General features: G+C 40.5%; 56 protein-coding genes and 12 tRNA genes (1 of these 68 only partly in view). 56 read left to right on the forward strand and 12 right to left on the reverse strand.

The window, feature by feature from the left end:
• Nucleotides 1-410: the 3' portion of an ABC transporter ATP-binding protein gene (locus ABD006_RS15580; RefSeq protein WP_343843061.1), read on the forward strand. The gene continues 370 nt to the left of window position 1, outside the view; 410 of the gene's 780 nt are visible here — the last part of the coding sequence; its start codon lies beyond the left edge, outside the window; it ends in the stop codon at nucleotides 408-410.
• Between the two features lie 138 nt (nucleotides 411-548).
• Nucleotides 549-1,364, forward strand: coding sequence for a DUF368 domain-containing protein (locus ABD006_RS15585; protein ID WP_343843063.1), 816 nt, complete (start codon nucleotides 549-551; stop codon nucleotides 1,362-1,364).
• Between the two features lie 30 nt (nucleotides 1,365-1,394).
• On the opposite strand, the gene ABD006_RS15590 is transcribed toward ABD006_RS15585, so the two are convergent.
• Nucleotides 1,395-2,180 (reverse strand): histidinol-phosphatase HisJ family protein, encoded by a 786-nt coding sequence (locus ABD006_RS15590; RefSeq protein WP_343843065.1) that lies wholly within the window; start codon nucleotides 2,178-2,180, stop codon nucleotides 1,395-1,397.
• A gap of 146 nt (nucleotides 2,181-2,326) precedes the next feature.
• Here ABD006_RS15590 and hisZ point away from each other — a divergent pair, with 146 nt between their 5' ends.
• From hisZ to hisC, 8 genes are read left to right on the forward strand one after another with little or no spacing between them, the layout of a single operon-like run.
• Entirely contained in the window at nucleotides 2,327-3,331 is a 1,005-nt protein-coding gene (gene hisZ / locus ABD006_RS15595) for an ATP phosphoribosyltransferase regulatory subunit (RefSeq protein WP_343843067.1), read from the forward strand.
• A gap of 18 nt (nucleotides 3,332-3,349) precedes the next feature.
• Nucleotides 3,350-3,988, forward strand: coding sequence for an ATP phosphoribosyltransferase (hisG, locus tag ABD006_RS15600; RefSeq protein WP_343843069.1), 639 nt, complete (start codon nucleotides 3,350-3,352; stop codon nucleotides 3,986-3,988).
• 18 nt (nucleotides 3,989-4,006) lie between these two features.
• Nucleotides 4,007-4,591, forward strand: coding sequence for an imidazoleglycerol-phosphate dehydratase HisB (gene hisB, locus ABD006_RS15605; protein ID WP_343843092.1), 585 nt, complete (start codon nucleotides 4,007-4,009; stop codon nucleotides 4,589-4,591).
• Between the two features lie 22 nt (nucleotides 4,592-4,613).
• On the forward strand, nucleotides 4,614-5,231 hold the full coding sequence (gene hisH / locus ABD006_RS15610) for an imidazole glycerol phosphate synthase subunit HisH (RefSeq protein ID WP_343843093.1): 618 nt from the start codon (nucleotides 4,614-4,616) through the stop codon (nucleotides 5,229-5,231).
• On the forward strand, nucleotides 5,228-5,935 hold the full coding sequence (gene hisA / locus ABD006_RS15615; RefSeq protein WP_343843094.1) for a 1-(5-phosphoribosyl)-5-[(5-phosphoribosylamino)methylideneamino]imidazole-4-carboxamide isomerase: 708 nt from the start codon (nucleotides 5,228-5,230) through the stop codon (nucleotides 5,933-5,935). The genes hisH and hisA overlap by 4 nt, the downstream gene beginning before the upstream one ends.
• 2 nt (nucleotides 5,936-5,937) lie before the next feature.
• On the forward strand, nucleotides 5,938-6,702 hold the full coding sequence (gene hisF / locus ABD006_RS15620) for an imidazole glycerol phosphate synthase subunit HisF (protein WP_343843095.1): 765 nt from the start codon (nucleotides 5,938-5,940) through the stop codon (nucleotides 6,700-6,702).
• Nucleotides 6,699-7,376: a bifunctional phosphoribosyl-AMP cyclohydrolase/phosphoribosyl-ATP diphosphatase HisIE gene (hisIE, locus tag ABD006_RS15625; RefSeq protein ID WP_343843096.1), complete on the forward strand. Its 678-nt coding sequence runs from the start codon at nucleotides 6,699-6,701 to the stop codon at nucleotides 7,374-7,376. The genes hisF and hisIE overlap by 4 nt, the downstream gene beginning before the upstream one ends.
• The gene (gene hisC, locus ABD006_RS15630) at nucleotides 7,369-8,439 is read left to right on the forward strand and encodes a histidinol-phosphate transaminase (RefSeq protein ID WP_343843097.1); all 1,071 of its coding nucleotides are present in this window, start codon (nucleotides 7,369-7,371) and stop codon (nucleotides 8,437-8,439) included. The genes hisIE and hisC overlap by 8 nt, the downstream gene beginning before the upstream one ends.
• A 235-nt stretch (nucleotides 8,440-8,674) precedes the next feature.
• On the opposite strand, the gene ABD006_RS15635 is transcribed toward hisC, so the two are convergent.
• On the reverse strand, nucleotides 8,675-9,172 hold the full coding sequence (locus ABD006_RS15635; protein ID WP_343843170.1) for a kinase: 498 nt from the start codon (nucleotides 9,170-9,172) through the stop codon (nucleotides 8,675-8,677).
• A 655-nt stretch (nucleotides 9,173-9,827) separates the two neighbouring features.
• On the opposite strand from ABD006_RS15635, the gene ABD006_RS15640 reads away from it, so the two are divergent.
• The 11 genes from ABD006_RS15640 (at nucleotide 9,828) to ABD006_RS15690 (ending at nucleotide 17,001) form a co-directional block, all read left to right on the forward strand.
• Nucleotides 9,828-10,430: a YczE/YyaS/YitT family protein gene (locus ABD006_RS15640; protein ID WP_343843098.1), complete on the forward strand. Its 603-nt coding sequence runs from the start codon at nucleotides 9,828-9,830 to the stop codon at nucleotides 10,428-10,430.
• A gap of 215 nt (nucleotides 10,431-10,645) precedes the next feature.
• On the forward strand, nucleotides 10,646-10,804 hold the full coding sequence (locus tag ABD006_RS15645) for a hypothetical protein (RefSeq protein ID WP_202925663.1): 159 nt from the start codon (nucleotides 10,646-10,648) through the stop codon (nucleotides 10,802-10,804).
• A gap of 388 nt (nucleotides 10,805-11,192) precedes the next feature.
• Nucleotides 11,193-11,363: a hypothetical protein gene (locus ABD006_RS15650; RefSeq protein WP_343843106.1), complete on the forward strand. Its 171-nt coding sequence runs from the start codon at nucleotides 11,193-11,195 to the stop codon at nucleotides 11,361-11,363.
• A gap of 103 nt (nucleotides 11,364-11,466) precedes the next feature.
• Nucleotides 11,467-11,862, forward strand: coding sequence for an NUDIX hydrolase (locus ABD006_RS15655; protein ID WP_343843108.1), 396 nt, complete (start codon nucleotides 11,467-11,469; stop codon nucleotides 11,860-11,862).
• A gap of 668 nt (nucleotides 11,863-12,530) precedes the next feature.
• Nucleotides 12,531-12,878: a hypothetical protein gene (locus ABD006_RS15660; protein ID WP_343843110.1), complete on the forward strand. Its 348-nt coding sequence runs from the start codon at nucleotides 12,531-12,533 to the stop codon at nucleotides 12,876-12,878.
• Between the two features lie 183 nt (nucleotides 12,879-13,061).
• The gene (locus ABD006_RS15665; RefSeq protein WP_343843111.1) at nucleotides 13,062-13,625 is read left to right on the forward strand and encodes a hypothetical protein; all 564 of its coding nucleotides are present in this window, start codon (nucleotides 13,062-13,064) and stop codon (nucleotides 13,623-13,625) included.
• Between the two features lie 408 nt (nucleotides 13,626-14,033).
• A complete protein-coding gene (locus ABD006_RS15670) occupies nucleotides 14,034-14,348 on the forward strand; it encodes a hypothetical protein (RefSeq protein WP_343843112.1) in 315 nt (104 codons plus the stop codon).
• A 263-nt stretch (nucleotides 14,349-14,611) separates the two neighbouring features.
• Nucleotides 14,612-14,731, forward strand: a complete 120-nt coding sequence (locus ABD006_RS15675) for a helix-turn-helix domain-containing protein (protein WP_343843113.1) — start codon at nucleotides 14,612-14,614, stop codon at nucleotides 14,729-14,731.
• Between the two features lie 771 nt (nucleotides 14,732-15,502).
• On the forward strand, nucleotides 15,503-15,628 hold the full coding sequence (locus ABD006_RS15680; RefSeq protein ID WP_343843114.1) for a hypothetical protein: 126 nt from the start codon (nucleotides 15,503-15,505) through the stop codon (nucleotides 15,626-15,628).
• A 20-nt stretch (nucleotides 15,629-15,648) separates the two neighbouring features.
• Nucleotides 15,649-16,149, forward strand: a complete 501-nt coding sequence (locus ABD006_RS15685; RefSeq protein ID WP_343843115.1) for a GNAT family N-acetyltransferase — start codon at nucleotides 15,649-15,651, stop codon at nucleotides 16,147-16,149.
• Between the two features lie 132 nt (nucleotides 16,150-16,281).
• Complete coding sequence (locus ABD006_RS15690; protein WP_343843116.1) at nucleotides 16,282-17,001, forward strand: PIG-L deacetylase family protein; 720 nt, start codon at nucleotides 16,282-16,284, stop codon at nucleotides 16,999-17,001.
• Between the two features lie 460 nt (nucleotides 17,002-17,461).
• On the opposite strand, the gene ABD006_RS15695 is transcribed toward ABD006_RS15690, so the two are convergent.
• Nucleotides 17,462-19,579: a heavy metal translocating P-type ATPase gene (locus ABD006_RS15695; protein WP_343843117.1), complete on the reverse strand. Its 2,118-nt coding sequence runs from the start codon at nucleotides 19,577-19,579 to the stop codon at nucleotides 17,462-17,464.
• Between the two features lie 233 nt (nucleotides 19,580-19,812).
• Between ABD006_RS15695 and ABD006_RS15700 the strand changes: the two genes are divergently transcribed.
• Nucleotides 19,813-20,307 (forward strand): GNAT family N-acetyltransferase, encoded by a 495-nt coding sequence (locus ABD006_RS15700; protein ID WP_343843118.1) that lies wholly within the window; start codon nucleotides 19,813-19,815, stop codon nucleotides 20,305-20,307.
• A gap of 52 nt (nucleotides 20,308-20,359) precedes the next feature.
• On the opposite strand, the gene ABD006_RS15705 is transcribed toward ABD006_RS15700, so the two are convergent.
• The 4 genes from ABD006_RS15705 to ABD006_RS15720 form a co-directional block, all read right to left on the reverse strand.
• Entirely contained in the window at nucleotides 20,360-20,899 is a 540-nt protein-coding gene (locus ABD006_RS15705) for a GNAT family N-acetyltransferase (protein ID WP_343843119.1), read from the reverse strand.
• Between the two features lie 20 nt (nucleotides 20,900-20,919).
• Entirely contained in the window at nucleotides 20,920-22,713 is a 1,794-nt protein-coding gene (locus ABD006_RS15710; protein WP_343843121.1) for a M3 family oligoendopeptidase, read from the reverse strand.
• 88 nt (nucleotides 22,714-22,801) lie between these two features.
• Nucleotides 22,802-23,461: an MOSC domain-containing protein gene (locus ABD006_RS15715; protein WP_343843123.1), complete on the reverse strand. Its 660-nt coding sequence runs from the start codon at nucleotides 23,459-23,461 to the stop codon at nucleotides 22,802-22,804.
• A 314-nt stretch (nucleotides 23,462-23,775) separates the two neighbouring features.
• Nucleotides 23,776-24,777, reverse strand: coding sequence for an LLM class flavin-dependent oxidoreductase (locus ABD006_RS15720; protein WP_343843125.1), 1,002 nt, complete (start codon nucleotides 24,775-24,777; stop codon nucleotides 23,776-23,778).
• 146 nt (nucleotides 24,778-24,923) lie between these two features.
• Between ABD006_RS15720 and ABD006_RS15725 the strand changes: the two genes are divergently transcribed.
• The 5 genes from ABD006_RS15725 (at nucleotide 24,924) to ABD006_RS15745 (ending at nucleotide 29,019) form a co-directional block, all read left to right on the forward strand.
• Nucleotides 24,924-25,484: a Rossmann-fold NAD(P)-binding domain-containing protein gene (locus ABD006_RS15725; protein ID WP_343843127.1), complete on the forward strand. Its 561-nt coding sequence runs from the start codon at nucleotides 24,924-24,926 to the stop codon at nucleotides 25,482-25,484.
• A 75-nt stretch (nucleotides 25,485-25,559) separates the two neighbouring features.
• The gene (locus ABD006_RS15730) at nucleotides 25,560-26,474 is read left to right on the forward strand and encodes a cysteine hydrolase family protein (protein ID WP_343843129.1); all 915 of its coding nucleotides are present in this window, start codon (nucleotides 25,560-25,562) and stop codon (nucleotides 26,472-26,474) included.
• A 26-nt stretch (nucleotides 26,475-26,500) separates the two neighbouring features.
• Nucleotides 26,501-27,199, forward strand: coding sequence for an ABC transporter ATP-binding protein (locus tag ABD006_RS15735; protein WP_343843131.1), 699 nt, complete (start codon nucleotides 26,501-26,503; stop codon nucleotides 27,197-27,199).
• The gene (locus ABD006_RS15740; protein ID WP_343843132.1) at nucleotides 27,192-28,613 is read left to right on the forward strand and encodes a hypothetical protein; all 1,422 of its coding nucleotides are present in this window, start codon (nucleotides 27,192-27,194) and stop codon (nucleotides 28,611-28,613) included. Before ABD006_RS15735 ends, ABD006_RS15740 begins: the two co-directional genes overlap by 8 nt.
• The gene (locus ABD006_RS15745) at nucleotides 28,603-29,019 is read left to right on the forward strand and encodes a VOC family protein (RefSeq protein ID WP_343843133.1); all 417 of its coding nucleotides are present in this window, start codon (nucleotides 28,603-28,605) and stop codon (nucleotides 29,017-29,019) included. Before ABD006_RS15740 ends, ABD006_RS15745 begins: the two co-directional genes overlap by 11 nt.
• A 7-nt stretch (nucleotides 29,020-29,026) precedes the next feature.
• Here the strand turns inward: ABD006_RS15745 and ABD006_RS15750 are convergent, their stop codons facing one another.
• Nucleotides 29,027-29,644 carry a class I SAM-dependent methyltransferase gene (locus ABD006_RS15750; protein WP_343843134.1) on the reverse strand — a complete coding sequence of 206 codons (618 nt, stop codon included), beginning with the start codon at nucleotides 29,642-29,644 and terminating at the stop codon, nucleotides 29,027-29,029.
• Between the two features lie 276 nt (nucleotides 29,645-29,920).
• On the opposite strand from ABD006_RS15750, the gene ABD006_RS15755 reads away from it, so the two are divergent.
• Together ABD006_RS15755 and ABD006_RS15760 are read left to right on the forward strand one after the other, a co-directional pair.
• A complete protein-coding gene (locus ABD006_RS15755; protein WP_343843135.1) occupies nucleotides 29,921-30,166 on the forward strand; it encodes a glutaredoxin family protein in 246 nt (81 codons plus the stop codon).
• Between the two features lie 71 nt (nucleotides 30,167-30,237).
• A complete protein-coding gene (locus ABD006_RS15760; RefSeq protein WP_343843136.1) occupies nucleotides 30,238-30,585 on the forward strand; it encodes a YppG family protein in 348 nt (115 codons plus the stop codon).
• Nucleotides 30,586-31,333: 748 nt separating this feature from the next.
• Here the strand turns inward: ABD006_RS15760 and ABD006_RS15765 are convergent.
• The 3 genes from ABD006_RS15765 to ABD006_RS15775 all read right to left on the reverse strand — a co-directional run bounded on the left by ABD006_RS15765 (nucleotide 31,334) and on the right by ABD006_RS15775 (nucleotide 34,050).
• Nucleotides 31,334-32,182: a DegV family protein gene (locus tag ABD006_RS15765; protein WP_343843137.1), complete on the reverse strand. Its 849-nt coding sequence runs from the start codon at nucleotides 32,180-32,182 to the stop codon at nucleotides 31,334-31,336.
• 32 nt (nucleotides 32,183-32,214) lie between these two features.
• A complete protein-coding gene (locus ABD006_RS15770) occupies nucleotides 32,215-33,117 on the reverse strand; it encodes a DMT family transporter (protein ID WP_343843138.1) in 903 nt (300 codons plus the stop codon).
• Between the two features lie 321 nt (nucleotides 33,118-33,438).
• Nucleotides 33,439-34,050: a rhomboid family intramembrane serine protease gene (locus tag ABD006_RS15775; protein ID WP_343843139.1), complete on the reverse strand. Its 612-nt coding sequence runs from the start codon at nucleotides 34,048-34,050 to the stop codon at nucleotides 33,439-33,441.
• A gap of 175 nt (nucleotides 34,051-34,225) precedes the next feature.
• Here ABD006_RS15775 and acpS point away from each other — a divergent pair, with 175 nt between their 5' ends.
• From acpS to ABD006_RS15845, 14 genes are all read left to right on the forward strand, one after another.
• Nucleotides 34,226-34,588 (forward strand): holo-ACP synthase, encoded by a 363-nt coding sequence (acpS, locus tag ABD006_RS15780; RefSeq protein WP_343843140.1) that lies wholly within the window; start codon nucleotides 34,226-34,228, stop codon nucleotides 34,586-34,588.
• Nucleotides 34,589-34,865: 277 nt separating this feature from the next.
• The gene (locus ABD006_RS15785; protein WP_343843141.1) at nucleotides 34,866-35,888 is read left to right on the forward strand and encodes a LolA family protein; all 1,023 of its coding nucleotides are present in this window, start codon (nucleotides 34,866-34,868) and stop codon (nucleotides 35,886-35,888) included.
• A gap of 194 nt (nucleotides 35,889-36,082) precedes the next feature.
• Nucleotides 36,083-37,264, forward strand: coding sequence for an alanine racemase (gene alr, locus ABD006_RS15790; protein WP_343843142.1), 1,182 nt, complete (start codon nucleotides 36,083-36,085; stop codon nucleotides 37,262-37,264).
• Nucleotides 37,265-37,430: 166 nt separating this feature from the next.
• A complete protein-coding gene (locus ABD006_RS15795; protein ID WP_425542240.1) occupies nucleotides 37,431-37,724 on the forward strand; it encodes an antitoxin in 294 nt (97 codons plus the stop codon).
• A 6-nt stretch (nucleotides 37,725-37,730) separates the two neighbouring features.
• The gene (locus ABD006_RS15800) at nucleotides 37,731-38,081 is read left to right on the forward strand and encodes a type II toxin-antitoxin system PemK/MazF family toxin (RefSeq protein ID WP_044164397.1); all 351 of its coding nucleotides are present in this window, start codon (nucleotides 37,731-37,733) and stop codon (nucleotides 38,079-38,081) included.
• Between the two features lie 245 nt (nucleotides 38,082-38,326).
• Nucleotides 38,327-39,193 (forward strand): RsbT co-antagonist protein RsbRA, encoded by an 867-nt coding sequence (locus ABD006_RS15805; protein WP_343843144.1) that lies wholly within the window; start codon nucleotides 38,327-38,329, stop codon nucleotides 39,191-39,193.
• 4 nt (nucleotides 39,194-39,197) lie between these two features.
• Nucleotides 39,198-39,554, forward strand: coding sequence for an STAS domain-containing protein (locus ABD006_RS15810; protein WP_044164401.1), 357 nt, complete (start codon nucleotides 39,198-39,200; stop codon nucleotides 39,552-39,554).
• A 4-nt stretch (nucleotides 39,555-39,558) separates the two neighbouring features.
• Nucleotides 39,559-39,966, forward strand: a complete 408-nt coding sequence (locus ABD006_RS15815; protein WP_425542238.1) for an anti-sigma regulatory factor — start codon at nucleotides 39,559-39,561, stop codon at nucleotides 39,964-39,966.
• Between the two features lie 10 nt (nucleotides 39,967-39,976).
• Nucleotides 39,977-40,969, forward strand: a complete 993-nt coding sequence (locus ABD006_RS15820) for a PP2C family protein-serine/threonine phosphatase (protein ID WP_343843146.1) — start codon at nucleotides 39,977-39,979, stop codon at nucleotides 40,967-40,969.
• An 84-nt stretch (nucleotides 40,970-41,053) separates the two neighbouring features.
• Nucleotides 41,054-41,383: an STAS domain-containing protein gene (locus ABD006_RS15825; RefSeq protein ID WP_343843147.1), complete on the forward strand. Its 330-nt coding sequence runs from the start codon at nucleotides 41,054-41,056 to the stop codon at nucleotides 41,381-41,383.
• Nucleotides 41,383-41,862 carry an anti-sigma B factor RsbW gene (gene rsbW / locus ABD006_RS15830; RefSeq protein ID WP_343843148.1) on the forward strand — a complete coding sequence of 160 codons (480 nt, stop codon included), beginning with the start codon at nucleotides 41,383-41,385 and terminating at the stop codon, nucleotides 41,860-41,862. The genes ABD006_RS15825 and rsbW overlap by 1 nt, the downstream gene beginning before the upstream one ends.
• On the forward strand, nucleotides 41,834-42,625 hold the full coding sequence (gene sigB / locus ABD006_RS15835; protein WP_343843149.1) for an RNA polymerase sigma factor SigB: 792 nt from the start codon (nucleotides 41,834-41,836) through the stop codon (nucleotides 42,623-42,625). The genes rsbW and sigB overlap by 29 nt, the downstream gene beginning before the upstream one ends.
• Nucleotides 42,622-43,224, forward strand: coding sequence for a SpoIIE family protein phosphatase (locus ABD006_RS15840; protein ID WP_343843150.1), 603 nt, complete (start codon nucleotides 42,622-42,624; stop codon nucleotides 43,222-43,224). The genes sigB and ABD006_RS15840 overlap by 4 nt, the downstream gene beginning before the upstream one ends.
• A gap of 169 nt (nucleotides 43,225-43,393) precedes the next feature.
• On the forward strand, nucleotides 43,394-45,565 hold the full coding sequence (locus tag ABD006_RS15845; protein WP_343843151.1) for a Tex family protein: 2,172 nt from the start codon (nucleotides 43,394-43,396) through the stop codon (nucleotides 45,563-45,565).
• A gap of 13 nt (nucleotides 45,566-45,578) precedes the next feature.
• Here ABD006_RS15845 and cmpA read toward each other — a convergent pair whose 3' ends face one another.
• Nucleotides 45,579-45,710 carry a cortex morphogenetic protein CmpA gene (gene cmpA, locus ABD006_RS15850; protein ID WP_343843152.1) on the reverse strand — a complete coding sequence of 44 codons (132 nt, stop codon included), beginning with the start codon at nucleotides 45,708-45,710 and terminating at the stop codon, nucleotides 45,579-45,581.
• A 764-nt stretch (nucleotides 45,711-46,474) separates the two neighbouring features.
• Between cmpA and ABD006_RS15855 the strand changes: the two genes are divergently transcribed.
• The 13 genes from ABD006_RS15855 to ABD006_RS15915 all read left to right on the forward strand — a co-directional run bounded on the left by ABD006_RS15855 (nucleotide 46,475) and on the right by ABD006_RS15915 (nucleotide 48,524).
• Entirely contained in the window at nucleotides 46,475-46,918 is a 444-nt protein-coding gene (locus ABD006_RS15855) for a SprT family protein (protein ID WP_343843154.1), read from the forward strand.
• 189 nt (nucleotides 46,919-47,107) lie between these two features.
• Nucleotides 47,108-47,182: transfer RNA gene (locus ABD006_RS15860), tRNA-Asn, on the forward strand.
• A 2-nt stretch (nucleotides 47,183-47,184) separates the two neighbouring features.
• Nucleotides 47,185-47,275: transfer RNA gene (locus ABD006_RS15865), tRNA-Ser, on the forward strand.
• A 5-nt stretch (nucleotides 47,276-47,280) separates the two neighbouring features.
• Nucleotides 47,281-47,352 (forward strand) — tRNA-Glu (locus ABD006_RS15870).
• 31 nt (nucleotides 47,353-47,383) lie between these two features.
• Nucleotides 47,384-47,460, forward strand: a tRNA-Asp gene (locus tag ABD006_RS15875).
• Between the two features lie 10 nt (nucleotides 47,461-47,470).
• Nucleotides 47,471-47,545 (forward strand) — tRNA-Gln (locus tag ABD006_RS15880).
• A 213-nt stretch (nucleotides 47,546-47,758) separates the two neighbouring features.
• Nucleotides 47,759-47,831, forward strand: a tRNA-Lys gene (locus tag ABD006_RS15885).
• 113 nt (nucleotides 47,832-47,944) lie between these two features.
• A tRNA-Leu gene (locus ABD006_RS15890) sits at nucleotides 47,945-48,029 on the forward strand.
• A gap of 9 nt (nucleotides 48,030-48,038) precedes the next feature.
• Nucleotides 48,039-48,125: transfer RNA gene (locus ABD006_RS15895), tRNA-Leu, on the forward strand.
• Between the two features lie 67 nt (nucleotides 48,126-48,192).
• Nucleotides 48,193-48,269 (forward strand) — tRNA-Arg (locus tag ABD006_RS15900).
• Nucleotides 48,270-48,276: 7 nt separating this feature from the next.
• A tRNA-Pro gene (locus tag ABD006_RS15905) sits at nucleotides 48,277-48,353 on the forward strand.
• 15 nt (nucleotides 48,354-48,368) lie between these two features.
• A tRNA-Gly gene (locus ABD006_RS15910) sits at nucleotides 48,369-48,442 on the forward strand.
• Between the two features lie 5 nt (nucleotides 48,443-48,447).
• Nucleotides 48,448-48,524: transfer RNA gene (locus ABD006_RS15915), tRNA-Ile, on the forward strand.
• Nucleotides 48,525-48,635: the final 111 nt, after the last annotated feature.

Here is a 48,635-nt window from a genome sequence, read left to right on the forward strand (position 1 = left end):
TTGAATTAACCGGCCTGTCCCATTTGAAGGATCAGCTGTTGGATACATTGAGTGGCGGGGAGAAGCAAAGGGTCGCTATCGCTAAAGCAATGGTCCAGGAGCCTGAAATCCTGTTGCTTGATGAACCGACAACCTTTCTTGATATCGGGCATCAGGTCAATGTTCTTGAACTTGTAAAACGATGGCAGCATCAGACAGGTCTAACAGTTGTTATGGTTCTGCATGATTTAAATTTGGCAGCCCAGTATAGTGATGAGTTAATTTTGCTGAACCACGGAGTTATAGAAAAAGTCGGCACCAGCGAGGAAGTCATCCAAAAAGATATTTTACAGAAAGTGTATGAAACAGTCCCGGAAATTGTCAGACATCCGAAAAATCAGGTTCCCCAGATTTTATTAACCAGCAGCTAAAATGGGTAGGATGTCCATAATAGTGCAGTGTGTACGGTCCGCTCCCCTTTTTTAGGCATAGAATAAGGGGTTTACGGTGAGATCATCCATGGTAAAATAAATTAGAATGTACTTGAACGTAAAGGAGTCTATGCAAACATGGTAGAATGGAAAAATATTTTTCGCGGACTGTTAATGGGAACCAGTGATGCAGTTCCGGGAGTCAGTGGCGGAACGATTGCTGTCATATTAGGGATATACGACCAACTGATTGAATCCATAAATGGCCTGTTAAGTAAGGGGAGAAGGAAATATTTAGGTTTTCTTATTCCGTTAGGTGCAGGAATTTTAATTGCATTATTTACGATTAGTCGTGTTATTACCTGGTTATTGAACAATTACCCGAACCAGACGAACTTTTTCTTTATGGGTTTGATTATTGGTGTACTCCCTTATTTATTTCATAAAGCGGAAGTGAAGCGGAATTTTAGTGGAAGCCATTATGTTCTGCTTATTATTGCAACTTTACTTGTAGCTTCACTGGCCTTTTTCCGTGAGCCTACCCAACCAATTTTGGATGTGTCTAATAGCCGGGTCCTGCTTTCTTTATTTTTCTCTGGATTTATTGCAAGTATGGCTATGATTGTGCCGGGAATAAGCGGATCGATGTTATTATACTTGATGGGCACTTATGGAACGATTATGTATGCCGTTGGAAATTTAGAAATAGTGGCCATAGGTACTGTGGGAATTGGTGTGATTGTCGGTATTGTACTGTGCAGTAAGTTAATCCGCTATTTTCTGGAAAACTTTCATTATGCTACATACGCCGTGATTATAGGCCTGGTCATTGGATCCATTGCCGTAATCTTCCCAGGCTTCGAATCAGAAGTCATGATGTCGATTCTAAGTATTGCCGCCTTTGCCTTAGGATTGATCGCAGCTGTAGGTCTCGGACGTTTTGAATACAAATAGGAAAAGCCTTGAGCAGTAAATGTTCAAGGCTTAAATTTTGTGAAAAACAGGCTTCTGATTTTTAAAGGTTGTTACATATTTAAACCCAATATCCTTTAACAGATCTATGGTTTCTGTGTAGTGAGTGCCTATAGTATCAGGAGCATGAGAATCTGAACCAATGGTAATAATTTCTCCGTTCATCTCCTTGTAAAGCTTTAAAATATCCTTGCTCGGCATAGCACGGCCTAATCCATATTTAAAACCGGAATTATTGACCTCAATCCCTTTCCCCTCAGGAATAATCACCTTAAAGATTTCCTCGATGATATCCAAAAAGGAATAAACATCAGGTTCATACTTGTACCTTTTGACAAGATCCAGATGACCGAGAATACTATAGGATTTAAAGGACTGAATACAGGATAAAAATTCACGGTAATATTGCTCATAGGCCTGGTTGAGTGTTTTGCCCTCGAAAAATTCTCCTGAGTGCAGATCCTGCTTGTCCGTGGTGTGCATGGAGCAAATGATAAAATCAAAGGCCTCCTGATTTACGATTTCCTTATAATCCTCCAGTACATGAGGCTGTACTCCAAGCTCAACTCCTTTTTTAATGGATATCTGCTCAATATATTTTTCCTGCATTTCTTTTAATCTTTTTCGGTAGGCTTCCAAATCAAGGTGAAAGGTAATCGTCGGGTCCGGATAATCAAAATCGATATGCTCTGTAAAACACATATCTTTTATCCCTTTATCGATCGCACTTTGAATCATTTCCTCCATGGGAGCCTCACAATCAGCTGAAAAGCTGCTATGTACATGGTAATCAAACATATGACTGAACATCCTTTCTATCTATCATTCTATCAAATAATTTTGACAAAAGTGTACCTTTGAAGGTTGACTTATTCCTTTATAATGATTACAATACACTATAACTTTAATTAAATAAAGTGATAAAGCGATAAAGAGATAAAGGGATGGTTGTTTTGCTACATGAGAGTAAGAGAATACCAGAGGGAGTTTCAGACTTAGATTCTGCTACATTGGAAAAGAAGGAATCCCTGATATCCACACTGAAACAGCTTTACCGGCAGAATGGATATCGACAGGTTCAAACGCCAATTTTTGAATATTATGATCTGTTTTTAAGTATAAAAGGAACGATTGCCAAGGAAAAAATGATTAAATTGATTGACAGGGATGGGAGCATTTTAGTTTTGCGTCCGGATGCTACCCTCCCGATTGCAAGAATGGTGGCCACAAACTATCAATCTGAGGACGATTCTGATATCCGCTTATCCTATTTCACTAATATATTTCGGATGAATGATCGTGAACAGGATCTGCAAAATCGTGAATTAACCCAGGCGGGGATTGAACTGTTTGGCCGTTCAGATGTACGCGCAGATGTTGAAGTGATTAAGCTAGCCATTCATTCGCTAGAGGAACTGGGTTTTGAGGATTTTAAAATAGATCTGGGTCAGGCGAATTATTTTAAAGAACTCGTGAATCTGTCCACAATAACCGAGGAACAGCTTCAGGCTATTCGCACCCGGATTGAAAATAAAAATGTTTCTGAGCTGCAGAAGATTCTGGCAGACATTGATGTGGATGCTGCTTTTAAAGAGGCCATTCAATCGATGCCGTTATTATATGGCGAACCTGAAGCCGTCCTGGAAAAGGCAGAAAAACTGGCATTAAATGAGGAAATGAAGCGTGAATTGGATCGTCTGCGTCAGGTTTATCAGGAGCTAAGTAAAGAGGGGTATCAGCATTATTTATCCCTGGACCTGGGTTTAATCAACCATCTGAACTACTATACAGGGATTATTTTTCAAGGATTTATCAAAAACTTCGGGAAGCCTGTCGTATTAGGCGGACGTTATGATCAGTTAACCGAGCAGTTTGGAGCGGACTTACCTGCAACAGGTTTTGGTTTTTATCTGGATGATTTACTCCATGTGATGAAAGACAACGAATAACGCAAAGGTGGTATCTACGTGAGCGAAATTACCATAGCATTAGGGAAAGGAAGGCTAGAGTCCTTTACTCTTCAGACCTTTGAGAAGTCAGGGATTGAATTTCCCGATTTTACCGAAGACAGTCGGAAGCTGATTTTTAATGACCGTGACCATATCTATCAGATTGTCCTTGTAAAAGCCAGTGACGTGCCCACTTACGTAGAAAAGGGTGCCGCTGACATTGGCATTGTCGGCAAGGATACCCTTGAGGAAAGCGGAGCAGATGTGTTTGAAGTATTGGACCTGGGCTTTGGACGCTGTAAGTTTGCCGTTGCAGGACTGCCGGGCGAGACCTATGATTCATCCTCCAAATTAACAGTGGCATCCAAATATCCGAAAGTCGCCAAGGATTATTATCACAAAAAAGGGGTATCCATCGAGACAATAAAATTAAACGGGTCAGTTGAATTGGCTCCGTTGATTGGCTTGTCTGATGTGATTGTCGATATTGTGGAAACAGGAAAAACCCTCAAAGAAAATGGTCTCGTCGTTTTAGAGGATATATCGGAAATCAGTGCCCGTCTCATTGTTAACAAAGCTAGCTTTAAAACAAAAACGGACCGGATTCACTGGTTCATCGACGAAATGAGTAAAGCGGTGGAACAGGAAACCGTATGAAAAACAGGAGGGAGAAGGATGAGAAAGGCATCATTATCACGACAGACGGCCGAAACAGATATTAAATTAGCCCTGAATATCGATGGGAAGGGCACAAGTCAAATTGATACAGGAATTGGATTCTTTAATCACATGCTGATTCTGTTCTCCAGTCACGGTTTTTTTGATTTGGAAATTGACTGTCAGGGTGACCTTCAAGTGGACTTTCACCATTCTGTGGAAGATGTCGGAATCGTATTGGGGCAGGCCTTTAAGGAAGCGATTGGGGATAAAAAGGGCATTACCCGCTATGCTACGGAACACTCTCCAATGGATGAGGCCCTGTCTATGCTTTCCCTGGATATCAGTGGCCGTCCTTATTTGCATTTTAACGCAGATATTCCGGTTGAAAAGGTAGGACAATTTGATACAGAGCTCGTTGAGGAGTTCTTTCGTGCCTTTGTCAACCATGCCGGTGTGACCTTACATATTAATCTGCTATACGGAAAAAACGCCCACCATATCATAGAATCCATTTTTAAAGGCTTTGGCCGGGTACTCGATCAGGCCACAGCCGTACAGGACCGGATTCAGGGCGTCCGCTCAACGAAAGGAATGCTATAAAGATCTGGAAAGGAGAACAGTCATGATTTCCATTATTGATTACGGGGCAGGAAATTTAAAAAGCGTCCAGCACGCATTAACCACATTAGGCTTTGAATCAGATATAGTATCCAGCAAAGAAAAAATCATTGAAAGTGATGCCCTTATTCTTCCAGGTGTAGGCGCTTTTCGGGATGCCATGGAACAGCTGAAATCAATGGATCTTGCAGAAACCATTAAGAATCAGGCGGAAAATGGCAAACCCATCTTAGGCATATGCCTCGGTCTTCAGCTATTTTATGAAACCAGCTATGAAAATGGAACATGGGAAGGTCTGGGGCTGCTTGAAGGCGAGATTGTAAGATTCCGAGATGACGTGAAGGTTCCCCATATGGGCTGGAACACGCTGATCCCTCATTCTGATGTAAATCCGGAGAAAGGATTGGCAGAGGGGATTTCCGAAAAGGATTACGCCTATTTTGTCCATTCCTTTTATGCAGAGCCTAAAAATCAGGATGAAGTCGTTTTATGGTCGGATTATGGATTGAAATTTCCTGCCGCTGTGCAAAAGGGAAATATTTACGGGATGCAATTTCATCCTGAAAAGAGCAGTGAGGTTGGCATGAAGCTATTGAAAAACTTCGGGGAGCTGGTGACATGATTTTATATCCTGCAATTGATATCCGAAACGGTAAATGTGTCAGACTGATTCAGGGTGACTATAATCAGGAGGACGTTTACGGAGATCCTGTGGAAATGGCACAGAAATGGATAAATAAAGGGGCCAAGGCGCTGCATCTAGTAGACCTTGATGGCGCAAAATCTGGAACCTCGGAAAATCTGACAACCATTGAAGCAATTGTGAATCAGACAGATATTCCTGTACAGGTGGGAGGAGGCATTCGGACGATGAATCAGGTCCATGCCTTAGCCTCTATCGGAGTGCAGCGAATCATTTTAGGAACGGCCGCATTAACCAATGAAACTTTTTTAAACGAAGCGGTCTCCAACTATCCTGATTGCATAGCTGTTTCTATTGATGCGAAAAAAGGCTATGTAGCTACAGACGGCTGGACAAAAACGAGTGATCGGAAGGCTCTTGATTTTGCCAGGGAGCTTGAGAAAAAAGGAGTTCAGACTATCATTTACACAGATATCGCCAAGGATGGCATGCTGTCAGGTCCAAATTTTACTGAAATTGATCATGTGAATCAGCATGTACAGATGAACGTTATTGCTTCGGGTGGGATTTCCAGTCAGGAGGATGTTGAAAAGCTGTCAGAATTAAATGTGTACGGGGCGATTATCGGCAAAGCATTGTATACCGGAAAACTTGAATTCGAACAAATGGTAAAGGAAGTGTAGGGATGCTGGCAAAACGAATCATTCCATGTCTGGACGTACGTAATGGCAGAGTGGTTAAAGGACAGAAATTCCAGAACATAAAAGATGTTGACGATCCGGTCAGGCTGGCCAAAACCTACAGTGAGCTTGGTGCGGATGAGCTTGTTTTTTATGATATTACCGCATCTAATGAGGAGCGGGACATTTTTATTGATGTGGTGGAACAGACGGCAGAGCAGGTCCATATTCCTTTCACAGTGGGAGGCGGAATCCGTTCTGTAGAGGACTTTCGAAAGGTATTAAAGGCTGGTGCCGATAAAGTTTCGGTAAACAGTGCAGCTGTAAAAAATCCGCAGATCATTCAGGAAGCCGCAGAAAAGTTCGGCAGTCAGTGTGTCGTTTTATCCATTGATGCTAAGCAGAATGAGGAAGGTCGCTGGTCTGTGTATTTAAACGGAGGACGTGTGAATACAGAAAAGGACGCATTGGAATGGGCCAAAGAAGGCGAACGTCTTGGAGCAGGTGAGATTGTTTTAAACGCGATGGATACGGATGGCATAAAGACCGGTTTTAGTTTAGATATTACAAAAGCAATCTCTGAGCAGGTGAATATACCTGTTGTAGCCTCAGGTGGTGCGGGTACACAGAAGCATTTTCTCGAGGTGCTGACAGAGGGAAAAGCTGATGCTGCCCTTGCTGCCTCTGTTTTTCACTTTGAGGAGATTGAAATTAAAGCATTAAAAAATTATTTAGCAGAAAATGATGTAGAAGTGAGGCAGATACCATGAATTTCTCCATAGATGAATTAACCTTTGATGAAAAAGGGCTGATTCCGGCCATTGTGCAAAATGTAAATACCGGAAAGGTGCTCATGCTGGCGTACATGAATAAAGAGTCCCTGCAGAAAACAATCGAAACAAAAACAACCTGGTTTTACAGTCGAAGCCGTCAGCAGCTGTGGAACAAAGGAGAAACCTCCGGGAATACTCAAAACGTAAAACGCATGAGCTATGACTGTGACGGGGATACGTTACTGGTTGAAGTGGAGCCGATGGGGAATGCCTGCCATACAGGAGCGGAAAGCTGTTTTTTTAATGACATTGATGTGGAAAGTAAAGAGGAACCACAGGCGGACAGGGAAATCATTGATTATTTATATCGTTATATCCAAAATCGCAGGGAAAATCCAGTCGAGGGTTCCTATACCAACTACTTATTCAATAAAGGCCTGGATAAAATCCTGAAAAAAGTGGGCGAGGAAACAACAGAAGTCATTATTGGAGCAAAAAATCGTGATCAGGAGGAGCTTATCAATGAGTTTTCCGATCTGGTTTATCATTCGATCGTACTGATGGTGGAACAGGGGATATCCGTGGAAGATATTAAAAAAGAGCTGACGAATCGACATAAGGAACGGGATTATGAACCGAAGCGGGAGCCAAAGAGTGAGCGCTATGAGTAAATTCTGGAGCAGTCGTCTGCAGCGTACGGAGCCCTATGTCCCTGGTGAACAGCCCAATGATACGAATGTTATTAAGCTAAATACCAATGAAAATCCCTATCCTCCTTCACCTGAAGTTCAAAAGGCCATACAACAGGCAGCCAGTGAAGATTTGAGGTTATACCCAACACCTACTTTACAGGAATTAAGACAGACGATAGCGGAAAAATTTCAGGTTCATCAGGATCAGGTATTTATCGGAAATGGATCTGATGAGGTTCTTGCTTTTTCCTTTATGGCTTTTTTTGAACCAGGAGAGACCATACGATTTCCTGATATTACGTATAGCTTTTACCCTGTCTATGCCAAACTGTTTAACACAGATTATAAGGTTATTCCTGTAAATGAGGATTTTTCTTTACCTATTGAGTCGTTTTATGACGCTGAGGGAGGCGTTATTTTTCCGAACCCTAATGCACCAACAGGCCGGGCTTTGTCGCTGCTGGAAGTGGAGAGCATCGTGAATGGGAATCCGAATAAAGTGGTGATCATTGATGAGGCTTACATAGATTTTGGGGGGCAATCAGCCGTACAGCTGGTGAATCGGTACGAAAATTTACTCGTGATTCAAACCCTGTCAAAATCAAGGTCACTTGCAGGATTGCGGGTCGGTTTCGCGATTGGGAACAGTCAGTTAATAGAGGGGCTTAATCGAATCAAAAATTCCTTTAATTCCTATACCATTGACCGTCTGGCGATTGCAGGAGCTAAAGCGGCCTTTGAAGATGAAGCGTATTTTGAAAAGGTACGCAAAAGGATTATCGACACACGTGAGAAAACGGCGGAGTCATTAAGTACGCTTGGCTTTGATGTCGTAGAGTCCAAAGCTAATTTCCTGCTGGTTTCACATCCTCAAGTAGATGCAGAACAGCTGTATACCCAATTGAAAGAGCAAAACATCTATGTCCGCTATTTTAATAAGCCGAGAATTCAGCAGTATGTGCGGATAACGATTGGAAAGCCTGGGGAAATGGAAAAGCTGATTAAAGAAACCAAACATCTTATACCAAACATGGCAAATTAAAATTAAGCTTCATTAAGAAAAACGTTCTAACCAGTATATCCACTTACACTTAAATGGATGTGCTGGTTTTTATTTGGCATTGAAGAAGACATTTGAGAAATTGAAGATTCCCTTTAGCTGTTATATTCATTTCTAGTTTTAGTAGATCTATATTAAATCAATGAATTAAACGAATAAAAATCCCGTTTTTTCTTATAGATTAGCACCCTTTAGTTGAGGATGTAGTAGGAAATAATTACTTTTGTATTTGATTTAAAATCAGTTCCAAAACATCATAGTGTGTCATTTTATTAGTAAATAATGTTTCTCCATCTACTCCAAGATAATCACTCGGATTCCACCAGCGACGTAAAGATTCTTCTCCAAATTCCATTGTTTTTGAACGAGAATTGTGACGTTTGACTGTTTCCTCAAAGGTTAGATTAAAATAATATGTATATACTTTTTGATTGTAAAACTCGATAAGATTATTCAACATTTCACCATAACGATTTTTATACAATATTCCTTCTACAATAACAAATTCACACTTATCTTTACCATATTCCGCAATTTGGCGAATCAAATCAATTGAAGGATTTCCATCTCTATCGTGAACCTTCAACATATCTCGACGAACAACATCTTGACAAACCAGAAGAGTTCCGTGTCCTAAATGATTTTGAAGACTTTTCGCAGTCGTCGTTTTTCCACTTCCTGAATTGCCCCGTATGATAATTAGCTTAGATTCCATAAGCTTCCCTGCCTTTTGTCTATTTTTGGTTTTTACCTTTAATACTTCCATATCCTTATTTCACACTACTGCTGCGGTAGCTTAATATCTCCCAAACAAATGTTAACATAATTTGCCAACTATTTATCAGATAAAATATAGACGGACAAAATAATAATCACCTTGTTCAACTATGGTGCCCCTTTAAATGAATTACTTCACTTCAAAATCTCTCGGAATAGTGATTATTAAATAGTTAGCCGGACCAACACTAAATAGGGAACATAATTTTCTTGTGTGTATCTCTAAGTGGAACTAGTTACGTTTATCCCCACTGATTAAAGTCACACTTTATGATAAGCTGATTGTAAACAATTTGGAATATTCGCCCTTATAAATTTTTGGATTAAGGAAGTAAAAAATTTTACAAACAAATGGATTCCGTAAACTTTTTTTATGAAAAATATGGTGAGGGTTTGCCGATTTTTTCTAAATGGCTTTGTAACGGATTCAAGCTTTATCAGAGATAATTTTGAACCTGTTTTTAGGGTAACATTTGTTAATGATTGGGTGGATAGAGTGAATAACTATTAAATGAAGGCATGTTATGTAGAATTTACTATCTAGATCATTAATGCTGAACCTTCAGTAAAATAAGTGGGAGTTTTTCGCAATCATGAATCGAATCCGTGTTTTCTGCTATGTTATTGGACTATTGATTTTATCATTAGGCATTTCACTGACGATTAAAGCTGATCTTGGTGTTGGGGCATGGGACGCTCTTCACGTCGGTTTATCGAAGCATTTCTTTACAGTTGGTACATGGGTCATCATTACAGGGAGTATTTTAATTGTAGTGAACGCGATTTTATTAAAACAACGGCCTGTTTTACTTTCGATGCTTACTGCTTTTGTCATGGGTGTCGGGATTGACCTGTGGCTGTTCATACTGCCTTTTGAACCTGGCCAGATAGGCAGCAAAATTGTTGTCTTTTCGATTGGGCTCATCGTATTAGCCTTTGGTGTATCGGTTTATATGCAGGCTAAGTTTGCACCAGCCCCCATTGATCATTTAATGATAGCAATCCATTCCAGGTTCCATTTTAAATTAAGTGTTTCAAAGACGATTGGGGAAGTGCTTGCGCTGCTATTAGCCTTACTTGTCAGAGGACCAATTGGTATTGGTACGATCTTTGTTACATTCCTGGTCGGCCCCATTATTCAGGTGTTTTATCCAAAAATAGAGGCATTAGTAGAACGGAATCAGAAGAACGGCTAAGGTTTAATCTTTAGTCGTTTTATTGTTTGAATTGATTAGATAACCTTTGGATATGGCATGCTGGGACCAGGGGATTCGTCCATAGCGATACAGATTAATCCGGAAAAATCATTTCATGAAAGTATCCAAAGGTCAGTCTCCATCATGCCAGTGATTAAATATTAACAAAAATGGAAAGATAAAATGGAAACTGTCATTGAAAAGGAGCGGTGAATATGCGAAAAGAGAAGCGAAGGAGAAAGGATGAACCAACCATTGCACCAGGGATGGACACAGAGGATGAGTTAAAAGAAGAGGCCACCAGGGAGGAAGTGGAAGAAGGAGATTATACGAATGTAACGACGGTGTCATGGGATGAAAATGATCCGAGTTAAACAGAAATAGCTGTCTTGTAGAAATAAAAGGTTCGGTTTTAGGAGAAAAACGGTAAATAACATATTTAATGGGAGTACTCTACGCGTAGCGTTTTGTACTCCTATTTTTATTGGTGTGACAACATTTGTAAGCTATTCATTACCATTATTTACATCACAAAGGTTATTTTATATTAATGAAGTATTCCTGTTTTTGGAAGGTGATTTAGGGTTTTATGTTAAATTATGTAGAGAGAGGCAGAACAGACTTGTTCAACTAACGAGGCAGTTTAGTGGAAGAAGGGCAACCTTTCTTCGTTGCTTATGTTTAATGTTTTACACTTGGAATAAAAGTAGTAATGAAACTTATCTTGTATCTAATACGTAATAGTGATAAGGAGGGTATTTCATGGAAGTAATCTTTATGTTTATAGCAGGATTTATTGTTTTTATTATATTTATAATAGCGATTATTAAGGGAGTAACACATAGAATAAAGAGTCCAACTGATGAATTAAAAGAAGAAGTTTCAAATCTTAAAAAGAGAGTCAATGAGCTTGAAAATGAAAAGAAAAGCTAATTACTCTTTGCAAGTAACGGGTGCGTATCTGGAACAAGCAGATACGCTGTTTCTCCATTGAAGTAGTAATTTTTAATAAGACTAATGATAAGGGGGGAGTGTATTGCGAAATAGAGCTTCGGTAGTAATTATAGAAAATAATAAGGTTGGGCTAATTAAAAGAATTAGAGATGGTACTGATTATTATGTTTTCCCTGGCGGTGGGATAGAAAATGGAGAAACACCAGAAGAAGGAGCAAAAAGAGAAGCATTAGAAGAATTGGGTGTAGAAGTTAAGGTGAATGACTGCATTGCAGAGGTTCAATTCAACGGAACTCAATACTTTTTCCTATCTGAAATAATTGATGGGGAATTTGGTACTGGACAAGGTGAAGAGTACATAGACGAAAATAGAGATAGAGGAATATATTTGCCTATGTGGGTTGATTGGGATAAATTATCATCTATTGATGTCAAACCTAAAGAAGTTGCTTTAAAGGTTCAAACCTTATTCAATTAACGAGTGCTGAATTAGTGTAATAAAGAGGGGGTTACATGGTGGGGCGAATGGAAACATTCATTCTTTAATAAAGGCAGTATTATTTATAGCATTGGCAATTGTTTTATTTGCAAATATGTTTGAATACCAACCACTTAGTCGTGAAGCAAAAATTATTATTATTGTTATTGTATTACTTGAAGCAATTGTTATTATTAGAAAAATAGATAATAGAAATAAAAAGGATTACTAACGAGTATTTGTGCTAACAAGTGGTGGCTGTTGAGTAAGTAATTATCATTGTGCAGATCCTATGGGGTTAAAGAGTTTATAAGAAAGGTGATTTTTTGAAAAAAGTTATCGCAATTTTGTTTCTTAGCATTTTCATAGTATGTGTTGCATTATATGTTGGCATGAAAGCTAATCTTAATAATGTAATAGAAAATGTATTAGCGCATAACCCAGAAGCTATTAAAGTCGAATCAACACTGGGGGGAATGGATTAGGGAATATTCATTAGTAGTGGTAATAGATGATGAAAGATATCGAGTTTGGACAAATGGAGATGAAAAAATTACAGATAAAGTGCTAATACAATGATATTCAACAAACGGGTGCGATTGTAAAAAAAGAATGATAGCTTTAAAGAAGCCAGGGGATTATTGAATAAGTACAAGGGGGATTACCAAATGCCGAAAAGCAGAATATTTTTCATTGTTGCAACTATAACTATTATGTTGATAGGTTGTTCCCAGGTTGAAGAAGGAACTTTTATTCAAGGGAACATAACGGAAATTAACGAAACGAATGGAGATATGGAAATTGACATCGAAGCATGGACAACAGTTAGTGAGGAAGAAGATACTTCTAAAGAGTCATATGGTTTTATAAAGAAGCCAATGACACAAACCATCCGAGTTTCCAATCCAGAAGATTATGAGGAAGGGCAAAAAGTAAAGGTAAAGGTTATCAAAGATTATGATGAACATGCCTGGGATTTAGATAGATTAAAATTTGAAGTAGAAGAGGTAAGTTAGAATATTAAGCTAATAGGTGTTAGAACGACATAAGAGATCATCAAATGGTGGTCTCTTATTTTTTGAAAGGGTTATTGGGATTTTATGTTAAAATTATGTTAAGAGGATCTTATGATAACGAAGCAGAAGAGTTGATCAAGACTATCAAATTTCTATGTTAGTTTTGGGTTAGGAGGTGTAATTTTGAATCAAAAGTTAAAAATTATTTTTAAATATGTACCTTTGATTTTATTAACATTTATAATAAGTGCTTGTAGTGCAGGCACTGAAAAGGATATTATTTATATTCGACATAATTTAGATGATTATAGTGCGGACACAGGACCTTATGAGGAAGGCATTGAGTTTACTTTAACTACAGAAGAGATACTTAGCGGTGTTGAAGAACCTATGTTGCTTAAAAAGATCTATGATACTGAAATACACCTGGTCCAAGCACAAGAAAGGCAAAGTCAAAAGAGTAATTATGTAATTCAAGTGGGATTAGATAGTGAATTACAACAGGAAGGGACGATGCTTAGTCTTTTCCGTTTAAATAATGATAATTCGTATTCAAGAGAATTAGAATTTGAAGTGTTCAATGAAGAAGGTGAAAGTGGAAACTTTGGTCACGGTGGTGGAGACGGTGATGCACCATATAAACAATCTTTGCATTTTGACACAGATAAGGAAGAACTATTAAAAGGAGAAAAGTGGACCTTTAAGGTTAGTGGACTTTATCTATTAAAATACAGTAAAGCGAATTAATTATAGTTTGTTCTTTAAGTACAGGGTGGCGAATGTTTCATAAGGATCACCTGAACTTGTTGAAGTAATGAGCAGGAATGTAAAACAAGCAATCAGGTAAAAAAGGAGGATTTATTTGAAAAAGTTTCGTGGAAAAAAGAGATATTTTCGAAATATATATACCTATAACTTTCAGTGATTTAATAGACAAAGAGAAATTTAACATTGGACATTATAACTCGTCGTTTGGAGATGGACATGGTTATGTTATCCAATCAAAAAGTCAGGAAATAAAATTATAAATGCTTGTGAAGCTAACGGGGTGCGAATGTTGAACAAGGGGATTCGCTTTTTCTTTGGGTAAAGGGCAGTTTAGTAACAGAAAGATATTTACTGAGTTATGAACAAAAACGCAAAGGGTGGTAAATTATGATTGATTGGACTTGGCTTAATGTTGGTAGTCTCGTTCTTGGTCTTATTGCTTGGATACTTCCTGTTGTTAATCTTTTGCGATATAAAAACCATAACCATAAGAATTGGAGCGCTCTTTCCATTATGAGTATCAGTGCTTGTGCGATATCGTTATATTTCCAGATAGTCTATGGTCATTATCTGGTTAAGATTGAGGATTGGTCTGCTCTTATGGAAGAGGCTGTGGTGATTGTAAGTTCAGTTCTTCTTATCGTTACACTTCTATTAAATATAATTACTATGATTGTATATCGTGACAAAACAGCAAAGTAGAATATCAAATTACTGTTTGTGAACGGGTGTACTTAAACAAACGGGTGCATTAGTGCAATAAGGCGGTCAGTAAATTGATCGCTTTTTAATTTTGCCTGAAAAAATTTTGGAATATTATGTTAGTATTGGATTAGATGATTTTCTGAAACAAAAGAAAGCTGGAGTAAATTTTCATTTACTGTTCGTGGCTTTAAAAATAAACACAGAGATACAGGGAAATTAGTAATATATCTCGGAGATAATCCAATAGTAAACCCCTCAACATGACGCAACAGAAATTTGTCAATCATATCGGAATGAAACAATCTTATCTCTCCCGACTAGAGAATGACGAAGTTGATATGAGTATCAGGAAATTAGAGGATATTGTAAAAAAGCTCTGAGGTCGCGTCCACGTAGACATTGAAATTGAAGAAAGCCCTTTAACACATAAACAATCGCACGAATAAAATTTAAGTTTATTTATCTTCTTTATACAAACTTAGAATAAAGATAACGAATAATATCAAGAAAGGAAGAAAAAGTACACTACCGATACTATCCCAATCAATTGCTCCCTTTGTAATGATACCGAACAATACTTCTCCTATTAATAATCCTAACATTACAAAAATAAGACTTTTTACATATCTCTTTGTTTTCCTCAACATACCACGCCCTAAAAAGAAAAAAATGATTTACTCAAAATTAGAGAAAGAAAAAATAACCTTTACATCAAATCAACATCAATTGTCTGTGTCATTATACGAATTTTACCATAAAAGTAGTAACATCTTCAAAAAATTCTGAAATGTTACTTTGCAATGTCTCCGACTTTAAACTGAACCCGTTAGTTATTATCCTGTACAATAATAATTTTATTCAAAAAATGGTGCGTTTGTTGAAAGAAACATTCCTATAAATTAACCTTTTTAAGTTAGTTTAACATATCCACCAATTAACCACCCAATCTTTCTAGTGTAATTTTAACATAAAGTAATTCATCAGTTTACTGTTATGCCAATCCTTCTTATAGTAATAATAAATTTCTACCACAATTATCCAAAAACCTCTTTTTTAAAGTTAAATGATATTTTATTCCTATATAGAAGCAAAGGTAAGTTTTATTTTTGCAGACTTATTAAATCCTGAACACAGAAAGGGTGAATAAGCGAATGGTAAGAGGTGAACCGATAACAGATCCTGAACGTTTGGAAATGGTTTTTCAGCAAGCAAAATACCAGCTGGAAGCTGAAGGATTCACGATAACTGAAATGGACAGTTTAACAAAAGAGAGATAATGACAGGAGTGATAGTAAAGGTGAATATAAGATTTGCTGAAATAAACGACATTAAGCAATTAATAAAAATGAGATGGGACTTCACTATCGAGTATGATGAAAGTAAAAGGAACTCATCTTTTGAAGATTTTGAAAGGGAATGTCAATCATTTTTAGAGGACGCAATCAATAATGATCATTGGTTCATTTGGGTTGCTGAGGAAAAAGGAAAAGTTATATCACATATATACATAGAATTGATACAAAAAGTACCACGCCCTGGTAGAGTAACATATCCATTTGCTTATATGACGAATGTTTATACAGTGCCAGAATTTCGAAATATGGGGCTTGGAAGTAAAATAATTAAAGCAATAAATATGTGGGTTAAAGAAAACAATTGTGAATTTGTTATTGTTTGGCCAAGTGATGACTCTATTAATTATTATAAAAAGAATGGTTACGTCCATTGTACAGAACCTATGGAATATTTCCCTTATCGAACTCCCTCAATCAGATTCAATTTCCCTCGTGAATACTAATGGGAGCTTTTATGAAACAAACATAAGTACTTTTTCACTATAACTATATAGAAATATATTCTAATAAAGCATAATACTTAGTAAATTGAGGTGACACGGATGATCCCCTTTGAAATACCTGATCCTTTTAATATGAAACGGGCATTATTTATCCAACCTCATCCTGATGACAATGAAATTGGTGCTGGGGCGACAATTGCGAAACTTGTATCCTCAGGGGTAGATGTACATTATCTCACAGTAACTGACGGGGGTTCAGGGAGTAATGATGCCAATTTATCAACAAGAGAAGTCATTGATAATAGAAGAAAAGAACAGAAAGAAGCAGGTGCACTTCTAGGTGTAAATAAGTATCATTGGTTAGACTTTCCCGATGGCCATTTGTATGATAACGAAGAATTACGAGCAAAATTAGTCGGTGTAATTCGGAAAGTGCGGCCTGACATTATTTTCACTGTAGACCCATGGCTCTCCTATGAAACACATATGGATCACATTATTACAGGAAAAGTTGCATCTTTTGCAGCTCGTACAAGTGGGAATTTTCGATTTTATCCCGAGCAACTACAAGAGGGGATAAAGCCGCACAGTGTTCAAGCGATAGCCTATTATACTACTAATAACCCCAATACATTTATTAATGTGGATAGGTTTTGGGAGCAAAAGATAAAAGCAATTCAAGCACATAAGAGTCAGTTTACAGGTGAATACCTTACATTTGTGACAAACTACTTTGCAAACAAAGCAATGCAAATAGCAAATCAAGCCGACGGAGAATGTCGATATGCAGAATGTTTTAAGATTTTACCTCCGATATTGTTACATAGTAATGTAGATGCTATTGATATGTAAAGGCTAAAAGAAAAGACGTTGAATCATATCAATATCACTAAGTCTAGTACAGATTTCAAAATATAAGGATGAGAAAGAGTACCAAAAAAGTATTGACTTAATTAACAAAGAGAAAGAAATACAAGAATTATTTAGTGCATTTCAATCTTTATTAGTTAGTGAGAAACAGGAGATAAACGAAGAAAACTTTGTAGAAAAGAAAATAATAAATAATTATTAACATTTACCCCTTCTTCAAGTGACGGATACGATTGCTCAATAAGACAACCCCACTTAGAGATGGTTTTATGAAGATAACCAACATCCAAGATATGGTTGCATTAGTTGAAGAATATAAAAAGCGCTCAGCAATTGGTACCACCCGCCAAAAGTTAGAGTAATAAATCTAACTTACGGGGATCGGCACCTTTCTGAGCGTTTTGGTTTTTCGAAATAGAGTTAGGGCTTTAGAATCCTTCTACTATTGATTCTTGACCCGCAAAAGCCTTAATGCGTTCAGGGTTACCAGCAACGTGGCTCCCATGTCAGCGAATATAGCAATCCATAGGGTTAACCATCCCGGAATCACCAGCAGTAATGCTACAAGTTTGATCCCAATAGCAAAGCTGATATTTTGCTTTATGATGGATAGAGCTCTTTTGCTTAGACGAATAGTGAATGGGAGCTTGGACAGGTCATCTCCCATTAAGGCAAGATCAGCTGTTTCGAGAGCGGTGTCAGTGCCTGCTCCCCCCATTGCAATGCCCACATCAGCTGTTGCAAGGGCTGGGGCATCATTAATCCCATCGCCAACCATGCCGACTTTTCCATATTTCTTTTGATATTCTTTAATAAAATTCAATTTTTCCTGGGGCAGCAGCTGAGCCTTTGTATGTTTGACCCCAATTTCCTTTGCTATAGCGTTAGCCGTTTGTTCATGGTCACCTGTAAGCATAAACGTATTGGACATATCCAGATTATGAATCTGCTTCAGGATACTTTGGCTTTCTGCTCTTGGTTCATCTCTTACTGCAAAGATCCCTATAATATCGGATTCATCACCATAGAGCATTACGGTTTTCCCATCTTCCTGAAGACTTGCGATTTGCTGGTTTACAGAATCAGCTGTACCACGCTGAATTATATCAAGGGCTAATTCAGCATTTCCCATCCAGTAGGTTTTATTTTCAAGCTGTCCTTTAATCCCTTTTCCTGTTATAGAAGTGAAATCGGCTATGTGAATACCCTCTGATACTCCCATGTTTTCTGTATAGGCAACAAGAGCCTGCCCTAATGGATGCTGGGAATGAGATTCCAGGCTTTGAATGATGGCTAAATGCTTCCGATGATCTTCATCCTTCAGCCATTGTACATCAGTAACTTTTGGTGTTCCATTCGTCAGCGTCCCGGTTTTATCAAAAGCGATGGCATTTAATGCACCGATTCCCTCAAGATAAATTCCACCTTTAATCAATACACCATTTCGTGCAGCTGTCCCGATAGCAGTTACGATGGCAACAGGTGTAGAAACGACCAGTGCACAAGGACATCCAACCACTAATACGGCAAGCCCCTGATAAATCCAGTCGCTCCAAGAAGCCCCAAATAGTGGCGGAATGACAGCCACCAGAAGAGCGATAGCCATGATTGCTGGTGTATAATACTTGGCAAACTTATCAATAAATGCTTGTGCAGGTGCTTTTTCGGACTGGGCCTCCTCAACAAGATGAATGATTTTAGCGAGGGTAGTATCTTCAGAGGTTTTCGTTACCTCAACTTCCAGGAAGCCTTCTTCGTTTAAAGTTCCCGCGAACACTTCATCCCCTGGCTGCTTAGCCACAGGGACAGATTCACCAGTGATGGCCGCCTGGTTTACAGCTGAGCTTCCCTCTGTAACGATTCCATCCATAGCAATTTTCTGTCCGGGCTTTACCAATAATGTGTCGTGAACCCGGATATCCTCTACTGCCAGCTCTGTCTCCTCGCCATTACGGCGGACAGTGGCGTGATTAGGGGTTAAATTCATAAGGGATTGAATCGAATCCCGTGCTTTATCCATAGAAAAAGTTTCAAGCTTCTCACTGATGGCAAACAGGATAACGACAATGGCCCCTTCTCCCCACTCGCCTATAATCACTGCACCCGTCACGGCGATAGCCATAAGGGTATTCATATCAAAATCAAGACGGAATAAATTTTTATATCCGTTCTTAAGAAGAGGGTAGCCGCTAATGAAAATGGCACCGAGAAAAGCGAGCAGTGTATAAAGGTGGTGGTCACCAACCTCTTCCTTGGACAGATATCCGACAAAGATTAATAGAGTTGAGATCATTAACAGGCTGTATTTTTGCCAGAATGATTCCGGTTTTTCATTTTGTCTGCTTTTATCAGACTTTATTTTTAAATTTTCAAATGCTCCTGCTTTTTCCAGTTCTTCTATGGTTGTCTCACCAAAGACAGTAACTTTCGCCGCGCCAAAATTTACTTTTGCATCTTTCACACCATCCAGGTGCTTCACGTTCTCCTCGAACTTTCCGGCACAATTTGCTCAGGTTAATCCTTCAATACGATAAATGTCTTTTTGACCATATTCAGCCATGATGATTCACCTCCTTGAAGCTCTGTAGTGTGGATAGCATTGTAAAATGATCTTTCACTCGTATCGTATAGTAACGATTGTAAATGTCATTGTTAAAAAAGTCTGTAATCTTGATTGTATTATATTCAACGGTTATTTGCGAGTCAATGAAAGGAAGAAATGAAAGACATTTGGTTTGAAATGCTATATAATGTTGAAAAAATCTTTTTAATCTGGCATCAGGGAGGATAAACATGATTCGGGAAGCCTTATACTCAGATATACCAGTGATTATGAATCTGGTAAAAGCATCTATAGAGATCATGCAGGAAGAGGGAAATGATCAGTGGGGGGAGGAGTACCCGCTTGCTGAGCACTATGAAGGTGACATAAAGGCAAATCAACTATATGTATATGAGGATGAGGAAGGTGTAAAAGGGGCTGCCTGTATTAGTGACCATGGGCATCATGAGTATCATGAGATTGCCTGGTCCTATGATGAACCCTATCTTTGTATCAAACGCCTGGCTGTTGATCCATTAGAACGAAAAAGCGGGATTGGGCTTTCGTTTTATGAAAAGGCCCAGGAGTTGGCTCTGGCACAGGGAATACATACGATTCGTACAGATACCTACTCCAAAAATAAGGGTGCAGTAAGGCTGTTTGAAAAGGCTGGTTATCATTTTGTTGAAGAGAGAATCAATGAGGGGAAGGAAGCACCGTTTTATTATTATGAAAAAAGATTCTAAACATCATAAAAAGCCTAAATGGGGAGTCATACCATTTAGGCTTATTATGAAGTCACTTCCAATCGCGAGCCAGCATTGAATAGAGGACAATATCATGAAACTGACCGTAAAGGTTTTCGCCATCTCGCTGAATGCCTTCCTGAGTAAAATGTAGACGTTCAGGAATAGCTCGGCTCTTTTTGTTATTCACTCCACAGCGTATTTCGACACGATTTAGCTTATATTCTTTAAAACTATAGTCAAGTAATCCTTTTGCTGCGCGTGTAATTATACCCTTTCCCTGGTAATCTTCTGCAATCCAGTACCCAAGAGAAGTCTGTTTATTACCCCAATCAATACCATGGTAGCCAATCATACCGGCGAGTTCTTTGTTATATAAAATACCAGCCTGGAAGCCGTCATTATCGGCAAATTGCTTAAGCCACATGTCAATGACAGGTTTGTAATCGTCAGGGGAATTCATTTTGTCCACCCAAGGGAGCCATTGGCGCAAATAGGACCGGTTATGGTGGACAAGTTCAAATAATTCTTTAGAGTCCTTATGTTCCAACAGTTTTAATTCTAGATTTTTATCAATGGTAAATGTAAACATTAAATCATCCCCCTCGTATTTTAGTGAGTCAGCTTCAAAAAGGCTTCCACATCTTCCATACAAAGCTTAATCCCTTTCTCCCAGAAGGCTTCTTTTGTGATATCCTCACCTAAATGCTTCATGACTAAATCTTCAACAGGCATAATGGCTGTATCACGAAGCAGAGCCATATATTTTTCTTCGTAGCTTGCCCCTTCTTCACGTGCCTTGGCATAAATGCTTAAAGAAAACAGGTAGCCAAAGGTGTATGGAAAGTTATAAAATGGAACATCTGTAATATAGAAATGGAGCTTGGAGGCCCAAAAATGCGGATGAGCTTCTCCAAGGGTATCTGCATAAGCTTCCCGCTGTGCTTCCTCCATTAACTCATTCAGACGTTGAGCCGGAACAATACCCTGTTTTCGTTCCTCATAAAACCGTGTTTCAAACAGGAAGCGGGCGTGAATGTTCATAAACATTGCCACACTCCTCTGTAGCTTAGCTTCCAGAAGTGATTTTTTCTGTTCATCGGTTTCCGCCTCTTGAACGGCTGCATCTGAAACAATCGACTCGGCAAAGGTTGATGCGGTCTCGGCCACATTCATGGCATAATCCCGGTTTAAAGGATGCGTATTTTGTAATGTGTAAGTGTGAAACGCATGCCCTAATTCGTGAGCTAATGTGGCTACATTGGACATGGAACCGTTATAGGTCATGAAAATTCTTGATTGATCACTTAATGGAAAGGAGGTACAAAAGCCACCTGGACGTTTGCCAGGGCGATCTTCTGCTTCAATCCATGAATCATCCAATGCCTTTTCGGCAAACTGAGCCATGTTCGGACCAAACGTGCGGAAATGCTTTATAATAAATTTCGCCCCTTCTTGAAAGGATAAGGTCTGATCTGCGCTGGATAGAGGTGCATTCAAATCTTGCCAGTCCAGCTTGTCTTTCCCTAAGAGTTCTGCCTTTCGATTCAGATAATCTGCAAATGGCTTTTTATGTTTCGCAATCGCATTCCACATCGCATTAAGCGTTGATTTTTTCATACGATTGTATTCCAGGGGTTCCTTTAGTACATCATCCCAACCCCGCCTTTCATAGACATTAAGTCTGAAACCGGCCATATGGTTTAACGTTTTGGCAAAAAGCTCTTCTTTTTCACTCCAGGCTTCTTCCAGACGGTCAAACACCTCTTTTCGAACCTCAGGGTCACCGTGTGCAGAGAGGTTGTCTGCCTGTCCAACCGATACCTCCTGTTTCTTCCCATCCAAAGTAACCGGTATCGTCATAGATCCGACAATCGTATCATACATTTGTCCCCAGCCATGATAGCCATCAACAGATAAGGATTCAATGAGAGCCTCTTCTGTTTCTGAAAGCTTGTCTTTTGCATTTTTACGCCACTCATTTAATACAAAGGTTAGTTCTGATAGCTTCGGATGCTGCAACAAATCAACCCAGACCGCATCGTCAGTTAATGCTAATTTTTGCTGCAGGATGTTGAAAGCTGTGGAGAACTGGGCACTTAAATCGGTCATTCGACTTCTAAGGACATTGGCTTGTTTATCATGGATGTCCTGGGCCTCTAAACAGCTTACAAAAGCTCCGGCTTGTTCCAGATTCATCAGGATATCTTTTCCCTGGTCAATGAAATCAGCTACTGTATTTACATCATCACTTTTACTGGGCGTTTCAAATGCTTGCAGCTCTTTGGAAAAGTTATCGGTCATGCTGCTTAATTGTTCTAAATGATGGTGGAATTCCGGTGATTGACTTCCACCTGGAAAGATCGATTCTAAATCCCATACCTCTGAATAATTCGTTTTGCTCATGTTGCTCCTCCTTCTATTTGTTCTTGTATCAATGTGTGCTCCATCCGCTGTAATGGAAGGTGACTTAGTCCATCATTAAAAGAAGAATTTAAACGAATTTGTTGGCTATCCGTTTTTCCAGTGACTTGCGTAAAGTTTTGGATAGCCCATCTACAGCTAAAATTTCTTCTATTTTTTCCTGGTTTTTGGGGTCAAAAAATTTTACATGGTTCACAAAGGAAACAGAAACTTGAGTTGCGTCTCGTTCTTTTAGATATAAGGCATCACCAGGATTTACGTAGCCTTCCTCAAGAACCCGGAGTAAAAATCCTGTATTACCCTGATCCCTCATTAGCCTCGCTAAATCCGGAACGTTATAGCGGGTGGCAATTTTATGGCAAGGGGTACGTGGCTCTGTCACTTGAATGACGGCTTCTCCCAATTGAAAGATATCCCCTATATGGGTGTTGTCCTCGGTTATTCCTGTTGAACTGAGATTTTCCCCGAATAAGGCGGTATGGTTTTCAACACCCTCTAAAATTTCCTGCCAGTATGTATAATGCTCAGATGGATACAGGCACAAGGCTTTTTCTGTACCTCCATGTCCTTTAAATTCCTGCTGATCTTCAAGAAAGCCCGTCTTACTGACATAAGCGGGTTCTGTGATGGGACGTTTGCGCATCGCTGTCTTCAAGGTTTTTTCACCATAATGCAGGGTTTCGATTCTTCCAACATTGATGGACTTAAGCGGAAAGGCTTTATACTTCATTGTGAGTTCCTCCAGAATTTATCACGTATTAACTGGCCGTAATACCCCTACTTCAAGTCTTGAGGGTACCCCAACAAGACGAAGTGGGGGATAAACGGCCAGTAAATTCCTGATAAGTTCAACTAACCATCAGTGGGGGATGGAGAAAACCCCCACTGATAGAAGTTTCACTTTATGGAATTATGTAGTATTTTAGCACAAATTTCATCGGTAACGTTTGATTAATTATAAAATTCTGTTAATCCATACACAAAAAAATCTCCCAAATAAAATTGGGAGATAAGCTGTGGGAACGAACTTCAAAATTTGTATCCTTAAACTTCCTCCTGAAAAGCATCCATAATCAGTTTGTAGGATTCGAAGCGTTTTTCAGCAGAAGTGGCAATGGTATTAACAATGATTTCTTCAACTCCATAGGACTGAGCCAGCTGTTCAAGCTGTTCCTTCACCTGCTTGGGATTCCCGACAATCATACGCTGGCGATTATAACGGACCCGCTCAAGTTCGAAGGGGGTATAGGGATAATCCATAGCTTCCCCCGGTTCAGGATATTCATGACGGAAATCCCCATTTTCCACGCGTAACAGCTGAAGATCAAGGGTGCTGGCAAGGTATTCAGCTTCCTCCTCTGTTTTGGCACAGACGACAAAAATCGCTACACTTCCCTGTGGCTCCTTCTGCTGGGCAGATGGCTGAAAGTGTTCATAATAATCCTTCATGGCATCGATGCCACCGTCCCCATTAATAAACTGTGCAAAGGTGTAGGATGTTCCTGACTGTGCAGCAAGGGATGCACTGTTGGTACTGGAGCCCAGCATCCAAATGGGCGGGGCTGTATCCCCAAGCGGTGTAGCAGATACTTGATAGGTCGGGTGTTTTCCTCCCCGTATATAATTCATTAATTCCTGCACCTGCTGAGGATATTCTTTGACATTCGGATATTTTCCTTTATTTAAAGCATAATTCACGCCAGGCATCCCTCCCGGAGCTCTGCCCACCCCCAGGTCAATTCGTCCAGGGTATAACGATTCCAGAACACGAAAAACCTCTGCAACCTTATAAGCGCTGTAATGGGGGAGGAGTACGCCTCCTGTACCCACACGAATATGTTTTGTATGAGCCGCTAAATGAGTGATAAGAATTTCAGGTGCTGAACCGGCGAGCATTTTTGTACTGTGATGCTCCGATACCCAAAAACGGTGATAACCAAGTTTGTCTGTCCATTGGGCAAGCTCGGTTGTCTGCTTGAGGGCATCCCGGGCGGTTGCACCAGGTAATAGTGGTGATTGGTCCAATACACTTAATTTTATTGACATATATCCCATCCTTTGAAAAGTTTCCCTTTATCCTTATTTTTCCCCTTATAGAAAATAAATTCAATGATCCTGCCTGGAGGGGAAAAGAGGATTTTGCTGCTGTATAGCTAATTAGAATAATAGGACGATGAAAAGGGAGGGTTCATATGTCACAGGGACATGCGCTTGTGATAGGTGGAACAGGCATGCTCTCAGAGGTAACAGTGTGGCTGAACAATAAGGGCTATTTTGTTTCTGTTATCGGCCGAAGAAAAGAGCGGTATCATCAATTAATGGAAAAGGTGGAATCGCCGGAGAATATCTCAAGCATTCTGGTTGATTACCATAAGACAGATGAACTGAGGCAGGCTTTAACAGAAGCCATAGAAAATCATGGAGCTTTTGACAGAGTGGTCGCCTGGGTGCACTCTTCTGCACCTGACGTGATCCCCACGTTATTAAAACTACAAGAACAATATCATAGAGAAAAAGGGTTTGAATTGTTCCATGTCAAATCGAGTACTAGTTATTTTGTTGAAGAAGAAACACCTGAACTTCCTGACGGCTGTACATATTCTGAAATTTTTCTGGGCTTCAAACAATCTTCAGGACATTCCAGGTGGCTTACTCACGAGGAAATTTCAGAAGGGATAAAGGACTCCATCCATCATAGCCGTCCTCAGACCATTGTGGGGCAGATAGAGCCCTGGGAACAGCGGCCCCATTAGGAAAAATAAAGTTAATCAAACGTTTGTTTAATAAGAAATTGCTTAGATAAATCAGCAGAAAAAGGAGGAAGAATGATGAGTCTGCAAGCATTTGAAAGAATAGTAGATGTCAACCGGATTGGGGAGCCTGACAACCAGCCATTAGGGAGTCTGCTTGCACAAAACCAGTCTGCCCGGAAGTCCAGCATGGATCAGGAAAAAACCCTCTTATTAGCCATTGATTTGCAGAATGATTTTATGGATGCAGGAGCATTGGGGGTTCCAGGGGCAAAGCAGGACATGGAGCGGCTGCTGCATTTTATGTACCGGCATTTTGAAGACATAACCCATGTCATGGCATCGATTGATACTCATAAGCCTCAGCAGATTTTTCATCCCTGCTGGTGGCATGATGACAAAGGAAATGAACCGGAGCCTTTGACCATTATAGAGTGGAAGGATGTCAAAGAAGGAAAATGGTTGCCCCGTTTTTATCCGGAGCAAAGCAGAACTTATGTGCAAAAGCTGGAAGAGACAAGCAAGCAGAAACTGTGCATTTGGCCCTATCATTGTCTAAAAGGTTCCTATGGCGTCGCACTGGAAGGACAATTCGCGCGTATGGCCTATGTACACTCCTTATTGAGGGATTATGAGTTGAAAACCGTTGTGAAGGGAGAAGACCCACTGAGTGAAATGTATGGCATCCTTCAGCCTGAATACAGCGAAAAGAATTTAGTAAGAGAAGACGTGGTTGAACAAATCAAATCCTATGACAATATCGTGGTTGCAGGACAGGCTAAGTCCCACTGTGTCATTGAGACGGTCAAACAGATCATTGAACATTTAAAGAAAGACCGAAACCATTTCCATCATCTTTACGTATTAACAGATTGTATGAGCTCCATCCCGGGATTTGAAGAAGAAACCAATAAGGAATTTGCCCAATTAAAGGAGGACTATGGGATGCAGCTCATTACTTCCGAAGAGTGGGCGAGCTTTAAGGGCAGGTAAAATTTCTCGAAAAGGATGTACTGGAAATGGAATATGTCTTGGAAGTAAAGGATTTACAGCTGACGATTCAAAAGGAAACGATTATAAAAGGTATTAGCTTTCGCGTTCCAAATCGCAAAATTGTTGCGCTTATCGGTCATAATGGAGCAGGGAAATCCACGACCATGAGGGCGATTATGGGCTGGCATGAAAAGAGTGAGGGAGAGATTTTGCTTCAGGGAGCATCCCAGGATGATGATTTTCTTTATTTTAAAACCCTTTTCTCCTATATCCCCGAGGAGCCCGTCCTGATGCCGGAATTAACTGTATTTCAGCACTTTCAGCTATATGGAGCAAGCTATCAGATTGAAGAAAAGAAACTCCAAGAACGTGTGAACGATTATACAAGGGCATTTGAAATTCAGGATAAGCTGAATGAATTTCCAGAAGCGCTGTCAAAAGGGATGCGTCAGAAGGTCCAGACCATTTGTGCATTGCTTCCGGACGTTCCCTTGCTATTAATTGATGAACCGTTTATGGGACTGGACATTTATGCTTCGGAGTTTCTGACAGATGAGCTGAAAAGAAGGAACCAGGAAGGAATGTCGATTCTGTTAACGACTCATCAGATGGAAAAGGTGACGGACCTTTGTGATGAATATGTATTACTTGCTGACGGACATATTCTTGAGGCAGGGAATATTGAGGAATTTAACGGCTTAACAAGGAGAGAAGCAGATGAGTAGGACACCTGCTTTATATCCGACGCTAAGATGGATTAGAAAACAACGCTTCAGAAAAAAGCTTGGTTTATATAAACAGGTGCTCGGGTTTTTGGATGTAACAATGTCCATCTATTTAGCTGTGTTTGGTGTTATTTTTTTCATTGCTATCAGAGATCAGCTGCAAGGTTATGAAGCTTTCTTTTCAGTTTTTGAGCAGCTTTCCTTTGAGTGGGTATTTACGATCTTTATTGCCGTTCTGCTCCGTTCCCTTTTCATTTCCTTTAGAGACCCGGGTTTTTACATAACAACAACTGAATTTCAATTAAGTCTTTTGCCGTATTCCCGTGAAAAAATTTGGCGATATAACGTGATAACAAGATTAACAAAAGGAATGGCATTGCTCATTCTGATTCATCTTTTTCTTTACCTTCTGACACCAATACATTCAGAAACAATCATCCTGTTATTCATCGGTCTTTTATCAGGTCAGGTTTTAGGACTCATCATCCAATGGAAACTTTTTCAAATAAGTGGAATAAGAAAAATGTGGACAGTTCTGAGTGGTATCATCTTTTTAATTGGGTTAAGGACGCTGGTTTTGTTTTCGTCTGTTTCCGTTATTCCCGTCATGTGGCTGAGCGTAACTGCTTCCATTCTGCTCGCTATTTTTTTAATGACCAACCAGCCTTTGAAGCACGCAGATTGGTCTAAAGTTATTAGTTATAGTGATGCGGTCATCTGGAACATGCTGATTATCCAGCAAATGACCAAAGTTTCAATCAAGCCTCCGAAAAAATATCATCTGATGACTAAAGTATTCCAGGGTGAAAGGGCGAAAAAGCCGTTTCCATACCAACTCTCTGATATTACACCGCGGTTATGGCGAACGCTCTTTAAGGATCAGCTGGATGTCGTAATTAGAACGCTTGGAGTTGTGTTCCTGGTAATCGTGGGATTTGGATTTCAGGGAAGGTGGCAGCTGGGAGTAGCTGTGGCTGTCACGGTTTTTGTCTTAAATCAGATTGCGGCCAGCTTATTTATGTATCAATTTCAGCAACCTATGACTCGCGTTCTTCCGTGGCCAATGCTTGACTGGTTCAAATCCTATCACAAGTGGTTTTTATGGATCATCATCTTATTAATGTTGTTGATTGGCAGAATGGAGTTTATGTATGGGTTGAGTGTGCCGGCCGTTCTTCTGAATCTCTTATTCTGCTATCTATGGTTCTCGCTTGATCTGGAGATGTGTGTTGCTCCGAAAGTAAGAAGACTCATGGGGATCTGGCAGGGGAATGACTGGTTTTTTGCCGTAAGAATCATCGGAATGATCGTGATTTTCCTGACGATTTATCATCCTTGGCTGAGCCTTGTTTTTTCTCTTGTCATTATCGTTATCCGCACAGGCAAATGGGCTGTGATTCCAAATGAAAAATAGATTGAAAGAAGGGATATGTATGTCGAATGACTTGAAACCGGCTGTTCATGCTGTGTTTGTGCATGTCAAAGAACTGAAAAGGGCGGCTAGATGGTACAGCCAACTGTTGGAACTTCCATATCAGGAGGAAAACGTTCAATCCCCGGTTTACAATCTGCCATTAAAGGAAGGGGTTTACCTGACTTTAGATGACCACAGCTTTGATCCCCGCTTTGAATTCAGCCCATCTAAGCTTCCTGCGTTTAACTTTTTCTCACACGATCTTTATTCAACGTATGAGTGGGTAAAGCAGGAAGGGATAGACGTAGAGCGTGAACTGGAGAGGCATGGGGATTTTGGCTGGTTTCACATCAGTGATCCGGATGAAAATGTCATCATGATTTGTGGAGATATCGTCACGGAATAAGGTCCGTTTACTTTTTACACACGGCAATACCCAGAGGATAGTGGACGTTTTCCTGTCCTGGATGTGGTTCAATGAGTACACCATTCTGATAGAAGAAAGAGCATTGTCTATAGTCCGAAAACAGCTCGTGGAATTCAGAAGGAGTAAGCTGATGAACGTGGAAAGGTGAACCACATTCCTTTCCTCTTCCTTTTCCAAAGGGGGTTGAAACAAGGAGTGTTCCGCCGGGCCTTAATAATTCATAGTAATTGTTCAGCAGGCTCTCCTCCTCAGCAATGTGCTCCAATGTTTCAAAGCTTGTGATTGTATCAAACTGCCCCAGCTGTTCCGGCAGACCTGGATCTTTTGCATCATTCACTTGGAAGCTCACCTTTGGATGATGATACCTTCCCTTTGCATATTTAATGACATCCGCATCAATATCTATACCAATAACCTCATCAACGTTTTGCTTCAATCGTTTCGCCATGAACTGACTCCCGTATCCTGCGCCACACGATAGATCTAAGACTCGTCCCTTAGCATAAGATAAAGAAAACTGGTAACGGGCAATATGTTCAAGTAACAGCATGTTTGTCGAGTCCATGTAATCGGGGATCACTCGTTCTCCTGTGTCCTGTAGCATGTAGGTCAACTCCTTTATATCATGTATAAAAGCATAATATCATATTTATTTAACAGGTTTAATTTATCATGTATTAACGAGCTGTAATCCCCCCACTGAATGAAGACTTACATTACTGAGCCTTTTGATTAAATGCACTGGAGTGACACCCGTGCATTTTGTCATGGTTTAAATTCCTGCTGTCAGGGAAATGCTTCATAGTTTAAGATAAGCAAATCATGGGTATCAATAAATGTAGGACAGCATGGATGCCAAGTTAAATTGAGGTGAGCGCTGGTGACACAAAAGGAAGTTTTACTTTATACAAGTGACAACTGCGAACAAGGCTGGAAGATTAAGCAGTTGTTAAATGAATGGAATATTCCGTTCCAGGAAAAAAATATATCAGAAAATCGATCCTATTTAAAAGAGCTTCAGGCCGATAAGGTGTATGCAACGCCAGCAACCTATATCAATGGTGAACGGGTATTAGGTTATCAAAAAGAGACACTGGCACGTCTTATTGGTCACCATAACATTTAAGGAAATCATCACACACCCCAATTCGCTATATCATAAATTATAGTGAGGTTAATAATAAGGGGGTGTTCTGTATGCAGCGGAATTGGAACCAGCAGCCAAATCCTTTTCAGCAAATGTACCCTCCACAATATCCTTATCAATCACCTAACTATCCAAAACCAAATCCAGGAATGAATTCTCCGTATGAATCTTTTCAAAAGCCTCCAATGCCTATAGGACAAAATTCAATGCCACCAAACCAGATGGGAGGGCCTTATCCAAAAGGAGCCAATCCATTTTTACAGGCCTTTCAGGATCAAAATGGCCAAATGGATTTTGATAAGGTGTTTTCAACCGTGGGGCAAGTTGTTGATACCGTCAATCAAGTATCCCCGATTGTAAAACAGGTAGGCTCCTTTATGAAAAACTTCAAAGCGTAAAAAGAGGCTGGTATCAGGTCCCTTGTTTAAGGGGCTTTATCAGCCTCTTTTTGTGCTGTTTCGTTTGGTAACTGAATGGTGGATGGATAAAAGGGAGGAAGTGACTTGATTATATGTGTATTTGATTGATAAAAAGGGTGAAATGGTGGATTCCATTTGAATTGACGGATAAAATGGGCAAACAGACGTGAATGTCATGGATTTCGATTGATAACTTGAGAGAATAGACGTGTTATTTATAAGAAGAGACAGATTCAACCGAGTAAGGAATGGATGCATGGGATGTCTTCAAAACCAGGGCTGAAACTTATTAAAAACGGATTGATTCGATACAAAAAATGACGGATAAAATCCTGGATTTGACCGATTGATATCAGATATTGTATTGAATGGTATCAGGTCCAGTCATCCATTCGTGACCATAAAAAATGATCCATTCCTGACAAATTAATGAGGAATGGATCACTTTTATATAACCTAAACGGTCGCCTCCGCTTTTCTATGTCCAGCTGCGGCTCCTAGGTCAAGGCGGATATAAGCCAAAGCCATTCCGTGGCAAAAGGCATGCCCCTTCATGTCTTCGTCTTATCCCGCATGACCTGAACAGTCGCCTCCGCTTTTCTGTGTCCAGCTGCGGCTCCTAGGTCCAAGCGGTCATAAGCAGAATTTCCTCCATGGCCAAAAACCGGCCACTCCGGATATTCTGCTTATGCCGTCGGACCTGAACAGTCGCCTCCGCTTTTCTGTGTCAATCTCTAAAAAATGAGATGACGAGGCCGCCTTGGCCTGCGTATGTGGCGATTAGGGGGCCCATGTCCATGATGAGTGATTCCTGGAATGAGTATTTTTCTTTGATGTCTGTAAGGACTTTGTTTGCTCGTTCTTTGGTATTTCCGTGCGCCAGGGCAATGGTGCCGAAATTTTTTGTGTGCTCACCGATCTGATCAATAAATCGCCTCATCGCCTTTTTATTCCCTCTGACCTTTTCCGCTACATCAATGGTTCCTTCATCGGTTGCGTGTAACAGGAGTTTAATGTTCAGTGTTTTGGCGATGGCTCCTTTCACTTTATCCAGACGACCTCCCTTAATGAGGTTATCCAGAGTCCGAAGCACAAATAATGTGGACAGTTTCTCTGCACGTTCCTTCATATGGCTGACTAAGTCATGAAAATGAACATCCTGTGCCAGCTTCTTCCCGGCCTCATGCAGTAAGAGAGCAATTCCACAGGAGGCGGTTTTGGTGTTGATGATTTCAATTTGTCGGTCCGGTTGTTCATCCAGAAGCATGTCTTTCCCCATGACAGCACTCTGATATGTTCCACTAACCCCTTCTGAAATCGACAGCATTAAAATGGCTTTGTTTTCATCCACTTGTTTATAGGCTTCATAGAAATCCTGTGGGCTTGGGGCTGATGATTTTGGCAGTTCATCAGCTTCCTCCATAAGGGTGTAGTAATTTTCAATCTCAGAATCCGGGCTGACCTTATACCTTTCCCCATTAATCTGGATGTTTAGAGGTACAACGTCAATGTTTAATTTCTGCTGCAGAGTCGCGGGAATATCAGCACCGCCATCAGTCATTAATTGGATATCCATACATCTCACTCCTCAATCATACTAATCTCTATCTATTTTTCTTCCGCTGTGCGGGTATGCACACGGGAAGTGCTAAGAATAAACAGTATTAAACCAAAGATAACAATCGAACCACCAAGTATCTGGAACCAGGTTACGTTTTCGCCTAATATAAAATAAGCCAAAATCGATGCGCCAACAGGTTCAAAAAGCATCCCCATGGTAATGGTTGACGTGCTTACCCATCGAATGGCCCAATTAAATAAGGAATGACCCAAAAATGTAGGTATGATCGCAAGGGCTAAGAATACAAGCCAATGATCCAGATCATAGCCAAAAAAGGGTTGCTGCAGGATGAGATTATAAATCACTAATGTTAGGGAGCTTATCCCATAGACAATGAAGGTATAAGTTGCCAGGGGTGCTCTTTTTCTCACATTCTGTCCCACTAAAAAGTAGCCTGTAACCATCACCGCTCCAAGCAGTGCGAGCATATCACCAAACAAGGCCAGCCCACTTATTTGCAGGTCGCCCCAGCTTATAATAACGCTGCCAATAATGGTAATCAGCATGCTGATAATAGCCCCATATGTAAAGCGTTCGTGAAAAAATAAATACGTCCCGATAAAAGCGAAGATAGGCTGTAAAGTGACAAAGACAACTGAGCTTGCGACAGACGTGTAGTTTAAGGATTCAAACCAAAGGATAAAATGAAAGGCTAAAAAAATGCCTGCAAGAATGGATAATCCCCAATCCTTTGCATAGATGAAGGAAAATTCATTACGACGCTTCAATAATATATAGGGAGCCATAATGAGAACAGCTAACAGGAGTCGGTAATTTGCAATGATTGACGCTGGAGCCTGATCGGCCAGTTTGACGAGTACCGCAGCTGTTGAAACACTAAATACGCCAACGGTAACGGCGATATATGGGGTGATTCCTCTTTTGTCCATTCAATGTTCCTCCAGCAGAGTCGATGGTTTAATACTGTACTTCTACTTTCCTTTTGCTAAAAGTCTGTTATTTTCATATTTTATCATGGATTGCCCATAATTACACTGGACAATCCCATGTTTTCCTGTAAATGCAGATCGATAAACATATATTCTGTAAGGCTTCTTTTTATCACGCATGAACTGGCCGTAGTACCCCCACTTCAATTCTTGAGGGTAACCTAACAAGACTAAGTGGGGAAAAACGGCCAGTAACTTCCTGATAAGTTCAACTAACCATAAGTGGGGGAAGGAGAAAACCCCACTTATGGAAGTTTCCCTTTATATCCAATAGTTTCTTTTCACATTGCTTAAGAGAATATTCGCTAATGCGAACCCTCCAATGAAACCGAAGATATGTGCATAGATGTTTATATTTGCACGCAGGAATGTCATAATGAGAGCAATAATCATGATGACTGTAATAATTTGGGTGCTTTGATGATCCAGTAAATCTTTTCTGAACAGGACCATAAATAAGTAGGCACCAAACAAACCGAAAATGGCCCCGGAGGCTCCGGCGTGGGTTAGATTCATAGAAGCTAACCAGAGAGTAGCCAGATTTCCGATTACACCTGAAAGCACATATAATATAATAAATTTAAATTTACCCAGCATTCTTTCCAAAGCCGGGCCGAATAACACGAGAGAAAAAGAGTTGAAAATGGCGTGCATAAGACCAAAATGAAAGAAAATGGCTGTAAAAAGTCGCCAGTATTCATTGTAAGCAGAAATAAGTCCGTTCTGACCCAGTCCAAGATACCGGATTGTATCAAACAGAGGAATGGGCAAAAATTCTGTGAATAGCCACAAACCAAGGTTTATGGCAACAATCACACTGACAACAGGATAAAAGCGAAGAAATTCCTGAAAACTTTCCGTACGAATAAACATAGCATCACCTATTTAATATGGTTTGTTTCATATTATACATATTTTCAAGCGTTCATACGGATAAATTGCTTATTTTATGAAAAATTATCACGCATGAACTGGCCGTAATACCCCCCACTGACGGAAGTTTCACTTTATGGAAACTTTATTTATATACAGAGAGTGAGGAAGTGCTGTGATTAAAGGTCTGGGTGTCGATATAACTGAGATTGACAGAATTGAACAAGCGATAAGAAAAAATAACCGGTTTCCGGAAAGGATTCTGTCTGAAAGGGAATTAAAGCTGTTTCATCAGCTTTCATCCTGGAGACGAAAAGTTGAATTTGCTGCGGGTAGGTTTGCGGCAAAGGAAGCTTATTCTAAGGCACAGGGGACGGGGATCGGAACGGCGTATTCATTTCGTGATATTGAAATTTTGCCTGATCCTCAGGGGAAGCCGGATGTCTTTATAAAAGGCCGGCAGGAAGCGAATGCTCTCGTATCCATCTCACATAGTACAGAAATTGTTTTTGCAGAAGTTTTGATTCAGGAAGGCTAGTCTGCATATTCACATAGTTTGTCTCATATATTCTAGTGCGGGTGAAAAGGGGACGAAAATATAACACCGCGGAAGAAGGACATGTATGGAGGTTATTCATTTGATGCTTGTGATGAAAAACCAGGAAACCACTGAATGGAGGAGGGTAAATGATAAACAATGGACAATGATATTGCAGAAATAAGTTAAGTTTATACAAAAACGTACATGCTCATGTTCGCGGTGAGTAGAATACGTTCCCTATGTGTTTTCGAAATGAGGCAAAGGAGTTGTGAACATGAAGAAAAAATTATTGCTCTTTAGCTTGGCTGTCTTTCTGCTCATTTTCATGTCTGCGTGTGGGGAAAAGTCCAAAGAGGATGTGATTGGTTCTCTGGAAGATAAAATGGAAGAAATGAGTGGGTACAAGGCACAGGCTAAGATGGATCTGAAGACAGGGGAAGATGTACAAAGCTACGAGATTAATATTTGGCATCAGAAGAAGGATATGTACCGTGTGGAGTTAAACAACCCGGACAGTGAAAAGGGGAATCAGATAATCCTTAAAAACAAAGAAGGGGTATTTGTTCTGACTCCTGCATTAAACAAAAGCTTTAAATTCCAGAGTGAGTGGCCTGATAACAGCAGCCAGCCGTACCTGTTCGGATCATTAATTCAAGATGTGGTCAGTGATCAGGAATCTGAATTTAAACAGACCGAAAATCATTACGTATTTACGACCAAAACAAACTATCAAAGCAATAATAACCTTCCGTATCAGGAAATCACATTCTCCAAAGAATCCTTAAAGCCGGTCATGGTAAAGGTGATGGATAAGGATTATCAGTCCTTAGTGGAGATTTCCTTCTCATCCTTTGAATTTGACCCTGAGTTTGCTGAAGATGATTTTGATACGCAAAAGAATCTGACAAGCAGTGTTATGAATGTACCAGCCATGGCAAGCTCAGAAGAAGAGAAGCCAATGGAAGTTCTTTATCCAGTGAATGTGCCTGAGGGATCTTCACTGGCTGAAGAACAAAAGACAGAATTTGAAAATGGTACAAGGGTCATTCAAACCTATGAGGGGGAGAAAAACTTCACACTGGTCCAGGAAAACTATGATTCCTATCCGACAAGCATTACTTCTCCGGTCAATACCGATGGAAGTCCGGTTAATCTGGGTGCAACTGTGGGAGTTATGACAGATTCTTCTGTTGAATGGAGTGAAGGAAATACCCGGTTCTACTTAGCCAGCAAAGATCTGACTCGTGACGAAATGATTGAGATTGCTTCCTCTGTCGAAGGAAAAGGTATCAAGTAATTGGTGTGTGCACAGACCTGCAGGGATGAGGCTGAGTGGCAGTATTTTGGCAAACTGCCCTCAGTCCGGATTCCCGCAGGTCTTTTTGTTTGCAGTTTCGTAGTTTCATTCACCAGTCGCCTTCGCTTTTACTCCTTGACACTTTTGATTTCAAGTTGAATAATAGAAAAAAAGTACGAGAGGGGTCTTGTGTTTTGTCATTACAGCCTTTTTACCGTGATTCCTGGTGTGAGGTTAACTTGGATGCGATTCAGTATAATATTCGACAATTAAAACTTGTTTTGGCAGAGGATACAAAAATATTTGCTGTTGTGAAGGGAAATGCTTATGGTCACGGTGATATTCAGGTAGCAAATGCAGCACTGGAGGAAGGAGTCTTTGGGCTTGCTGTTACCTTACTGGACGAAGCGTTAAAATTACGTCAGGCTGGGATAGAAGCCCCTATTCTCGTTATGAGCTGGGTACGGCCGGAGGATGTCAGGCTTGCGGCTGATCATGATATAGCGGTGACGGTCTTCCAGAAGGAGTGGGTGGAGCAGGCAAGGGATTTTCTTCATGGACAGACCCTTTCTGTTCATGTCAAAATCGACACCGGAATGGGACGTGTCGGCATTCGTTCGGAAGAGGAAATGAAGGACTTGCTTCACGTTCTCCATGATTCACGTTTTCAAATTACAGGTGCTTTTACCCATTTTGCTACTGCAGATGAAGAGGATGAATTATATTATCAAAAACAACAATCACGGTTCTCGGCATGTATCGACATGCTGAAATCCTCGGTTAAAGATGATTCGATGGTGGTTCATTCCGGGAACAGTGCGGCTAGTATGCGTTATCCCGAAGATATGTTTGATGGGGTCCGATTCGGAATCAGCATGTATGGTCTTTACCCGTCTGCGTATGTGAAACAGATAAAACCCATCGATTTGCAGCCCGCATTTTCCCTACACAGTAAACTGATTCACGTCAAAAAGGTGCCTGCAGGGGAAGGAATCAGTTATGGAAAAACCTATCAGACAAAAGAGGAAGAGTGGATCGGTACGGTACCAATAGGATATGCAGATGGCTGGATACGGAAGCTGAACAAACAGCATGTGATCATTAATGGCAAAAAAATGCCGATTGTGGGAAGAATTTGTATGGATCAATTTATGGTTAAGCTCGATGGTCCTTTTGAGGTAGGTGAACAGGTGACGCTTATCGGAAAGCAGGGAGAGGAAGAGGTCACTATAGACGAGGTTGCTGAAACCTTGGAGACAATCACCTATGAAATTCCTTGTACAATTAGTTACCGAGTTCCACGGGTCTATATGCACAATCATAAACTTACTGATGTGGAAAACAAATTGTATTCCGAAAAAATGTGTTTAAAATAAAACATAATTGTGTAAAATTGGAATAGATATGAAAATGGCTGGATGTTACGTTTAATCTTCGCGTGAATAGCGGTAATAAAAGTTCCAATCTATTTTTTGCAGGGCTTTGCAATGCAAGTCCCTTAATGGTATTATTGATATGGATTTATATGATTGTCACGATTTCATGGTGGAGGTGTATGTTGTGTCCGAGGGTTCACAGGAAATTGTAGTAAAACTACCACAACAAATGGTTGAAGAATTAGACAACTTGAGAAAGTATGAAGATTGCGACCGAAATGACTTGATTTGCCAAGCTATGAAGATGTATTTGCATGATAAAAAGAAACGTGATATCCGAGAGACAATGCGCCGCGGTTATGTGGAAATGGCTAATATTAATTTAAACATTGCATCTGAAGCTTTCCAAGCTGAAGAGGAGGCTGAAACTACCCTCGAACGCCTTGTGAGCGGGGGGTAAAATCTGTTGATGGTAAAAAGAGGCGACGTCTTTTTTGCGGATCTCTCTCCTGTCGTTGGGTCGGAACAAGGTGGCGTTCGCCCAGTATTAGTCATTCAAAATGATATAGGTAACCGTTTTAGTCCAACTTGTATTGTTGCCGCTATTACCGCACAAATACAGAAAGCTAAATTACCGACCCATGTTGAAATTGATGCTAAAAAGTACGGGTTTGAGCGTGATTCGGTAATATTACTGGAACAAATTCGCACCATCGATAAACAACGGCTAACGGACAAAATCACACAACTGGACGAGACTCTTATGAAGCGTGTTGATGAAGCATTACAAATCAGTCTCGGACTTATAGACTTTTAAAGCTGCTCGGATATGGGTAGCTTTTTTTGTTTTATAATTTACAGGATAGGATCACTTGTGCCTTAGAATTCAGGCATGGCCGCGTTCGGCTCCGGTGACTGTCGAGACTGTCTTTCCAAACGGAGCTTCCGCCTAGTTAATATTCTTTTCTTTTTTTATATTAAATGGTACATTATAAAATGGATAGTTATTTAATTATTTAAAATTATTACATATATTTCAAAATATCGAAGGGGGCCGGTGATTTGGATAAACTTCTAAGAGAAATAGTATTGGAAAATAGTGATCAAATTGTTAAAAAGTGGTTGGAGGAGATTGAACGTAAACAAGTACGTGCTTACTCCGCTTCTATTTCCGAGGAGTTGTTTGAAAGCACCAACCGGGAGTTTGTGAACGTTATTTTTTCAAGTGTGGAAAAGGAAGGGATGCTGGAAGATTTACATAACTTTTCCGAGCGTTTGATTCAGTTGGGGTGGCCTTTAAGCTATCTTACGGAGGGTATGCAGGCTTTTCGCAGAGTAACCGTTAATTTTATTCTGGAGAGAAGTGAAGAGGTTGACTCGAAACAGTTCGCTGAGATTCTTGAAAGTGTCGATCAATGGATTGATCCGATTGTAAACTTCCTTGTTACTGAATACTCGGGAAACTGGGAAAATACCCTATCGATTCAAAGAATGGCCCTGCAGGAGTTATCTGCGCCTTTGATTCCGGTCATGGAAGGGATCACAGTCATGCCGCTTGTAGGTACGATTGATACCGAACGGGCTAAGCTCATTATGGAAAATCTTTTGGATGGTGTCATTAAACATAATGCAGAGGTCGTATTAATTGATATTACAGGTGTACCTGTGGTTGATACAATGGTTGCTCATCATATCATTCAGGCTGCTGAAGCGGTTCGGCTTATTGGTGCATCCTGCATATTGGTGGGAATTCGTCCGGAAATTGCCCAGACAATTGTTAATTTGGGTATTGATCTATCAAACTTCCCAACGAAGAGTTCCCTGCAGAAAGGGTTCAGGTCAGCTCTCGAGATTACTGGACGCCGGGTTGTAGATGTAGGCAAAGAAGATGACATAGAGGACATTCTGGATTCTTTAGGTAAGGAGTGAAAATTTGAGAATACCAATTTTGAAGCTGCATAACTATTTGCTGATTTCCATACAAACGGAGTTAGACGATAAGACAGCTATTCAGTTTCAGGAGGATTTATTAAACAAAATTCATGAAACATGGGCAACTGGTGTAGTTATTGATTTAACTTCAGTGGAAATTGTGGATTCGTATATTGCTAAAATACTAGGTGACGTAGTGTCAATGTCTGATTTAATGGGGGCGAAGGTTGTGTTAACAGGCATACAACCGGCTGTAGCTATGACTTTAATTGACTTAGGAATACATTTAAAGGATGTACCTACAGCACTGGACTTGGAACAGGGCCTTATTAAACTTAGACAGGAATTGGAGGAGTAATATGATGAGTAAACACTTCCAATCCTGTATCCCGATACAAAAAGAATGGGATATTGTTGCAGCGCGTCAACAGGGCCGGGATATCGCAAAGAAAATCGGCTTCGGTTCTGTCGATCAGGCAAGAATCGCAACAGCAATATCCGAACTGGCGAGAAACATCTATTTATATGCCAATAAAGGACAAATCTGCTTTGATTACCTGGAAGATATGGAACATAAAGGAATAAAAATTCTCGCTTTGGATGAGGGCCCGGGTATCTCAGATATAAGTAAGGTTATGGAGGATGGCTATACAACATCTGGAGGGTTGGGAGCCGGACTTCCCGGGATTAAACGGTTAATGGATCACTTTGATATTGATTCAGAGGAAGGTAAAGGTACAGAGGTGATTATTGAGAAGTGGCTTCGGTAAGGGGGGATAAATGGTCTTGGAAAAATATAAAAACTTATTAAAGAATTATTTGCAATCAAAGGATGAAACGGCCTTATATCGGGCGGATCAATTTAGTAAACAGTCCCTGCAGCAGGAAATCTCACCGGATGAGATTGTTCAAATACATATCGATGCTATGCAGGATTTATATCCGGATTTGCCTGAGGATATGAGACTTTCTCTTCATTTCCTTCTGGAGACCATGATTTCATATGGTATTGCTCACCACGAGTTCCGTGCTTTGCGGGAAAAACAGCTCGAGCTAAAGTATGAAATTGAAGTTGCTGCGAATATGCAGAACACCTTATTGAATACGGTAATTCCCGATGTTGAGGAGCTTGATATAGGAGCTGTATCTGTTGCGGCTCAGCAGATGAATGGGGATTACTATCATTTTATACAGGACCATCGTAATGTGGGGGTTGCCGTTGCGGATGTCATTGGAAAAGGAATCCCTGCAGCCTTATGTATGTCCATGATTAAATACGCGTTAGATACATATCCTGATAATCTTTCGAGTCCGAAGACCATTTTAAAATTATTAAACCGTGTTGTCGAACGTAATGTGGAACCTGGAATGTTTATTACGATGTTCTATGGCTTCTACAATGATGAGGACCATTCCTTTCACTATGCGTCTGCCGGTCATGAGCCGGGCTTATTTTATGATGCATCATCGGACAGCTTTGAGAAAATGGAAACAAAGGGGATTGTGCTGGGGGTAGAGGAAAATACATCCTATCAGCAATATTCCAAGATCCTCTCCGTTGGGGACATGATTATTTTGTTTACAGATGGTGTGACAGAATGCAGACGCGGAGATCAATTTATTCAGACGGAAGAAATATTGGATATTATCAAGCAATACATACATATGTCGGCACAGGAAATCGTTGACCATGTCTATCGGTATTTCGAACGATTACAGGATTTTGATTTACGTGATGACTTTACATTAATTATCTTAAGAAGGAATTCTTGAAAAACTTTAAAATAAAGGTTTAAAGATTCCTGTGAAAGGGAATGAACATAGAAGTTAGTAAAAATTTTTTTGGGGGTTCGGAACATGAATTTAAGTATTGATGTTTCTCGAACAGATGATATTCATCATGTGAAACTATCAGGTGAAATTGATGTGTATACCGCACCAAAACTCAAAGAAACCATCCTTCCGCTAACAAAGGAAGAGGGTGTTTCAATCAAGGTGGACCTTGAAAAGATCAACTATATGGATAGTACGGGTCTTGGTGTATTTATAAGCGGGTTAAAATCAGCAAAAGAAAATCATTCGGAGCTGATTTTGATGAATTTACATGAGCGTGTATATAGATTGTTTGATATTACCGGCTTAAAAGAAGTCTTCAAAATAGAAAATACGGTTCGGGGTGGAAAGTAATGCAGGAACCTTTTGACTTTATTGAGATTAAAATACCAGCGAAGCCGGAGTACGTTGGGATTGTACGTCTGTCTATTTCGGGGATAGCTAATCGTTTAGGATTTTCTTTTGAAGAGATTGAAGATTTAAAGGTTGCCGTATCGGAAGCAATCACAAACACAGTCCAGCATGCCTATCGGGGGGTGGAAGAAGGAGAGGTCACCATAGGGTTTGGTTTATACCATGATCGATTGGAAGTTATGGTAGCCGATCGTGGAGGCAGCTTTGATTTATCTGAGATCAAACAGGATATTGGTCCTTATAGACCTGAGGAATCCATTGATGGGCTTAGGGAAAGCGGATTTGGACTATTTCTGATTGAAGAACTGATGGATAAGTTAGAGATTAATAATGATTATGGTGTGATTGTGATTATGACCAAGCATCTCCATAAAAATGGGGTGGAACCTAATGACGGCGAAATCTCAACCACACAATGATTATGATGAAGAGGTTTATCAATGGATAGAAACCCTTCAAAAGAATCCGCAAAACGAAACTGTACATGAGAAGCTGGTTCTGGAATTTGAAAATTTAGTTCACTCCATTGCCAGTAAATATTCCAAGAACAGTTCCATCCATGAGGACCTTGTACAAGTTGGTATGCTGGGTTTGATGGCTGCCATTAAACGTTATGATCCTTCTGTAGGAAAATCCTTTGAAGCCTTTGCTATACCTACAATCGTGGGTGAGATGAAGAGATTTATCCGGGATAAAACATGGAGTGTACACGTCCCTCGACGAATTAAGGAGCTCGGGCCAAAAATTAAAAAAGCCGCGGAGGAATTAACTTCGAGTCTCCAATATTCTCCGTCTGTAAAGGAAATTGCTGAGCATCTTGGGGTCAGTGAAGAGGAAGTGCTCGAAGCGATGGAAATGAGCCAAAGCTATCGTGCTTTATCGGCTGATCGGAAAATGGAGTCAGATTCAGATGGGGGAAAGGTTTCCATTCTTGATTTAGTGGGTGCAAAAGAGGACGGATATAACCAGGTTGATTACAAAATGCTTCTGGAGAAATTAATGCCTGTTTTATCTCAGCGTGAACGTCAGATTATCCAGTTCATTTACTTTGAAAATAAAAGTCAAAAGGAAACTGGAGAACATCTTGGTATTTCACAAATGCATGTTTCCCGACTGCAAAGGCGTGCCTTGAGAAAGCTTCGAGAGGCCTTACAGTCGGATAGTCCGGAGGTTTTATTTTGAATGCAGAAAATCATCGTATGGAGGTATCTGTTTTCCAGGAAGCAAAAGGTGGAAATCATTGTAATGGAGACTGCTTCTTCTATAAAGAGACAGAACATCAATTTATTTCGGTTTTAGCAGATGGCCTTGGAAGCGGAATGGATGCAAAGGAATCTTCAAATGCTGTTATAGAAGTTATCGAAAATCATTATACAGAGTCTATTGATCAATTAATTAAACGGTGCAATGACAAGCTTATCCATAAGCGTGGGGCCGTATTAGGTGTTTTGAAATTGGATTTTAAAAATCATACGTATTCACTGACATCTATCGGGAATGTTGGTATCACCTTAATCCCTTTAAATGGCCAGAAAAAAAGGACCATTCCAACCCCTGGGTATTTACCGAGCTATGGTTATCCCTATAAGATTAAACGGGAAAAACTTGAACAGGGAAATGTCTTTTTAATGTACTCAGACGGGGTAGATGAACGAAAACTCTTTACGAAAATGACCAATTTTAATGATGTAACAGGAATCACAGATACTTATGCCAGGCTGCACAAGGAAACGCAGACGGATGATACAACTTTAATGGCCATGCGGTATAAGGCAGTATAAACGGAGGGGACCCTTTTATGGAAGGGTCTTTTTGTTTGTGAACGATTCTAATCCCTGTGACTTTAGACGGTTTTCGCTTTTTGCAGATCTTTTGGTAAAATGAGTAGGGTATAATAAAGAAAGAACCTGGCCATGAAGGCGGACTTATAGAAACCAAGGAGGAAGCAATTTGAAGGAAGCAACAAATGAACAAGTGATTGTTAAGGAAGTAAGCCAATCGTTGAAATTACGTGAACAGACCACTGAAAAAGTTATACATATGCTTCAGGAAGGAAATACGGTTCCCTTTATCGCCCGTTACCGTAAAGAAGCTACAGGTGGGCTGGATGAGGTTCAGATAAAAGAAATTGAAGATAAATATGAATATCAGGTACAGTTACATAATCGAAAAGAAGAAGTTATCCGGCTGATAGATGAACAGGGAAAGCTGACAGATGAACTGAAACAGGAAATTACAAACGCCAATCAGCTTCAACGGGTAGAAGATCTTTATCGTCCGTATAAGCAGAAGAGAAGAACCCGGGCCACCATCGCTAAAGAAAAAGGTCTGGAACCATTAGCAGAACAAATCTACATGAATCAATCCGGTGTAGATATCCAGGCAGAAGCTCCGGGCTACTTTTCGGATGAATATGAACTTGCCACAGTTAAGGATGTTCTGGGCGGCGTTAATGACATTATTGCTGAATGGATTTCTGATGAACCTAAATTCAGAGAGAAAATCAGACAGGATACCTTCCAGCGGGGTTTATTGGAAACGAAGGGTAAAAATGAAGAGCAGGATGAAAAGGGAATTTATCATATGTATTACGATTTCCAGGAATCTGTGCGTAAAATTGCCTCCCATCGTGTACTGGCTGTTAACCGGGGAGAAAAGGAGGACATTTTAAAGGTTTCCATCACTCCCCCTGAGGAACATATCCTGGCATATCTGCAGGATCAGGTGCTGGATAAGCCTAGTGTAGATGTCAAAGAAGTCCTGGTGAATGCGATACAGGATTCATACAAACGTTTGATTGGTCCATCCATTGAAAGAGAAATTCGCAATACACTAACCGAAGAAGCAGAAGAGCATGCCATTCAGATCTTTTCAAAAAACTTAAGGAACTTGCTTTTACAGCCACCGTTAAAAGGCAAAACGGTCTTAGGTGTCGATCCTGCTTACCGGACAGGCTGCAAATTAGCGGTGGTGGATGAAACAGGAAAAGCAGGGGACATTGCTGTCATGTACCCTACTCCTCCTAAGAATGATAAGGATGGCGCCGAGAAAATCTTTATGCGTATGATTGAGGCTTATCCGGTAGAGATCGTTGCGATTGGAAATGGAACAGCCTCCAGGGAAACGGAACAATTTGTAGCAGATATGATTCAGAAGCATCAGTTGGATATTTCCTATATTATTGTTAATGAAGCGGGAGCCAGTGTATATTCAGCTTCAAAGCTTGCCCGTGAAGAATTTCCGGACTTTCAAGTAGAAGAGAGAAGTGCTATTTCAATAGCAAGACGACTTCAGGATCCGTTAAGTGAGCTCGTAAAAATCGACCCGAAATCGATTGGTGTCGGTCAATACCAGCATGATGTCAGTCAAAAGAAATTAAGTGAGTCGCTTACCTTTGTTGTTGAAACCGTTGTAAACCAGGTAGGGGTGAATGTGAATACAGCCTCGGCATCTCTTCTGCAATATGTGTCAGGATTAAACAAAACCGTAGCAAATAATATCGTTAAATATCGAGATGAAAATGGCAAGTTAAACAGCAGGAAGCAATTAAAGAAGGTTCCCCGGTTAGGGGCCAAAACCTATGAACAGGCGATTGGCTTTCTGCGGATAACCGATGGCACAGAGCCTTTGGATGGAACACCGATTCATCCGGAGAGTTATGATCAGACAAAAGCGCTCCTGCAGCAATTAGGTTTGACTACAGATAACCTGGGTGAAGCTGATTTGGTAGATGCTTTAAATCAAATCGAAGTAAAAACAATGGCCGACGAGCTTCAAATGGGTGTACCGACACTTCAGGATATCATTGAAGCGCTGAAAAAACCGAAACGTGACCCGCGTGATGACCTGGAGAAACCAATTCTTAAGAAAGATGTTCTTTCAATGGAGGATCTAAAGCCTGGAATGGAGCTGCAGGGAACTGTACGAAATGTAGTTGATTTTGGTGCTTTTGTAGATGTTGGAGTAAAACAGGATGGCCTAGTGCATATTTCAAAACTGTCGAATAAGTTTGTTAAAAACCCACTGGATGTTGTTGCCGTCGGAGATATTGTGACAGTCTGGGTCGATGAAGTGAATATGGACAGAGAGCGTATTGCTCTTACCATGATTGAACCTCAGTAAATGGAAACACTGATTATGTTTGAGATTTTTCGTTATGGACAAATCTCCGTCGATAAAAAAACCAGCATTGGTTCAGCATTTTAATTTGATAAATATCCTTTTTGCGAAAAGCGTTTTGCATTTGCTTTAAAAACCAATTCGGCATAATACCCCCTCCGTATTTAATTGGTCTATTCTTATCTTATGCAAAACGACGGTTCAGGTTTATATGTATTTTATAGAATTGATAAAAAGCCTTCCCATGATTGGGGAGGTTTTCTTTTTACCTGAATTGGTATGAGTCACTGGTTTACGGTTTACGCCGGTCATGCACACATAAGCAGCTTGATCACGCATGAACTGGCCGTAACACCTCTAATTCAGGTTTTGAGGGTAACCCGACAAGACTAAGAGGGGGCGGCCAGTAAATTCCTGATAAGTTCAACTAATCATCAGTGGAGAACCCCTGATGGTTAGATTCCCTTTATGATAGTAAAAGGAAGAAGGGTCCGAACCATAATTTGATGCCTGTGAACAAATCATCCAGTAATTACCATAGAAATTGAGGCTAAAAAGGTATATAATCAGTAATTGTTGTTGAGAAGGACAAGTTTTGCCGGTACAATAGATTTATCACGTATTAACTGGCCGTAATACCCCTACTTCAAGTCTTGAGGGTACCAACAAGACTAAGTGGGGGATAAATGGCCAGTAAATCCCTGATAAGTTCAACTAACAAGAAAAGCGGAGGCGACCGGTTAGGCCCGACGGCATAAGCAGAATATCCGGAGTGGCTGTATTTTGGCCATGGAGGGTATTCTGCTTATGACCGCTTGGGCCTGGGAGCCGCAGCTGGCCAAATCAGTGGGGGATGGAGAAAACCCCCACTGATGGAAGTTTCACTTTATATGAATAAATTGAGGTTCCATTATGGATAATACCGAGCTATTGCATTTAGTGAAACAAATTTCAATAAAATACTTTAAAAAACCCTTTCCTGACGATGCAATCTTTAATAATCGTTTGCGAACCACAGGTGGAAGGTATCTGCCTTCAAAGCGCAGGATTGAAATTAATCCTAAATATCTGCGTGAATTAGGGATAGATGAGTTAACAGGGATTATTAAACACGAACTCTGTCACTATCACTTACACATTGAAGGTAAAGGGTATCAGCATCGGGACAGAGACTTTAGGGAATTACTTAATAAGGTCGACGCTCCCCGTCACTGCCGTGCGCTGCCTTCCAAGGAAAATGAAAAACGGCATCATTATAAATGTACGCAATGCGGGTTACTTTATAAAAGAAAACGCCAGATAAATCTTAGCAGGTATAGATGTGGAAAATGTAAGGGAAGGCTAAAAAAGGTTTAAAAAAGATATTGACGCAGGCTCCGAAAGCATGTTAAATTATATAAGCCTTAAACAAACAGCGTGTTCTTTTGAAACAGCGAATCCTCTTAGAAAAAAGCGAATAAAAAAGTTATAATAAGGGTTTGACAAAAAGAACGAAACGTTGTATTATGTTTAACGTCGTGATAATGACATTACATTTTAAAACATTCCACCGTAGCTCAGTGGTAGAGCAATCGGCTGTTAACCGATCGGTCGTAGGTTCGAATCCTACCGGTGGAGCCAGTGGAGAAGTACTCAAGTGGCTGAAGAGGCGCCCCTGCTAAGGGTGTAGGTCGCGTAAGCGGCGCGAGGGTTCAAATCCCTCCTTCTCCGCCATTTATGGCCCGTTGGTCAAGTGGTTAAGACACCGCCCTTTCACGGCGGTAACACGGGTTCGAATCCCGTACGGGTCATTTTCTCTTTTTATTGTAAATAAAGCTTATAGGTCCGGTAGTTCAGCTGGTTAGAATGCCTGCCTGTCACGCAGGAGGTCGCGGGTTCGAGTCCCGTCCGGACCGCCATTATAATTGTTGGGCCATAGCCAAGCGGTAAGGCAACGGGTTTTGATCTCGTGATGCGCTGGTTCGAATCCAGCTGGCCCAGCCATTTTTTATTTTGCAATAAAATAGCAGAAAGAGTTAAGACATTACTAAATACGAGCCATTAGCTCAGTTGGTAGAGCACGAACGAATAGGCTTCAAAGCAACACATCAGCGTACTGATCGAGAAGCATCCAGAATCATCTTGCTGAGATTAGGACGTCGTAGATGCATAATGTACGAAGATCCTTATCAAGACGAACCACTCAATTATAAATACGAGCCATTAGCTCAGTTGGTAGAGCATCTGACTTTTAATCAGAGGGTCGGAGGTTCGAATCCTCCATGGCTCATCAAGGAAGTTGTGGTAGGATTCTCACTTGCGGTTCCCCTTGCTTTTATTTTATAGAAGAAGGAAGTAAGGACTAGCCAAAGGCGTCGGAATCCTCCATGGCTCACCATCCTCGCGGGTGTGGCGGAATTGGCAGACGCGCTAGATTTAGGATCTAGTGTCTTTCGACATGGGGGTTCGACTCCCTCCACCCGCACCATTTTATTTTGCGGTCGTGGCGGAACGGCAGACGCGCTAGGTTGAGGGCCTAGTGGGGGTTTACCCCGTGGAGGTTCAAATCCTCTCGACCGCACCAAAAAGATTTAAAAAAACTTCTTGCAAAGATATTGTGGTTGTGTTATAATAAATCTTGTCGCAAAAAAGCGCCCGTAGCTCAATTGGATAGAGCGTCTGACTACGGATCAGAAGGTTAGGGGTTCGACTCCTCTCGGGCGCACCATTCGACCCGGGAAGTAGCTCAGCTTGGTAGAGCACATGGTTTGGGACCATGGGGTCGCAGGTTCGAATCCTGTCTTCCCGACCAGTAAAAATCAAATATGCGGGTGTAGTTTAGTGGTAAAACCTCAGCCTTCCAAGCTGATGTCGTGGGTTCGATTCCCATCACCCGCTCCATAATGGGGCCTGTAGCTCAGTCGGTTAGAGCGCACGCCTGATAAGCGTGAGGTCGGTGGTTCAAGTCCACTCAGGCCCACCATTAAAAATTACTATTTCGAACCTTGAAAACTGAACAAAACAACCAGTACGTCAATTCGCTATTTAAATAGCATTGATTTATGAGTGACAGGAAAACTTGTTTCTCAGTAAT

Source organism: Salinibacillus aidingensis (assembly GCF_039522525.1).
GTDB classification, from domain to species: domain Bacteria; phylum Bacillota; class Bacilli; order Bacillales; family Alkalibacillaceae; genus Salinibacillus; species Salinibacillus aidingensis.

Bases quoted from the DNA above. Each gene is read 5' to 3' on its own strand.
- ABD006_RS15740 (WP_343843132.1), top strand. From the start codon at position 27,192: ATGAGTAGGACACCTGCTTTATATCCGACGCTAAGATGGATTAGAAAA.
- ABD006_RS15795 (WP_425542240.1), top strand. From the start codon at position 37,431: ATGGTGGAGGTGTATGTTGTGTCCGAGGGTTCACAGGAAATTGTAGTA.
- ABD006_RS15760 (WP_343843136.1), top strand. From the start codon at position 30,238: ATGCAGCGGAATTGGAACCAGCAGCCAAATCCTTTTCAGCAAATGTAC.
- ABD006_RS15775 (WP_343843139.1), bottom strand. From the start codon at position 34,050: ATGTTTATTCGTACGGAAAGTTTTCAGGAATTTCTTCGCTTTTATCCT.
- ABD006_RS15710 (WP_343843121.1), bottom strand. From the start codon at position 22,713: ATGAGCAAAACGAATTATTCAGAGGTATGGGATTTAGAATCGATCTTT.
- ABD006_RS15785 (WP_343843141.1), top strand. From the start codon at position 34,866: ATGAAGAAAAAATTATTGCTCTTTAGCTTGGCTGTCTTTCTGCTCATT.
- hisA (WP_343843094.1), top strand. From the start codon at position 5,228: ATGATTTTATATCCTGCAATTGATATCCGAAACGGTAAATGTGTCAGA.
- ABD006_RS15820 (WP_343843146.1), top strand. From the start codon at position 39,977: ATGGTCTTGGAAAAATATAAAAACTTATTAAAGAATTATTTGCAATCA.
- ABD006_RS15750 (WP_343843134.1), bottom strand. From the start codon at position 29,644: ATGCTACAGGACACAGGAGAACGAGTGATCCCCGATTACATGGACTCG.
- ABD006_RS15650 (WP_343843106.1), top strand. From the start codon at position 11,193: ATGGAAGTAATCTTTATGTTTATAGCAGGATTTATTGTTTTTATTATA.
- hisIE (WP_343843096.1), top strand. From the start codon at position 6,699: ATGAATTTCTCCATAGATGAATTAACCTTTGATGAAAAAGGGCTGATT.
- ABD006_RS15715 (WP_343843123.1), bottom strand. From the start codon at position 23,461: ATGAAGTATAAAGCCTTTCCGCTTAAGTCCATCAATGTTGGAAGAATC.
- hisF (WP_343843095.1), top strand. From the start codon at position 5,938: ATGCTGGCAAAACGAATCATTCCATGTCTGGACGTACGTAATGGCAGA.
- ABD006_RS15640 (WP_343843098.1), top strand. From the start codon at position 9,828: ATGAATCGAATCCGTGTTTTCTGCTATGTTATTGGACTATTGATTTTA.
- ABD006_RS15635 (WP_343843170.1), bottom strand. From the start codon at position 9,172: ATGGAATCTAAGCTAATTATCATACGGGGCAATTCAGGAAGTGGAAAA.
- hisH (WP_343843093.1), top strand. From the start codon at position 4,614: ATGATTTCCATTATTGATTACGGGGCAGGAAATTTAAAAAGCGTCCAG.
- ABD006_RS15815 (WP_425542238.1), top strand. From the start codon at position 39,559: ATGAGTAAACACTTCCAATCCTGTATCCCGATACAAAAAGAATGGGAT.
- ABD006_RS15645 (WP_202925663.1), top strand. From the start codon at position 10,646: ATGCGAAAAGAGAAGCGAAGGAGAAAGGATGAACCAACCATTGCACCA.
- ABD006_RS15705 (WP_343843119.1), bottom strand. From the start codon at position 20,899: ATGTTTACATTTACCATTGATAAAAATCTAGAATTAAAACTGTTGGAA.
- sigB (WP_343843149.1), top strand. From the start codon at position 41,834: ATGACGGCGAAATCTCAACCACACAATGATTATGATGAAGAGGTTTAT.
- ABD006_RS15745 (WP_343843133.1), top strand. From the start codon at position 28,603: ATGAAAAATAGATTGAAAGAAGGGATATGTATGTCGAATGACTTGAAA.
- ABD006_RS15680 (WP_343843114.1), top strand. From the start codon at position 15,503: ATGGTAAGAGGTGAACCGATAACAGATCCTGAACGTTTGGAAATGGTT.
- ABD006_RS15590 (WP_343843065.1), bottom strand. From the start codon at position 2,180: ATGTTTGATTACCATGTACATAGCAGCTTTTCAGCTGATTGTGAGGCT.
- cmpA (WP_343843152.1), bottom strand. From the start codon at position 45,710: ATGCCGAATTGGTTTTTAAAGCAAATGCAAAACGCTTTTCGCAAAAAG.
- rsbW (WP_343843148.1), top strand. From the start codon at position 41,383: ATGCAGGAACCTTTTGACTTTATTGAGATTAAAATACCAGCGAAGCCG.
- ABD006_RS15765 (WP_343843137.1), bottom strand. From the start codon at position 32,182: ATGGATATCCAATTAATGACTGATGGCGGTGCTGATATTCCCGCGACT.
- ABD006_RS15855 (WP_343843154.1), top strand. From the start codon at position 46,475: ATGGATAATACCGAGCTATTGCATTTAGTGAAACAAATTTCAATAAAA.
- ABD006_RS15690 (WP_343843116.1), top strand. From the start codon at position 16,282: ATGAAACGGGCATTATTTATCCAACCTCATCCTGATGACAATGAAATT.
- hisZ (WP_343843067.1), top strand. From the start codon at position 2,327: ATGGTTGTTTTGCTACATGAGAGTAAGAGAATACCAGAGGGAGTTTCA.
- ABD006_RS15720 (WP_343843125.1), bottom strand. From the start codon at position 24,777: ATGTCAATAAAATTAAGTGTATTGGACCAATCACCACTATTACCTGGT.
- ABD006_RS15700 (WP_343843118.1), top strand. From the start codon at position 19,813: ATGATTCGGGAAGCCTTATACTCAGATATACCAGTGATTATGAATCTG.
- ABD006_RS15825 (WP_343843147.1), top strand. From the start codon at position 41,054: ATGAATTTAAGTATTGATGTTTCTCGAACAGATGATATTCATCATGTG.
- ABD006_RS15730 (WP_343843129.1), top strand. From the start codon at position 25,560: ATGAGTCTGCAAGCATTTGAAAGAATAGTAGATGTCAACCGGATTGGG.
- ABD006_RS15660 (WP_343843110.1), top strand. From the start codon at position 12,531: ATGCCGAAAAGCAGAATATTTTTCATTGTTGCAACTATAACTATTATG.
- ABD006_RS15675 (WP_343843113.1), top strand. From the start codon at position 14,612: ATGACGCAACAGAAATTTGTCAATCATATCGGAATGAAACAATCTTAT.
- ABD006_RS15725 (WP_343843127.1), top strand. From the start codon at position 24,924: ATGTCACAGGGACATGCGCTTGTGATAGGTGGAACAGGCATGCTCTCA.
- ABD006_RS15670 (WP_343843112.1), top strand. From the start codon at position 14,034: ATGATTGATTGGACTTGGCTTAATGTTGGTAGTCTCGTTCTTGGTCTT.
- ABD006_RS15585 (WP_343843063.1), top strand. From the start codon at position 549: ATGGTAGAATGGAAAAATATTTTTCGCGGACTGTTAATGGGAACCAGT.
- ABD006_RS15770 (WP_343843138.1), bottom strand. From the start codon at position 33,117: ATGGACAAAAGAGGAATCACCCCATATATCGCCGTTACCGTTGGCGTA.
- hisB (WP_343843092.1), top strand. From the start codon at position 4,007: ATGAGAAAGGCATCATTATCACGACAGACGGCCGAAACAGATATTAAA.
- ABD006_RS15735 (WP_343843131.1), top strand. From the start codon at position 26,501: ATGGAATATGTCTTGGAAGTAAAGGATTTACAGCTGACGATTCAAAAG.
- hisC (WP_343843097.1), top strand. From the start codon at position 7,369: ATGAGTAAATTCTGGAGCAGTCGTCTGCAGCGTACGGAGCCCTATGTC.